Here is a 57553-nt window from a genome sequence, read left to right as displayed (position 1 = left end):
TAAGCTTCTCTAGTTGCTATTCCCATTCCTATAGACCTCCTTCTAAATCTTTCAATGCTTGTTCTGCTTGTTCTGCATTTGGAGCTGTTCCATGCCATGCAGCATTATTTTCCATAAATGAAACACCCTTACCTTTTACAGTTTTAGCTATTATTACTGTTGGTTTTCCTGTAACTTTTTTAGCTTCATCTATTGCATTTCCTATTTCATCAAAACAATGTCCATTTATTACTATTACATTCCATCCAAAAGATTTAAATTTGTCATCTACTGGACTAACATTCATTACCTCTTCATTAGAACCATCTATTTGTAATCCATTTAAGTCAACAAATGCAATTAAGTTGTCTAATTTATAATGTGATGCTGTCATTGCAGCTTCCCATATTTGACCTTCTTGGATTTCTCCATCACCTAATATAGTATACACTGTATAGTCTTTATTATCTAATTTTCCAGCTAGTGCCATACCATTTGCAGCAGATAAACCTTGTCCAAGAGAACCAGTAGACATATCTACTCCTGCTACTTTTTTCATGTCTGGATGTCCTTGTAACTTAGAACCAAACTTTCTAAGTGTCAATAATTCTTCTTCTGGGAAAAATCCTTTTTCTGCTAATGTAGCATATAAAGCTGGTGCTGCATGACCTTTTGATAGAACAAATCTATCTCTATCATCCATTTTTGGATTTTCTACACATATGTTCATTTTATCAAAATATAACACTGTTAACATGTCAGCTATTGATAATGAACCACCTGGATGCCCGCTTTTAGCTTCTGCAACCATTTTTATTATGTTTTTTCTAATATTATTAGAATGATCTCTAAGAGTGCTCATACTTTTTTCCTCCTGTTATTTTTTAAGACCTTACATTTTCTTATCCTACAGTAGATTTTACAATTTTTTTTAAAATAATACAAATGTTTTTTTAAGATTTTACTGCAACTTTTATTTCTTCTCCGTTCATTAAGGCTGTAATACCCTCTTTAAATTCGTCTAAACCAACAGTTCTTGTAACTAATGCTTCTGTATTTACTTTTCCACTAGCCATTAAATCTAATGCTATAATCCAAGAACTTGGTTTTTGTGATCTACTTCCAATATATTGTAACTCTCTTTGAATTATTGCTTCTTGATCCATTTCATTTAGTTTTTTGGCAAATATCCCAACTTGTACGAAAGTTCCTTTCTTTCTAAGTAATCTTAAAGCTTCATTAACTGCTGGCATAAATCCAGAACAATCAAATCCTTTATTTACTCCATTTCCATCAGTCATTTCATTTACTACATCTGCTAGACTTTCTTCCATTACGTTTACAGTTCTATCTACTCCAAGATTTTTAGCTATTTCTAATCTTTCTTTATCTTTTGTAACACCAGACATTATAACTGTAGCACCTTGAGATTTAACAACTTGAGCTAATAGTAAACCTATTGGCCCTGGTCCTATTATTAATACTGTATCATCACTTTCTATAGTAGTTTTTTCAAGAGCTGCATGAACACAACAAGCTAGTGGCTCTGTAAGAGCTGCTGATAATAAAGATACATTTTCAGGAAGTACATGTATGCTTTCCTCTCTTGATAATACATATTCAGCAAAACTTCCATCTGCTTGAGTACCAATACCTTTTCTAGTTGGGCATAAATTGTAGTCTTTAGTTGCACAATATATACATTTTTCACAAGTTGCAAAAGTAGTTTCTGATGTAACTCTATCTCCTACTTTTATATTTTTAACATCTTCACCAATTTCTACGACAATTCCAGAAAATTCATGACCTAAAGTTACTGGAGCTTTTATATTTGCATACTCCCCTTTAAATGAATGTATATCTGAACCACATATACCACTGTATTCTACTTTTATTTTAACTTTATCTCCTGTAGCTTTTGGCTCTTCTACCTCTAATACTTCTACATTATCATAACCTGGTTTAGTTTTAACTACTGCCTTCATTTATTTTTCAACCCCTTGTGGTAAAATTAATATCTTATTAAATTCTTCTTTTCTATCTCTTATCATTTCAAATGCTTTATAAGTATCTTCAAGTGAAAATCTATGAGATACCATTTCTTTTAATTTTATTTTTCCTTCATTAACTAGAGTGATTCCTTTAGTCCACTCTTGTCCTGGGAATGGTGCAGAATAAGAATTCCAGAAACCTTTTAACTCTAGTTCTTTTCTAAATATATTTTCAAATGCTTCTTCAGATAAAGTTATATCTGAATATGCTATTCCTAAAAATCCTATTTTACTTTTCTTTTTAGTTATAAGTAAACATTGTTCTTGAGTTATTTTAGAGCCTGCACATTCAAGTGCTATATCAACACCTTTTCCACCAGTAAGTTCTTTTATTTTTTCTACTGGGTTTACATCTTTAGCATTAATTATTATATCAGCACCTAATTCTTTTGATTCTCTTAATTTATTATCAGATATATCAACTGCTATAATTGTTCCAGCTCCTGCTATCTTAAGTCCTTGTATTACTAGTTGACCCATTGTTCCACTACCCATTACAGCTACAGTATCTCCAACTTGGATACCTATATTAAGTACTCCATGCATAGCAACTGCAAGTGGTTCTATCATAGCGGCATCTTCAAAATCCATGTCTCCTATTGGTAAAACATTTGTAGCTTTTATATTTGCATATTCTGCAAAAGCTCCAAAAGTTTTAGCTCCTAACATACCATGGTCATCACATAATGAAAATAACCCTCTCTTACAATATTCACACTCATTGCAAGGTATAAAAGGAATCGCAACTACTCTATCTCCAACTTTTACATTTTTTACATCCTTACCAACTTCTGCAATTACTCCAGAAAATTCATGTCCTGGTATAGCTGGAACTGGATATTTCCAATGTTTCAATACTCTTGGAGGATCTGACCCACATATTCCTGCTGCCATAACTTTTATTTTTACCTCATCACTTTCACATGGTTTTATTTCTATATCTTCAAATCTCATATCATTTGTGCCATGTAATACTGCTGCTTTCACGATAAATCTCCTCCTTTTGTATTTTGTATTTTTTTAAAATTTATAAAAAATATTACTCTTTTCTAGTAGCTGCTAAATGTTAAATTTTCGCATACTTTACTAAAAAAGAGTAATCTCTATTAACTAAATATTAGAATATTCCAAGTGAAGAAACTAATTGAGATAATTTCAATATTCCCCATTTTAGTAAGTTACCACCTGTATCTATACTTGTAACCATTGTTGTTCCTTCTGGCATCATATTTGCTTGTTGTAATAATTGCGTATGAACATCTGCAAAATTTGTAGCCATATAAAGTGATATAGCTATTACTATAGTTCCTGTTATAACTGATTGAACTATATTACCTTTTCTAAAACATACTATAAATGCCATATAGAATGGTATTGTTGCTAAGTCACCAAATGGTAAAACTTTATTTCCTGGTAATATAACTGCTAAGAATAGAGTTATAGGAACAAGTATAAGAGCTGTTGATATAACTGCTGGATGTCCAGTTGCTACTGCTGCATCTAGCCCTATATAAAGTTCTCTATCTCCATATTTTGCTTGTAAGAAATCTCTTATTGATTCTGAAATTGGAATTAAACCTTCCATTAATATTCTAACCATTCTAGGCATAAGTAACATTACTGCACCCATTGATATACCTACATTGAATATTCCTGCTACATCGTATCCAGCAAGAGCTCCAAGTATTATCCCTAGTATAATACCCATCATCATTGGTTCACCAAATATACCGAATTTTTTTTGTATAGAATCTGGGTCTGCTTGTATTTTATTTATTCCTGGTATTTTTTCAACAAATTTACCCACTAAATATCCAAGTGGAGCAAATGAGGCTGTTGAACCAGTTGGTAATGCTATACCTTCTAAATCATAAAACTCCTGAACATTCTTGGCTGTTTTTTCTGCAATAAATAGTACTAACAATTCCATTAATATTGCACAGAATATAGCCCAGATATAACTTCCTGTTACTATATATCCAACTGCACCTGCTACTATAAAGTGCCAATAATTCCATATATCAACGTTTAATATCTTTGTTTTATTGAAGTATAATAATAGTAAGTTTACTAATAAACAAACTGGTATTAATATTGGTGCAACTGGTGAAGCCCATGTTGCTGATGCTGTTGTTGGCCAACCAACATCTATTACTGTTAAATTAAGTCCAAATCTCTCAACCATTCCTTGAGCTGCTGGCCCTAGTGTTGAAGTTAATAGGTTTACAACTAAGTTTATACCCACAAACCCTATACCAATTGTAAGACCTGATTTTAAAGCTTTTGTAAATTTAATTCTAAATATCATTCCTAAGACTACAATTGTTATTGGTAGTATTACTGTTGGTCCCATGTTTAAAATGTACTGTACTACTGCTAATAATTTATCCATTTATAAATCCTCCTTTTTCTGTTTTTTTAATATGATTTCAATTTATTTATGATAGGATTATTTTAAAGCATCTAATATTTTTTTATCTAATGCTGCTGTATTAACTCCAGTTATATATGCTGTTGCTTTTATTGCTGGTATATTATAAGTTGTTGGTAATATAGTTGTTGATACTATTAAATCTGCTCCATCTTGCTTTGTTGCACATTCAGCTATTTTGCATTGTATAACTTCTGCTTGTATATTATTTTCTTTAACTAATCTTTCTACCTTATCACAAACTACTGTTGATGTTGCTATTCCTGCTCCACATGCTACTAATATTTTTTTCATTTTTATTTCCTCCTAATAATTTTTATTTTCTTATTTTTATTGTTAGTATCTTTTATTCTTTTATTTTTTATAAAGACTTTATTGTCTTTAAAACTTCTTCTTTATCAGTAGAATCCATTAGCTTCTCAACTAATTCTTTATTTTGCATAATCCCCATCAATTCTGTTAATACAGACAATTGACTGTGTGGTTGATTAAGCCCCAAAACGAAAGCTAAATTTACAGGTACTTTTTCATCTTGGTCTTCCATAGAACTAAATACTACTGGTTCATTAAAAGTACAGACTGCTATAAATTGTTCTTTAATATATTCTGCATCTGTATGTGGTATAGCTACTCCATAATCACCTAAGTTTAAACCTGTTGGAAATACATTTTCTCTTCCTAGTATTTTTTCTCCAAATTCTTCTTTTACAAAGCCTAATTCAAAAACTTTATTATGTATTTCCTTAAAGAAATCTTCTTTTGTTTTACAATCCATTTTAAGGTTTATAACTTTATCACTTACAAAATTTATAAACTCCATATTTGCACCTCCTAATTGCTCTTATCTCATATCTTGTTTTTCTTGTCTTTATATAAAGCATATGCCGTGCCAAAAAGTGGCTTTTTTTGTGAAATAAAAGAAAATGTTTTCCTTGAAATAATGTTCAATTGCAGGATTTTAGCCAACTTTCATAGATAAATTTTTTTTAATTTTTATTTTAATTTTCACTTGTTAAGCACTTAACTATCCATATATTTTTATATTTTCGTGGTTTTTTTTGTTATAGAAATGGTTTTTTTATTTTTTATGGGTGGTTTTTTCTGTTTCTTAGCTATTTTATAAAATTATTCAATCTAAACAACATTAATTTTCGTATTTATTGTTTAATTATTTCAGTGTGAATGAATTTTCATATAATTGTCTATCAAAATTCACGTTACGCATAATTAAATTCATAGTATGTTTTTATTTATATAATAAAATCAATATGAAAATATATAAAACTTAATATGAAAAGGAGATAAGAATGAAAAGAAAAAATTTATTAAAGATAGTATTTTTATGTAGTATTTTATTTGTTTCTGGTGTTTTCGCAAAGCAAGTCTTTGCATCTCAAAGTAAGTCGAAAAAAACACTTACTATAACTGTAAATGGTTATGATGTAACACTATCTAAAGAGGGAATTTTTAATAGTCAAAACGTAAAGCAACTTAATTCAACAAATCAAAATAGTATAACAATAAAAAACTCTAAAAGTGTAAACAGTGTCAAAATAGATGATAAAGAAATTAATGTAAATGATAAATCAACTTTTAAATTGAAAGAAATCAGTCGCTCTTCTAAAATAAAAATATCTGTAATGTATAGTGGTGAAAACTCATATAGAAATTATTACATAAATTCTCTTTCAAAAGATTTTCCAAAGTATACTGTTACTGCAAATAGCCCTTATGATGGTGATTATTATCTTACTACACACAATGAAGAACATAATTTTGTATTTAAATTAAATAACAAAGGAAATATAGTTTTTTACAAGGAAGTCGAATCAAATCCTTTTGATTTTAAAAAAATCACTACAGATGATGGTAAAGTTAGATATGGATATTTACTTCAAGATAAAGACTCAACAAAACGAATAAGTTCTGTTGGATACTCACCAACATATCTTGTTATATTAGATGAAAATTATAATGAAATAAATAAAATTACTATGGAAAAAAATAAAAACATAGAATCTGGTACTGAGTTAGAAAACCATGACTTTATATACATAAATGATAATCACTATATTGTTTCTAGTTATCAAAAATCTAAGGCAACAAACATTCCTTCAAACTTGAATAAAGGAAATTCACCTTATGTGGTAAATAGTGTACTACAAGAAATAAAAGATGGTAAAGTTGTATGGCAGTGGGAAAGTATTGACCATGAAAAACTATATAAAGAAAGTGTTGAACAAAATAATTTTAGCGAAAAAAGTGATACATCTTTAGACTATGTACATTTTAATTCTATGACTATTGACCCCAAGGACGGAAATCTAATCTGCTCATTTAGAAATTTAGATGAAGTTATTAAATTAGATAGAAAAACAGGAGAAATTATTTGGACCCTAGGAGGATTGGGTGATGAGTTCAATTTAACAGATAATCAAAAGTTCTCAAGACAGCATAATGCTAGAATTACAGATGATGGATATATAACCTTATATGATAATGGTGTAAAAAATAAATCTACAAGAGTTATTAAAATAAAATTGGATGAAGAAAATAAAAAAGTTACTGAATATCGCTCATATGATATAAATGACTATTACAAATATATGGGTTCAGTTCAAGAAATAGATAGTGAAAAAGATGTATTCTTAGTTGGAACTGGTGGAAAGGCTGGAGAAAAGCAAGATTTAGTAGCTATGGAAAAAGATTTTTCTAATGATAAAGTTTATTTCAGATTCTCCTTTAAGAGTGGTGAAAGTATGTATAGATGCTATAAAATTCAATAAAAAACTTATCTTAAAATAAAATATCAATTTTAATTAATACAAATCTTGCAAGGAAAATAAATCTATTATTTCTACTTGCAGGGTTATTATTTCCCTTAATTTTAATATAAAAAACAGGTGCCAACTTTTATGTTGCTATAACACCTGCTTTTATATTAGAAAATCACTATAACACCAACATATTTGATATTTTCCTGACTGCTGTTTTTAATTTCTTATATTCTACTAGATATTTCTATTTATTTGGTATATGTATAAATTATTATAATATATATTCCATCTTTTATTACTGCTCTTTCTTAGTATCTGCATATACAAATCTTTATGATTCTAAAATTTCATAAATTAATATAAAAAAAGCCCTGTATTTTAGCAATATATTTGCTTTTTAATAATTTATAACAAGTCTATAAAAAATAAAATCACTAATTATTATTATTTTGTATGTTTGCTATCTACAAATAAAAAGGCTAACACTATAAAATTAAATAAATCAATCTTATGGTATTAACCTTATATTAAACAATTAACTATCTATCAATTAAACTTACCTTAAAACTTGTGCTAAAATAAATTTTTCTATTTAATTTTTTGTATCGTTTTTCATGTTGAAAATCAACTTAATATCTTTTTTATTTCATTTTTATCTTCAGTATTTAATAAAATTTCCAAAGTATGCTGGTCATTAATCTTTGAAAATAAGCTTCGTATTTCTTTTTTATTATTCTCTTTAAGTGCTAATAAAACCACTAAATCTACCATAAATTTATTATCCCACACTATGGGCTTATTTAATCTTGCTATAGCTATTGCTGGTTTTATAACATTTTCTGGAAGCCCATGTGGTACAGCAACTTTTGAAGCCATTACAACACTTCCCATAGCTTCCCTTTTATACACACTTAATATATATTTTGAATCTACATACCCACCTTCTTCAAGCTTTGATACAAGAGTGTCGATTATATACTCCTTTGAGATTCCTTCAAAATCATATAAAATCAAATCTTCATGTATTAAATTATCCAATTGATTATCGCTACTCAAAGATGGTTGTTTATTATTTAAATGTTCTAATACCTTGTTAATTCCATTTTTTCCAAGTACCTCATTATAAGAAATAAAAGGTACATTTTTATAATCTATATCAATTGTGCCACAAATAGCAATAATATTATATTCAGCTTCAATGTCATTTAATTCATCTTCTAAATTATTATTTAAAAAAGCAATTGGCTTTACTTCAATTGAAGCATCATATTCCTCAATTTGCTTTTCTATATGTTCCTTTAAGTTTAAAGCTGTACCTACCCCACTTAAACATAATGTAATAATTACATTTTTCTTTCCATATTCATTTTTTCTATAACTAAATTTATTCGTATTTACCATAGCATAATTTTTATTTTTCTTTAAATCTGCTATTATACCATCTAAACTTTTTCCTTCAATTGTCGCCAATTTTCCTGCTTCCATTGCTAATAATGTATCCACCCTGTTTACAGTCTTACATCTAATACCAAGTCTTTTTTCAACCTCATCACCAAGGATTACTAGAGAACCCATATCAATTAGAACCAAAATTCCTTTCTGTGCTTCTATCTTTTTAAGTTCATCCAATACATGTTCTATTCCTTCTGCTGGTGAATCTGTAAGTGCTATCTCTATACCCAGTGTACATTCTATACCAAGAATGTGATTTACAACATTAGACATTTCAATTCCAACTTTACCATGCGTAACTATAACTACTTTTACTTTATCTTTTATACTTTCTTCATTGTAACAAAATTTATTTATATAATATGCTAAATATCCAAGTTCATCCTCTGGGAATGTAACTTGTGTTAAATCTTCCACTATTCCCATTACATATCTGGATAATTCATATTCCATTGGCATTGATGCTTTTATCTTATCCAAACTTGGATTTATTATAGTTTTTCCATCTCTTATTCTATCTATAGCATGCTCAATATGAATTGCTAAAGCTAAATACAGCCCCTGATTTACATGCTTAAACTGCTCTTTAATAAATACAATTACTTTGTCCATTATCTCTAGTGTGGATTCTTTTAACTGTCCACCCCAGTCTATTCGACTTCTTCTATCAGACAAGTTTTTATTGTTTTTAATAGCATTAAATTTATTGTCTAACTTTTCTATAAATGCATTTTTTAACTCTTCTTCTGAAAAACACTTACTTTCTAGAACTTTTAATTCTTTTTCTGCATAATTGTATATTTCACTTATCTCATTATCAGACAAAATTCTATTTTTCCCACTTACTAATTCACTAATATCTATATATATATCTTCAACTGAAAACTCAGAATACTTTTCATCTTCACAATTACAATCATAATATCCACTTTTTATATAATCTCTCAAGCTATCTAAATCTATAATTACCTTGTCACTAGAAAATATTGCCTTACTAAAAGCTCTAGCACAAGTTACTTGTATATCACTCTTTAACTGTCCTATATTCCCAGTACATTTATAATTCATAAGTGCACACATCACTTCTTTAGTTATTATAAAGTTTTTATTTACTCTTTTTGCTTCTCTTTCAAAGAATTTTATTATTATTTCATATCTTTCAGATTTTGGTCTTTCACTCATATTTGGTAAGTTTATTACCATTGGTATACGTCTTCTAAATGTTTGAAGTAAATTAGAATCTGGATTTTCTGTTGTAGCACTTATTATGAGAACATTTGCCTTTCTATTAGAACTACTCTCTCCTAACCTCCTAAATTCACCTCTATCTATTAAAGAAAATAATATTTCTTGACCAGCAGCAGGTAATCTATGAATTTCATCCAAAAACAAAATTCCATTATTGGCTTGCTCTACAAGACCCTCTCTATTTGCATCTGCACCTGTGTATGCACCTTTTACTACTCCAAATAGCTGAGCTATCAATAGATTAGGATTTTCTGCATAATCTGCACAGTTAAATACTATGAATGGACTATTTTCTTCTTTGATATTATTTTTCACAGCATATTTGTACATACATGTAGCTAACTCACTCTTACCTACACCTGTTTCTCCATATATTATAGTATGAAGACCATTAGGAGGATACATTATTGCTGATTTAGCTAGGTTTACTTTTTCTTTCAAACTGCCTTTTATACCTATTAATTCTTCAAACCCATCTTCTTCTACAGCTTTACTAACTTTTACATGTTTTCCAGATGATACTAGTTCTTTATCTTTTATTTCAGCTTTCGATTGACTTAAGTTTTCTTCTTTTAGTAATTTTGATACTGCACTTCTTGATATATTATAGCCATTTTCGGTTAAAATTTCAGTTATTTTTCTTTCAGACATTTGAGGATTTTCATTTACAATCTTAGATATATCCTTTATTAATATTTGTTTTCTTCTTTCTCTTGAATCTAAAATATTATTCTTTTTTCTAACCGCTATTACTTCAGACCTAGCTACATTTAATATTTCAGCAAGTTCTTGGTCAGTGTATGGATTTTTCTTGTCTTCTCTTTGTATCTCTCTTAATATTTTATCCATATTTCGCCTCCTTACTTTAAATTTTAGTTTATTTCAATATATTATACACCAAAATAAGACTAGGCAAAATAGCCTAGCCTTATTACTTAGAATTTCCATAAGAACTTCTATTAAAATTATAACCATAATTATATGATTATAATTTTAAAGAAGCACCTTCCCAATCCTTCATAAAGCTATCTATTCCTTTGTCTGTCAAAGGATGCTTAATCATTTGGTTTATAACTTTAAGAGGAACTGTTGCTATATCAGCTCCCATTCTAGCAGCTTGTAAAACATGTATTGGATTTCTAACACTAGCAACTATTATTTGAGACTCAATACTATTTACACTGAAGATGTCAACAATTTCTTCAATTAAATCAAGACCATTTTGTGATATATCGTCTAATCTTCCAACAAAAGGACTTACATATGTAGCTCCAGCTCTAGCAGCTAAAAGAGCTTGCCCAGCAGAGAATATAAGTGTAACATTAGTTTTTATACCTTTACTAGATAATACTTTTACTGCCTTTAAACCTTCTGCTGTCATAGGTATTTTTATAACTATATTTTTATGTATCTTAGATAATTTTTCTGCTTCTTCTATCATACCCTTGTGCTCTAAACTTATTACTTCTGCACTTATTGGTCCATCTACTATCTCACTGATTTCCTTAACTACTTCTATAAAATCTCTACCTTCTTTAGCTATTAGAGATGGATTTGTAGTAACTCCACATATTACACCTAAATCATTTGCTTCCTTTATTTCTTCAATATTAGCTGTGTCTATAAAAAATCTCATTTAAAAAATCCTCCATAATTAGAATATGTGCTAAACACAAGTATATAATATCATAAATTATCTAAATTTTACAGTTCCATTATCTATAGATTCAACTACTGCTAAAGATTCTAATCTTACATCATTGGCCTTTAAAAGTGCTCCTCCAGCTTGGAATCCTTTTTCAATAACAATCCCTACTCCAACTAAGTTTGCATTTGCTTGTTCAATTAAATCTTTAAGACCAAGAGCGGCTCTTCCATTAGCTAAAAAATCATCTACTACCAATATGTTTTCACCTTCGTTTATATACTTTTTAGAAACTTTTACTGCATATTCTTTTGCCTTAGTAAATGAATATACATTAGTTTCATACACATCAGTATCTAAGTTTTTAGATTCTGATTTTTTCGCAAAAACTACAGGTGCATTGTCAAAGTATTGTGAAACAATTGATGCTATAGCTATTCCTGAAGCCTCTATTGTAAATATTTTATCTACCTTTTCTCCAGTAAATCTCTCTTTAAATTCTTTTCCTATTTCATTTAAAAAAGCTACATCAATTTGATGATTTAAAAAACTATCGACTTTTAGTATATCATTTCCTGAAACACTACCTTCTCTTAATATCTTTTCCTCTAAAGCCTTCATTGTACTCCCACCTAAACCTTTCTAAATTATATTAATCTTAATAAAAAAAATTATATTCTCTTTAATTTTACTCTCTGCATTGCTTGTATTTTATCTTAGAATACTAAAAAAGCTCCTGTCTATATCATAGACAGGAGCTTAAAATTCAAAGTAACCAACTTAATATATAATTTAAAATAAGTATAAACTATATCATCTTCACTCCTGTAGTTAAGCTATTATTGGTAGCTTAGTAGAAACATTTGAACCATATTATCAAAAGTATACAGGTAAACATATTAATTTATTCTTTTTAATTATATATTATAATTCTCTATTATTCAACAAATAATTCAAACTGTGTAGAATAAAACATTCACTAGTTACTTGACAAAATTCAACCTTTTTAAGTAAACTTATAGATTTTCCATAAAGATATAACTTTTTTCTATATTATCTAGAAGTACTTCATCCTTGTTTATATTAGCTATTTTAGCAATAGCTTTTTTTACTCCATTAGACTTTATTAGTTCTTGTAATTCTACACTTTGAGCATCTTCACTATTGTTATAATGAAGTGCTGCACCTATTCCAAGAATTAAGTTATCAACTGTTAAGCCATATGATTTTGCAGTCATTAGAGGTTTAATCAATCTATCTTTATCACTTAATTTTCTAAGTGGCTCTCTTCCAACTCTGACTACATCATCATTAAGATATGGATTTTTAAATCTATTTAAAATCTTATCAATATATTTATAATGTGCTTCTGAATCAAAATTATATTTTTTAATTAATCCTTCTCCACTTTCTGTCATTGCATTTTTCACTATATTGCAAATATATTCATCATTTATACTTTCTTCTATTGTTTTGTATCCCTTTAAGTACCCTATATAAGCAGTTATAGCATGGCCTGTATTTAGTGTAAATAACTTACGTTCTATATAAGCCATAAGGTTATCAGCTAAATTCATTCCAACTATATTAGGTATTTCTCCTTTAAATCCTTGCTTTTCAACATTCCACTCATAAAAATTTTCAACAGTTACATCAAGAGGATTCTCATTTTTACCAGGAGGAACTATTCTGTCAACTGAACAGTTAGGGAAACCAATATAGCTCTCTAAATAGTCTTCTTCTTCTTTATTTAGACACTTAAGTATTTCCTCTTTTAAAGAAGAACTTGCATATATTGCATTTTCACAAGCTATTATATTTAAATTATTTGTTAATCCTTTTTCTTTTCTAGTTTTTATACCTCTAGCAATTGTAGGGGCTATTTTAGTTAAAACCAAAGGGCCAACTGCTGTAGTTATTATTTCAGCTTCTACAATCTCATCTATTATTTCTTCTTTTATAGATGAAACTGCACTTATATTGTCAATTATCTCATCTACACATTCTACATCTCTTATGTGTATAGTATATTTTTTATCTTTATTTATTGAATTTAATATTTCTTCATTAACATCAGCAAATACAACATGATAACCTGACTTAACTAACAAACCTCCAATAAATCCTCTTCCAATATTTCCTGCTCCAAATTGGATTGCCTTTTTCATTTTAAGTTCCTCCTAAGATTAGTTGGCAAAAGCTTCCATAAAAGCTTGTTTGTCATTTGAATTTTTTAGTCTCTCTGTTAAATCATCATCTAAAACTATTGCTATATTAGATAGTATCTCTAAATGCTCATCTCCAACACCAGCTATTCCTATTAATAAATATGCCTTTTCTCCATCAAAATCTATACCATTAGGGAATTGTAGTATAACTATTCCAGAAGATAATATTTCTTTTTTCGCTTCATTTACACCATGTGGAATAGCAACACCCATGCCCATGTATGTAGTCATTACCTTTTCTCTTTCCAACATTGCTGGTATATATTCTTCTTTTACATATCCATTTTCAAATAGTTTTCTTCCTGCTAAAGTTATAGCTTCTTCCTTTGAAACACTATCTAATCCTAAAAATATATTATTCTCATTTAATACTTTACTCATAATATCAACCTTCCTTTTTTTAATGTAAATTTTATTTATCTATTAATGTTTTTAATTTATTTGTATAAAAATTAAAAACTATATCTTTTATTTCTAATGTCATCTCTTGTATAGAAAATTTGTTTATTTTATTAGTAAAAACAAAATTATCTATTAATGAGCCACTTACTTCACTCATTATTTGTCTTTGATAATTTGGTGAATCTTTAGGAAGTAACATAAAAACCACATTCTCAATTTCTTCCTTAGAATTTAGCTTTATGTTATTTTCTAATCTTATTATTGCTAACTTCATAATATCTATTCTTTCACTCATACAGTGTAATAATAAAATCCTTGATTCTTCTATATATGGAATTGATATTTTTAATCTTTCTTCTAATGATTCTTTTATAGATATTACATCTTCACTAGATTTTACAAATATTTTTGATGAATCCATAATAAGTTCATCTAAGTTTTTACTTTTAAATTTTTTAAATTGAATTTCATCTAAAAACTGAAGAATATCTCTTCCTATGTTCATACTTTCTGTTATCTGTTCATATACTTTATTTTTATTTTTAGTATCATCTTTTACTTTTAAATCCATTAATTTGTTTTGAGCTATAGACTTTATTTTTTCTTTGATTATCAGCTCATCATCTGAACTCATAAATGGACCTACACATATATAATCTAAGTTTGTATTTAATTCTACTGTAGATACAATTAAATCGACTTCTTTTTCTTTTAAATATTCCTCATCTATGTTTATAGCTGAAATAGTTTCAAGTATATTTAGATTTGGAAATTTATTTTCAATTTTAGTCGATAAAAACCTTGAAGTTCCTATTCCAGTAGGACATGCTACAACAATATTTATATTAGCATGCATCATTAGATTTTTTTCTATGGCTGATGCAAAATGCATTGCAATATATCCTATTTCAGATTCAGGTATTGAATTTATATTTAGCTTATCTTTTATGACTTTAGAAACCTTTTCGACTCCATTATAAGCATATGAATACTTAGTTTTTATTTCATCTAAAAGGGGATTTCTTATTTCTAGTCCCATATTCAATCTGTTTATGGAAGGTCCCAGATGGTTTGCTAGGTCTTTAAATAATCTTTCATCATTTTTAAGACTTATCTTAAATTCATCTTCTGCCAAATCTATCATTTTATTTGTAATGTCCATTACTTCTATGTCATCTAAGTTTAACTCTTTATGACTTGAAGATGACCTTTGCTTTGCACCTCTAATGTGCATAGTTATATATCCAACTTCATCTAATGGTATATCCATACTAAAATCAACTGCCATACCTTTTACGATTTCCTGAGCTAATTTAAACTCTTCGGTTAAAGATAATTCCTTTAGAAAATCTTTCTCCATAGTTATATTTTCACCATTTTTTATCCTCTGTAAAGCTAATGAAATATGAACTACAAGCCCTATATATGCACTATCAGCTAAATTTACATCTAACTCTGAAAGCTTCTTTGTTAATGTACTTTCAACTTTTCTTATTATGCACTTGTCCATTAAATTTAAAAGTCTATTTTCACTTAAAATCTCTATTGCTTTATCAGTTTGTATATTCTCACTTATATTTCTGACCATATCCAATATTTCTTTTTCATTAAATGAGTCATATATAAGGTTTACATATGCTTCTCTAAAGTTTTTTTCCTGACCTTTGAGATACACACCAAGCCCTGGTTTTCTAATAAGCTCAATATCAAATCTTTCTAACCATTTACTTGCTAGTGCAAAATCATTATTTAGTACTCCTTCAGATACCTTTAATATTTTTGCAAAGTAGTAAGATTTTACTGGCTCATTAGAAACTAGTAGCTTTGATAATATAATTAAGTTTCTTTCTTCTTTGTTATATTCTTTTTCTATTTTTTCCTCTTCTAACAACTCAATTATAAAATTTTGATTTTCTGTATTCTCTTCTAAAATCAAACCTACACCTGGTTTTTTTACAAAATTAAAATCATTTTCATCAAACCATTTTTCAATTCCTGACATATCTCTAAGTACAGTTCTTGAACTTAACTCTAACTCTCCTGCAATTTCAGAAACAGTTATTGGAATATTTTTTTTAGAATTTTCTACTATCATGAGTATTATCTTTTTTTGTCTAGATGTAATCTTCTTTTTTTTCAAATTATCCACTCCTAATCAGTGGTACTTTTTATTTTTTATTTAGATTCTAATCTTTTAAACAGTATATCTAAATTGGGGTCATTTAAAAAGTTATTTATTGATACTATCTCAACATTTGAATTGTTTTTGGCAACTCTTTCAACTAATGTGTTGTGAGTTACTACTATTTGTGTATCATCTGGAAGATTATCAACAGATGAATTTGTAATTTCTATATCTAAATTCAAGTTTTTTATTCTATTTTTAAATCTAGAAGCTCCCATTGCACTAGAACCCATTCCTGCATCACATGCAAATACAATCTTCTTAATTTCATTTAATTCAAGTTGCTTTTCTTTAACTTTTTGTTCTGAACTTTTGCTTGCAGATTTCATATCACTCATCTTTGCTTTAGCTTCTTCTAAAGTACCATCTTCTTCACTTTGGTTTGCTGAAGCTCTCTTAACAAATGGCGCTGCCACTAAGAATGATACAACTGTCGCAACTGCAACCCCTGCTAATACTGGAAGTAATCCTCCTTTTGGTGCTAGTGCCATAAGTGCAAATATACTTCCTGGTGATGGTGCTGCTACAAGTCCAGCTCCTAATATTGAAAAAGTTAATATTCCTGCTGCTCCACCTGCCATTGTAGCTAATATTAAAACTGGATTCATTAATATATATGGGAAGTAAATTTCATGGATACCACCAAGGAAATGTATTATTACTGCTCCTGGTGCTGATTGTTTTACACTTCCTCTACTAAACATCCAATATGCTAATAGAACACCTAAACCTGGTCCAGGGTTACTTTCTAATAAGAACATTATAGATTTACCTGCTTCTTTTGCTTCAGCTATACCTATAGGACCTAATATACCATGATTTATTGCATTGTTTAAGAACAGTACCTTTCCAGGCTCTATAAATACCGAAACTAAAGGTAATAAACTTTTGCTAACTATAAATTGCACTCCTGATTCTATAAGAGCTGTACCTGCTACTATAGCTGGTCCAATTGCATAAAAACCTAATATTGCAAGAAGCATACCTATTATACCTATTGAAAAGTTATTTACTAACATCTCAAATCCTGTTGGTATTTTACCATCTACAAGTTTATCAAACTTCTTGATTACCCATCCTGCAAATGGTCCCATTATCATTGCTCCAATAAACATTGGTATATCAGCTCCAACGATTACTCCCATCGCTGCTGCTGCACCTATTACTCCGCCTCTTTGCCCTGCTATAGCTTTACCACCAGTATATGCTATCAATAGTGGTAAAAGATATTTTATCATCGGATCGCCTATAGTACTTAATTTTTCATTTGGCATCCACCCTGTTGGTATAAATAATGCTGTTATAAGACCCCATGCTATAAAAGCTCCTATATTTGGCATTACCATCCCACTTAAAAATTTTCCTACTCGCTGTATAGATGTCTTTATTGTCGATTGATTAGAACTGCTCATAATTTTACCTCCATTTGAATTATATTCTATATCGATATGATTCCCTTTTGTTATACTTTTATTATAGAGTTTATATTTTATAGTAACAACTTTAAGAAATCGTTTCTATGTCACTTAAGATAATGACATTTGTCACTTTAGTTTTTGTTTAATTTTATTTATGTAGTATTTTAAATTAAGAATTTAATGAAATAAATTTTTTAGGGACACTTTTGGACATACTAATATAGATTTAATTGACTTATACTTTCAATAAAAAATACTATATACTTAATATTAACAACAGGAGTATATAGATATAATGTAAGATATTATATAATAAGAATTAACTTCAAATTAGCTACCACATTAAATAAAACATTATTTAATATACAGTTTGATTGTATAAAGCAACATATATTAAACAGATTCAGTTAAAATAGTTTAAATTTTTCAAAAATCTCAATATCTGACAAAATACTTTAATAAAATTAAAGAATAAGTTATAATTAATACTATCAATTATAATAAAGTATAAAAATATAAGGAGTGATTAAAAAATGGCGTTTTATTTTGATACACCATCACATACTTTCAGTGAATACCTACTTGTACCAGGTTTCTCTTCTACTGACTGTATACCTGCTAATGTAAGTTTAAAAACACCTGTTACTAAATTTAAAAAGGGCGAGGAAGCAGATATTCATATGAATATACCTTTAACTTCTGCTATTATGCAATCTGTTTCTGATGACAAGATGGCTATTGCACTTGCTAAAGAAGGTGGCATCTCATTTATATATGGTTCTCAATCTATTGAAAGTGAAGCTGCTATGGTAGCACGTGTTAAATCTCATAAAGCTGGATTTGTTGTGAGTGATTCAAATATTAAACCTGACAATACATTAAAAGACATACTTGAACTAAAAGAGAAAACTGGTCATTCTACGGTTGCAGTTACTGAAGATGGTACTTCAACTGGTAAATTATTAGGTATTGTTGCAAGTCGTGATTATCGTATAAGTCGTATGGACTTAGACACTAAAGTTAGTGAGTTTATGACTCCTATGTCATCCATAGTTTATGCTAACAAAGATGTTACTTTAAAAGAAGCAAACAATATTATATGGGACCATAAGCTTAATTCTCTTCCTGTACTTGATGACAATGGTAATCTTGTATATATGGTATTCCGTAAAGATTACTCTTCTCATAAAGAAAATCCACTTGAACTTTTAGATTCTTCTAAAAGATATGTAGTTGGAGCTGGTATCAATACTAGAGACTTTGCTGAGCGTGTTCCTGCTTTAGTTGAAGCTGGTGCTGATGTTTTATGTATAGACTCTTCAGAAGGTTTTTCTGAGTGGCAAAAGATAACTCTTGATTTTATTCGTGAAAAATACGGTGATACGGTTAAGGTTGGAGCTGGGAATGTAGTTGACCGTGAAGGATTCCTTTACCTTGCTGAAGCTGGTGCTGACTTCGTTAAAGTTGGTATTGGTGGTGGTTCTATATGTATCACTCGTGAACAAAAAGGTATAGGACGTGGACAAGCTACTTCTATAATTGAAGTTGCTCAAGCTAGAGATGAATACTTTGAAAAAACAGGTATTTACATTCCAATTTGTTCTGATGGTGGTATTGTTTATGACCATCATATAACTTTAGCCTTAGCTATGGGTGCTGATTTTATAATGCTTGGTAGATATTTCTCTCGTTTTGATGAGAGTCCAACTAATAAGGTTAATATAAATGGTAGTTACATGAAAGAGTATTGGGGAGAAGGTTCTGCACGTGCTAGAAACTGGCAAAGATATGACCTTGGTGGAGATAAGAAACTTTCTTTTGAAGAAGGTGTTGACTCTTATGTTCCTTATGCTGGTTCTTTAAAAGACAATGTGACACTTTCTCTAAGTAAGGTTCGTTCTACTATGTGCAACTGTGGTGCTCTTAGTATTCCTGAACTTCAAAAAAATGCTAAGCTAACACTTGTATCTTCTACTAGTATCGTTGAAGGTGGAGCTCATGATGTTATGCTAAAAGATAACAGAAACTTATAATATAAATAAAAGTGTAGTTAATTGTAAAATCAACTACACTTTTTATTTTAATATAAGCTATTATTTATGAGTTATTATTTAACTGTAAATTCAAGAAGCTTACTTTTAAGTTCATTTTCTATTTTTGATAATTCAACTTCTGCTTCCTGCCTCTTTATTCTACCATCATTCTGTATCTTAACTACTTCATCAATAGTTGATATTAAAGATTGATTAGTTTTCTTAATTGTATCTATATCTACAATTCCTCTTTCTGATTCTTTAGCTGTTTCTATTGTTCCCATTTTCAATGTCTCTGCATTCTTTAGTAGAAGTTCATTTGTCATATTACTAACTTCACGCTGTGCTTTCATAGCTTGATTCAAATGAGATATTCCAAGAGCAAGTACTATTTGATTTTTCCACAATGGAATAGTATTTACTATAGTAGATTGAATTTTTTCTGCCATTAGATTATTGCTATTTTGAACCAATCTTATCTGTGGAGCCATTTGAAGTGATACCATTCTAGTTAATTCTAAGTCATGAATCTTCTTTTCAAATCTGTCACAAAGTGAAACCATATCGTTTACAGATTGAGCATCTTCTGTTGAACCAGACAAACTTGCTCTTTCTCTTAATTTTGGCATCTCAAGTTCTTTCATATCTTTTAGCTTTTGTTTCCCTGCTATAATATACATTGTAAGCTCTTTTGAATAAGCTAAGTTTAATTCATACATTTTATCAAGCATTGCTATATCTTTCAATATTTTAACTTGATGCTTTTGAAGTTCTTTACTTACTTTGTCTACATTTACTTCTGCGCTATCATACTTAGTTTTTAAATTTGAAATTTTATTATTTGCCTTTTTAAAAATTCCTAAAAAACCACCTTGTTCTTTTTCGTCAGCTGAGAATGATTTTAAATCAGTAACTAGATTTGTAAGCATATCACCAACTTCGCCTAAATCTCTAGTTTTAACACTCTTTAAAGCGGTTTCCGAAAATCCCGCTACCTTTTTTTGAGCCCCAGCTCCATATTGCAAAATCATATTTGTATTTGTAATATCTATTTTTTCTGCAAACTCTTTTACCATTTTACGCTCAGCTTCTGATAGTTTTTCTTCTTCTGGGTCTTTTTCATTCTTTTTCATTAATAGGTCAGAATTATTTATATCATTTGTTTTTGTTTCTTCACCAAATGGGTCAAGTGTTAGTGTTGGCATAACTGGTATATCATCTAAATTATTCATTCTATAGTTCTCTCCTCTTCCTTCATAAAGTACTAATTATATACTTATATCTTACATATTTTTATCCTTCATAACTACTTAACTGTTCAAAAATAACAGAATATTTTTTATATTACAGTTAAAACTTTCCACCTGTTAATCCCTCTTGAACTAACATATTTTCTAAAACAGTAATATCTGTAGATATGTCAATAGCTTCATCCTCAAATAGAGAATCCAGTTGGTTTTCAAAAGCCACTACAATTGTACTCATTGTACTTTCAATGCTTTCCATAGTTGTTGTTATATTTTCTCTGTCTATTCCTTGTTCTTCCAGTGTATGATATGAATTTAAAAGCTTTAAAGTAGTTGGAATATAATAATCCATAAATTTTTGTATCTGAATAAGTTTTGATGGATCATGTTTTACAACATCAAATATTTTACTTGTAACATCTTCTACTTGTATAATTTTCTTGCACATTGATTCTGATTTAATATTTTCATTAGCCTCTTTTATTTGTCTCAAATAGTCCATTCCCTTTTTAATAATCATATCAGCTTCATTGCTATTCTCAACTTCATCTTCTTCAACTTCATATACTATATCTTCATATGTTGGTGGAACTCCATCTTCATTTGTCAATACAATTTGATTATTTCTTTTATCAATATAAGTATTTATAAAGTAATTTTTATCTATCATCTTTTGCACATCTTTTATTATAAATTTTAGTGATTTAGATGTACTTTCTGCAATAAGTTCTACTGGAATAATATTTTTATTACTTATGATTGTACAGTATTTTTTATAACGAGAAATTTGGTCTCCTAATCTTTTACCTTTAAAAATACAAACTCCACCTATTATTAAGAATAAAGCACATACTTGAATAGGAAGTATAACTGCCCATCCAATTATAATTGAAATAGTTGACAATACTAAGGCTGATAGTGTAAATAAGCCTACTAGACCCCATCCAACTATCTTCAAAAACTTACTTAAAAACGAATTTATTAATACAGATTTTTTAGAAAAATTCTCTGGTTTATACATGATTTATATCCTTTCATTTTTACTAATATTATTATTATATTTCAGTTTGATTATACAATTACTTACTTATTACTGTCAAGGAATTTGAAATTCTACAAATTATTTCAAATAAAGTAATAGACTTAAATGTAAGTACATTTTCTAACTAAAAATGTACTTACATTTAATGCTATACAAAAATAAGAGAACTTAATTTTAAGTAAATTTAAGCCCTCTCATTTTTATATTTATATAATTATCATTATTTATCTCATCTATACTTAATCCAAATAAAAAATTGTATTAATAAAGATTTGCAAATATCTCTCTTATTTCTTCTCTACTAAGTTCTACATAATTATTGGCAAGTAATCTCTGTTGATTAGCTATCGTACTATCAGTAAATTCATCTATCTGACTTTCTACCATTCCATACTCTCTTAGAGCTTTCTTAGTTATTAATTTGTTTAAGAATTTCTCTAATTCTCCATAAACGTCACAATTAGAGTCACATTCAAGAGCATCTGCTAAAATTTTTGTACATTGCGTAATCTTTCCATTAGGATTTTTTCTAGAGTACATCTTAAATACTTCAGTAAAGAACTGATAATTTGCTTCCCCATGTGCAACATGGAAAGCTGCACCTATCGAATAAGATAAAGCATGCACTGCTGCACAACCAGCATTTCCAAAAGCAATTCCTGCATAGTTTGATGCAAGTACAAAGTCCTTAAGATGATTGAATCTCTCTTCTTCTCCTTTATCCACAATCTTTTTATATCCATCCATAATCATTTTTATAGCCTGTAAAGAATATATTTCTGTAAATGGACTTGCTTTTGGAGATAGATAAGACTCAATAGCATGTATAAGAGCGTCCACTGAACTTGTTACAAAAAATTTATAAGGCAATCCTTTTACTGACTCTGGAATTAATACTGCATAATCTGCATAAGTTTCTTCTACTGCAAGACCCTTTTTAGTATGCTTAGATTTTAACTCTGCAATGGCTACATTTGTTACTTCACTTCCTGTACCACATGTTGTAGGAACTACCACCAATTCTTTTACTTTTTTAGGTGCTACTTCTCCTTCAAATAAGTCAATAGACTTCTCTGGAACATCAAGTGCTAATATCTTGCATATATCAACTATTGTACCTCCTCCAAAAGCGATAATTCTATTGAAATTGTATTTCTTCATTTCTTTTGTCATAGAATCTATCATTTCATCAGATGGTTCACCTGTTCCAAATTTTTCTTGGAAAATTAGATTGGTATCTATTCCAAGAGGTTTCATATATGGTTCATATATAAATTCATTTGTAATTACTAAATCATTTTTTCCTATTTTAAATTCTTCATTGAATTCTTTAAATGTATCAAAATAAAATATTTTTGGAACTACTCTAAGTGCTTCCATACTTAACACCCCTCTACTATTAATATTTCTCCTTAAATCGTTTTTCAAACTCTAATGCTAGATTTTCTCTTACACTTGGATGAGCAATATTGATTAAATTTCTTGCCCTTTCTCTAAGAGATTTCCCTTTTAGTTCTGCTATACCATACTCAGTTACAACATAGTCAATATCATTTCTAGATGTTGTTATAGGAGCACCTTCATCCACAATAGAGACAATTTTTGAAATTACTGTCCCATCTTTTTTTGTAGTTATTGAAGGCATTGCTATAATTGCCTTTCCATCTTCTCCCATAGATACTCCACGTATGAAGTCAACTTGACCTCCAACTCCACTAAATTGTCTAAGACCCATTGCCTCTGCAACTACCTGTCCCATCAAATCAACTTGTATAGCAGAATTTATAGACACCATTTTATGTTGTTTCATTATAACTGCTGGGTGATTTACATAGTCTACAGGTTTCACTTCAACTACTGGGTTATTATTGGCAAAATCATATAATTTTTTAGTTCCCATTAAAAATGTAACTGTCATTTTTTCTTTATCAAAATTTTTATATTTACCATTTATAACACCTTTTTCATAGAGAGCTAGGGTTCCATCTGAAATCATTTCTGAATGAATTCCTAAATCTTTTTTATCTGTTAAAAATAACATAACTGCATCTGGAATTCCACCAATTCCAAGTTGTAAAGTAGAACCATCTTCAATTAGAGAAGCACAGTTTTTACCTATTGCTTCTTCTACTTCTCCAATCTTAGCAGGTTGCAGTTCATATAAAGGTTGTGACTTTTCAACTATATAATCAAACTCTGATACATGAACTACTTCACCATAAGTTCTAGGAAATTGGTCATTTACTTGAACAATTACTGTTTTAGCAGTTTTAATAGCTTCATAAGTATAATCAACTGATGTTCCTAGGCTACAATACCCATGTTCATCTGGTGGAGTTACCTGAGCTAAAACAACATCACATTTTAATCTTTTCTCTCTAATTAATTTTGGTACTTCATGAAAGAATGCAGGAGTAAAATCTCCATCTCCATTTTCAATTGCCTTTCTTACATTTCCACTTACAAACATTGGATTTACTCTAAAGTGAGTTTCCATTCCCTCACCAGTATATCCACCACTGCCTAGACTTACCATATGCTTAATCTCAACATTTTTATACTGTTTTGCATTTTCAATCATTGCCTCTACTAGTGCAGGAGGCTCACCTACACAATGTGCAAATACTACTGTATCCCCATCTTTAATATGCTTTACAGCCTCTATAGCAGTACATAACTTACTTTGATACAATTCTCGCCAATTCAATGAAATCACCCCATCTAACTCTTATTTAAGCCTCACAAATCGCTGATTCTATTATATTTATAGCTCTTTCTATATGACTAAAATCCCAAATTTTAATATATGATTTCTTAACTTTATATTGTTGGTAGGATGCACATAAAGTTGTGCATCCTCCAATTATAAGTAATAAATCATATTCTACATCTTCTTCTGCTACGCTAAAATCTACTCTACCATTAAAGTGCTCTTTGATTATTGCTAGAGCCTTCCCTCTTTCGTATCTAGGGTTACAGCCCCCACAAAATCTAACTCCACAGGTCATGTGTAAATTCTCCTTCTAAAATCTCTTTTTATAACTCAAACTACTACTTTATAATCATTCTTATACGATATATTTTTTCATTAATTAGTATAAGTCAATATATTTTCCCATTTATATATTAACTTTTTATAAATTTAGAGCTTTTTCTTTTTTTATTCCTGCAATTGTCTTAGCTAATTCTTTCTTCTGATTTATATTTCCTTGTCTTGAAATCATTATTCTTTGTGCCTGTGGTGAACCTGCTCCATGCATTGACTCAGTTCTATAACCAACAGCAGATGAGCCAAGACATATATTTTCTAAGAATCTTAATATTCTCATTCTTTCTTCTGTTGAAGCTACTGAAGAAGCTTTAAAATATTTATTACATACTTCACCTATTGTCATTCCACTTGTTCCAACTTTTAAATCTGACTTGAAGTCTTTTTCTGAAGGCATAGTAACCATAAGCCCACCAGCTATATCTTCTGCAAGTCTCACTATTTCATAAGGGAATCTAGTTACATTTTGTTTACATACATTTGCAAGAAGTAAATCTATTTGATAGTTTCCAGCCTCTGTCTTATGTCCTTCTGATGAACATGCTATACCACAACAATATAAGCTTTCATTAAGGTGAGTCATTTCTATTAATTTATCTTTTATATGAGAAGCTTTGTTTGCTCCATTGTAATCAGCTGCTAAAGCTGCTGCTCCTATTATTACATCACCTACTCCAACTTTACATCCACCATAACTTTGTCTATGATATCCAGCAAATCTTTCTACCAACATACCAGAGAAATCCCACTCTCCGCATAAGAAGATTCTATCATTTGGAACAAATACATTATCAAATACTACTAGAGCTTCTTGACCTCCAAACTCTTTATTTCCTAAGTCAACATCTGCTCCCTCTTCTAATTTTCTAGTATCACAAGATTGTCTTCCATAAATCATAAACACACCTTCAGCATCTGAAGGAACTGCAAATGATACAGCATAGTCTTTATCTGCTTCAGTCATGCTTATAGTAGGCATTATAAGATGTTCATGTGAATTTATTGAACCAGTTTGATGAGCTTTTGCTCCTCTTACCACTATTCCATCTTCTCTTCTTTCAACTATGTGAAGGAACATATCTGGGTCAGGTTGAGCACTAGGTGATAATGCTCTATCTCCCTTAGGGTCAGTCATAGCTCCATCAACTACTAAATCGTTTTCTTGTATATAAGTTAAGTATTTTACAAAATTATCATGATAATTAGTTCCATGCGCTTTGTCGCACTCAAATGTTGTTGAATATACCGCATTAAAAGCATCCATACCTACACATCTTTGAAAACAAGAAGCTGTTTTTTGACCACATAGTCTTTGCATTTTAACTTTTTTTATCAAATCATCAGTACTTTGATGAAGATGACCAAATCTATTTATTTTTTCTCCTGTAATATTTGAAGTAACTGTCATTAAATCTGCATATTCTGGGTCATGTGCCAAATCATAAGTAGCTGCTACACAATTTATAGATGGTCTAATCATTGGATGGTCAACCCAATTTTTAACCTCTTCACCAAACATATAAACTTTAGTATTTAATTTTCTCAAACTTTCAATATATTGAGCTCCTGTCATTAATGCCATAATAAAACCACTCCTTCTCTTTTATAATAATTTTTATTTATGTTAATTTATAATACTTCCTTCTTTTGTTCGTCTTTCAATCTTCTAAATTTACTTCAATATTTTAAATTAAATTCATTTTTAGTTTAGATTCATTCTAAATTAAAATATATTTCTATTTTAATTTAGAATGAATACTTTTTTATATTTGAATTTTATCCCCAAAGTTCTTCATCTGTAGGTACTTCATTTTCTGGCATATAATAAGCAATTCTAGAAATATTAATTAAATGTTTGTAGTCAAGATTTTCAGAAATACTATTATTTCCCCAAGAACCACAACCTAAGGTATTTGTAGGTGCAAGACCATTAAAGAAGCTTCCTCCAGCACTTGTAGCACAACATTGATTAATTACAAATCTTGATACTTCTATATTTTCTCCTGCATATTCTATGTTCTTAATTGTATTTGAATGTATAGATACACTATGTCCTTTTCCTTCTACATTTAGATTTGCTTTTGCAATAGCTACTCCTTCTTCAAAGTCTTTATACTTATATGCAGATATAACTGGACACATTTTTTCTTTTGCAAGTATGTCTTCTTCACCTGGTCCATCTGCTTCTATTACTATTATTTTTGTATCTTTTGGTATTTCAACTCCTGCAATGTTTGCGATTGCATGAACTGATTGTCCTACTGCATCTTTATTCATAGATTTATTCACAAACATGGCATTTCTAAAAGCTTCTTTTTGTGCATTATCTCTAACTATAAATCCTTTGTTACTTTCAAATTCATCCATTACTTTATCAAACATTTCTTCTACCACTATCACTGATTGCTCACCTGAGCAAATTATACCATTATCAAATATTCTTCCAGCTATGATTTTAGGTACTGCTTCTTTAATATCTACATCTCTGTCTATAATACATTGGACATTTCCTGCTCCTACACCAAGAGCTGGTTTTCCACTTGAATATGCAGCTCTTACCATTCCCATTCCACCAGTAGCAATTACTACATCTGCTGATGAAATTAAATTTCTCGTATTTTCTCTTGATTGTTGGTCAAGTATTTGTATTAGATTTTCTGGTGCTCCTATTTTTTCTAATTCTTCATTAATCATATCAACAGTCTTAGTACTACATCCAATTGCTTTATGATGTGGTGTTATAATAATTGCATTTCTTCCCTTTAATGCAAACATAGCATTACTCATAGGTGTAACTATTGGATTTGTACAAGGAGTTATTGCTGCTACAACTCCAATTGGTTTAGCTACTTTTGTTATTCCTGTTTCTCTATCTATGTCAATTATACCAACTGATTTCTTATCTTTTAAATTATTATATATAACTTTCGCTTTACTTTTATTTTTAGCTACTTTATCTTCATATACACCCATTCCAGTTTCTTCTACTGCAAGTTTAGCTAAATATTCGGCGTTATAGTATACTACCTTTCCAACTATCTTCACTATTTTATCCACTTGTTCTTGAGTATAACATTCAAACTCCCTTTGAGCTTTTCTAGCCCTCTCAATGTATCCATTAATATATTCTTTGCTTAAATCTTCAAAGTTTTCTACTGCTTTTTCCATTTTTAATATTCCTCCAATTTATTAAATATTTTTATAATGCACTTTCAAAAGTTTCTGACTTCTTCATTGTACCTGTACTCATAAATTTACTATGCCATGATAAAGCTTCGTCTAATATATGAGGAGTTTGTTTTGCTCCATTTTGACATGCTCTATTTAGGTAATCCATAAGTTGATCTTTATAATCTGGATGAACACAATTTTCTATTATCTTAATAGCTCTTTCTCTAGGTGCAAGACCTCTTAAATCAGCATATCCTTGTTCTGTTACAATTACCATTACATCATGTTCAGTGTGGTCTACATGAGATACCATAGGTACTATTGATGATATATCACCATTTTTTGCAATTGATTCAGTACTAAATATAGTTATTGCTCCATTTCTAGCAAAATCACCAGAACCACCGATTCCATTCATCATCTTTGAACCCATGATATGAGTTGAGTTTACATTTCCATAAATATCAACCTCAATTGCAGTATTCATTGCAATTACACCAATTCTTCTAGCTATTTCTGGGTTGTTACTAATCTCTTGAGGTCTCAATATAATCTTATCTTTAAAGAAATCTATATCATTTTCAAATTTTATTAATCCTTCTGGTGATGGGCTTACAGATGTAGTTGATGCCATTGTAACTTTACCCATTCTTATTAAGTCCAACATAGAGTCCTGCACAACCTCTGTATAACAAGTTAAATTCTCAAATTCAGATTCACATAGTCCATATAAAACTGCATTTGCTACACTTCCTACACCAGATTGAAGAGGAAGTAAATTTTTTGACAATCTACCTGATTTTACTTCTTCTCTAAGAAATGCAATAATATTATTTGATATTTTTTTTGAAGCTTCATCTACAACACCCAATGGACGTGTTTTATCTTGCATATTAGTGATTACTATTCCTGCAATCTTGTCTAAACCACAAGGTATATATGTCGTTCCGATTCTATCTTTAGGATGATTTATTTCTATTGGTTTCCTATTTGGCGGATTTTCTGTAATATATATATCTGCCATACCTTCCATCTCCATTGGTTTTGCCAGATTTATTTCAACAATTACTTTGTCTGCACTTTTTACAAAAGATGGTGAATTTCCTATCCCACTAGTTGGTACAATATCTCCATTTTCAGTTATGGCAAGTGCTTCTATTATCGCTACATCCACTTTAGGTATAGTTTTATAGTTTAAAAATTGAGTAGAATGACTTAGATGCATATCTATATAATTGACATCACCTTTATTAATACTGTTTCTAAGTATTGAATTAGTTTGATAAGGAAGTCTTCTTTCAATTATTCCTGCTTCTGCCCATGCTCCATCTACTTCTGGTCCTAAAGATGCTCCTGAATATACAGTCAATTTTATCTTATCTCCACTTTTAACCCTTTCTGAAACCGCTAATGGTACTGCTTTTGGGTAACCTGAAGGTGTGAATCCACTAAGTCCAACAACCATCCCATTATTTATAAGTTTAGCAGCTTCATCTGCATTCATAATTAAATCACATAACTTTTTATTTCTTAATCTTTCGCTTAGTTCTTCAAATACTCCTTCATTATTCATAAATATCCCCCCATATAAAATCTTATTTACATTGGAAGTTTGTGTAAAACTATAACCAATATAACTTTAGTTAACAATGCAAATGGATAGGTAGCACCATACCCCGCTGCTGGGTCATCACTATCAAGAGCATCAACAGCAGCTCCAAGACCTGGTGTTGATGTCATACCACCACAGACAGCTCCAGATAACAAAATCCAATTTAGTTTGAATACATACTTACCAACTAAAAATCCAATCATCATAGCTGTAATTCCTACTACTATAGCTACTAAAGCTAGATGCATCCCGGATGTCATAATTGAATCAACAACTTTACCACCATATCTTAATCCAACTATTGCTAAGAAAAATACTAGACCTATTTGTTTTAGAATATTTAATACTTTTTCTTCCATTCTGAAATTTACTATACCTATCTTACCTATATATCCAAGTATTAGAGATACAATTAAAGAACCACCAGTTGCCCCTAATGTAAAGTATCCTAATGGTCCCATGAACACGTGTATTCCTCCAACTAAATATCCAGCAAGACATGTTAAGAAAAATGTTATTATATTAAATGGAACTTCTGGTATCGTTTTACCACCAACACTATCTCTAGCTTCTTTCATTTCTTTTTCATATTTTCTTCTTTCTTCTCTAAGGTCCATTCTAAATATTTTAGGAAGGAAATTTACTCCTAAAATCACTATTAATACTCCAAAAGGATAGGCAACTGCATGCCCTATACCAACACCTGCTTCAGCATATGCGATATACTTATCTATTTGCTCTTGAGTTAGTGATGTAGTTGTAGCTACATCCAATTTTCCCTCTGGATCAACTACTTTTAATATTTCTTTTTTATCTTTTATTGATGCTTTCTCAAACTCTTTTGATACATCTTCTGCATGTTTACCAGCTGTTTCTAGAGCAGCAGCTAGACCAGGAGAACTTGTTAGTGCTCCTGTATAAACACCAGAAACCTCATATGCACTACTTCCTTTATTACTTGATAGCAAAGTCATTGCATAAGTCATAGAGCCTCCTATAAAAGTTATAAGCACTCCTAAAACTACAAATCTAGCTCCATACTTCTTAAGTACAGCTTTCATATCCTTAGCAGCCAATAAACCAACTGCTGCAACAAATATAATTAGAAAAAAATCAAAGAAATCAGAAGAAATAATTCCATTACCCATCATGATAGTTGCTGCCTTATACCCTGCTGCTGTCTCTCCTTTTGCTATTACTGAATTTCCTAAGCTATACACAAGCCATCCAATAAATAATCCTGTAAATAACGCTCCTGACACTCCAAAATTAAACTTCCCAAATTTAATTTTTCCAAATAATATTCCTGTAATTACAGCAGCGAACATAAGGACAAAAGGGTTCATTAAAAAATCCATTAACTCAAATTTCACCAAACCACTCCCTTTCATATTTTGTTATTAAATTAACGATATTTATTAAAAAATATATCTCTCCCCTCTTTGCAAACTTTGCAAAATTATATTTTGTTATTAAATTAACATTTCTAATTAAAAAAATTTCATCCCTCTAACATTAGTTTTTTATGTTACAATTTAGTTAACAGTTAAATTACATAAATGCTAATTATTTTTAGATAGTTAAATTTTTAATATTCATTGATATAACTAGGTTTTAAATAGTTGTTACCTAAATTATGTCAGCTATTATCTTTTGTTAATTTAATAATAGCACTATTCTTAATAGATTGAAAATATCAAAAACTTATGATATGATAGTTTAAAACTATTCTATTTTTCTACAATAATATACAAAACTTATATTGTTGTTAATTATATACTTGTCACTAATTACATAAATGAAAGGAACTATTAACCAATGAACATAAATTATCTATATTATTTCCAAACTGTTTGTAAATATAAAAACATGACTAAAGCAGCAGAAAGTATTCATATTTCTCAACCATCTATAACCTTAGCTATTAAAGAATTGGAAAAGGAACTCGGTTTTGAACTTTTTTTTAGAATAGGTAATAAAATAGATTTAACTCCTGAAGGTAAGATTTTCTTAGATAAGGCAATAAATTTCACGAGACAATTTGAGGATTTTCAAAGTGATGCACTAGATTTAGGAAAAAAAAGAAAAGCATCTCTAAAAATAGGAATTCCTACAGTTTTAGGTACTTTTTTACTTTCAAAAATACTACCTAGATTTAATGTAATTTATCCAGATATTGAGCTTAAAATTTTTGAAGTCCCAACCTTTGTGGGTGCCAAAATGATTGAAGAATCTACACTTGATTTTTGCATTGGTATAATTGATAGTGATATTTATGATGATATAGATTCAAAAACAATATATAAAACAGAATTATATTTAGTTACAAATCCTAAAAATGAATTAGCAAAACAGTCCATTATTTCAAACTATATGTTGAAAAATATTCCTTTTGTCATACTATCTGAAGGTTCTTATCACTACAAAATTATTACAAAAAGACTTGAGAAGGTTAAACCAAATATAATTTTACACTCAAATCAACTTTCTACTATTCGTTATTTATTAGAAAATGATTTAGCTTCAACGATACTATATAAAGAAATATTCCAGAATACCGAAAATCTCTGTTCAATTCCTTTAGAACGTGCAATTACTGCCAATATTGGTGTTCTTTGGAGAAAACATCAATATATATCTCATAGTATGAAACTTTTTATTGAATATATGGCTTCTATTCATATAAATTAATATTTCTACATATTATGTAAATACAGCATTATATATATTTTGATAAATATTATAAATATTTTTGAGTATCAGTATAACAATAAAATATATTATCTCAAAAGAATTACAATGATATACATTCATAACTTAAATATTATTATACTGATACCTTTAATATTAATTTTACCTATTTTAATACTCATATTTTTAATTGGGTTTACTTGGACAACCTAGCAAGAAACCCACGCATCCAGAGACAAAATCTCTCATCTGTGAAATAGTTCCTATAGATGCTGTTGCTGGTGTTGTAAAATTTCTTACAATAAAAAGTACTATTAATGCTACTATACAAATCACAGTAGCTATAACAATTTGCAATTCACTAGTTTCTCCTTTTTCAATCTCTTCATCATTATTAACAGTCACTTTTTTATCATTATTTTGATAATTGTCACTTTCTAACTCAAATCCAATAGTATTTTTCACATTCATTATATTATTTTGACTTGGTACTTGACCGTTATTAGAAGAATTATCATCTATAAAAATATTTGAATATGCATCAGTATTTGTAACTTTTCTTGAAGTTCTACTTATAAAATTAGCACTTAAAAAGTATCCAAATATTGCTGCTGAAGTAGTTCTTATCACTACATCAATAGTAGTAGTATCTTGTGAGTTAACTTCATTGACAAACAATGTGTATATAGATTCAAACATGAGTATTGCCATAACAATTATAAGACATCTATCTATCAATTTAATTTTGTACCAGGCTTTTTTTATGTTTTTCATAAACTTATGTTTTTTATTCATGGATATTATCACCTCACATAATAAAATTAAGCCCTCTTTACTAAGATATGTAGAGAGAGCTTAATGGTGAGATTACAATATTATTTTGTGTAAAAAATTATATAAAAATTAAATTATTTGTCTAAAATCATCAAATCTTTAGGGAATTTAGTTAATCTTTCAGGTCCATTTTTTGTAATTAAAACAGTATCTTCTATTCTAACTCCTCCCCATCCTGGGAAATAAATACCTGGTTCCATTGTTATTATACATCCTTCCTCTATTGTTTTATCACCATAATTACCAATAAAAGGTTCTTCATGAACATCTCTTCCAACCCCATGTCCTATCCCTTGATAATAGTAATCTTCATATTTCTTAACAACTTTTCTTATTTCTGCATCTGGAATTGTAGCATGTACACCAGCCTTCATGTTTTCAACTCCAACATCTTGTGCTTCTTTAACTAAATTATAAATCTCTAATTGTTTTTCAGATGCTTCTCCAACTATAAAAGTTCTAGTTGTATCAGAAATATATCCATTGTACATAGCTCCATAATCTACAAGTACAAAGTCACCATTTTCTATAACCTTGTCACTTGGTTTACCATGAAGCAATGAAGTTTTTGCTCCTGATATCAATATAGTTTCAAATCCTATATTTTGAGCTCCATTCATTTTCATAAAATATTCTAGTTTTGTAGCTAATTCTATTTCAGTAACTCCAGCTTTTATATGTGGAACTAACTCTTCTAATGCTTTATCAGCTATTTCACAAGCTTTTCTTGTATTTTTAATTTCTTCTTCATCCTTTACATATCTAAGAGTCTCTACAATATTTTCTGTAGGTATCAATTCCCCTCCATCTTGTTCAACTAAATTTTTAAGTTCTTCATATTTATCAAATATTATATTTGTGCTTTCAAATCCAAGCTTTTTTATACATACTTTATCACACACACTTTTTACAGCTTTTGCCACACTTCTATCAAAATTATGCCAGTTTATAATTTCAAAACCTTTACAAACATTTTCAGCAAGCTCCATATATCTACTATCAGTAACTAAAAAATTTCCATCTTTACAAATAACTGCATATGCTTCTTCATCAGGAAAGCCACTTATGTAATTTACATTTGTTTTTTTTGTTAAGTATAATGCATCAAGTCCTTTAGCTTCTAACAATTCTACTACTTTTTCTACTTTACTCATGATTTTGCCTCCAAAAAATAATTTTTGCTTTAGTTATATTATATCACTAATAATGTTATTTTTTATCTTATAGATGCTTTATTTCTAAAATTTTTTCATATGTTATTAATATTGTTTATACATTTCCACTAATTTTTTACTTAGTATAAGTAACAACAAATAAGTAAAAAAATATTACTATGATAAAAACCCTTCCTATTTCTGTTTTATCAGTTATAAATATCTAATTATCTTTATATACTTACTTTGATAATAAAAATAATATAAGTTGAGTAACAAAAATAACATATAGTTATAGCGTAGAAGGCTATAACTATATGTTATTCATTTACATGTATAATTTATATTTATTTTGCAGTGTATCCAGCCTTGATTAAAGTTTCAACAGCTAAATCACCTTTAGCATCATTTACAAGAACTATTGGCCCTGTACAACCCATACCACTTTCAGCATAGATTCCATTTTTCCATAATTCAGATACTGCATCTTCTAAGTCCATTATATCAACACCAGCTATTTGACGAGTAACAACCTCTTTATCTGGCATTTTAACTTCTACTTTTTCAGCTTTAACTTCTTTTTTAGTAAGAGAAGCTATAATATCATCAAATTTTGCACTTTTAACTTTTGTAAATTCACTTCTTGCAATATTATTTATTTCTCCTTTTACAACATCATAAGCATATTTTAATGCATTAGCTACTACTGGAGAACCTGATGCTCTTGATACTATAAGTACTCTTCTATCATAGTCTTCTCCTACTCCAGGACCATACCCAAAGCCTTGGGCTTCATAGTCTCCACCTGTAGTATATGAAGAAAATACTTTCATAAATATATTTCCAGATAATGTATCAGTAACCATAACATCAGGTGCACCTACAAGTAAATCATTACCTCTCATAACACATCCACCATCTGCTCTAATTGAATCTGCAAATTCTATATCATATCCATTATCTTTTAACTCTTTTAAACATTTTTCAACTTGTCTAGCTCCATCAACATTAAGTATTCCAACTTTTGGATGTTTATTTCCCATTGATTTAGCTGTAGCAATACCATAAATAGCATTTCTTACCATTGCTTCTATTCTATTAGTAGCACTTGTTCCTGTTGTTGTTGCAAGTATCATTTCTTTTCCTTTTGCTGGAGTTATTACTCTACCTACTGTAGATACTCCTATTGGAAAATTATAATGCATAGTAACACAAGCATCTATATATCCTGAATCTAATAATTCTTCCATTTTTCCATGCATTTCTTTTTCATCATTAACTTCAACTACTTCAAGGTCAGTTTCCACTTTTGGACCAATAAGTACTATATCAAATAAGTTAGATTTTGCTAAGTGTGCACCATTAACCATGTTCTCTACACCATGTTCACTTCCAAGTGTAGTCACACCAATTCTTATTTTTTTGCCAAATTCGCCGCTTTCTATTGCATTAGCTACTTCTAAGAATACATCTGCGATTACTTTTTTTGACATATCCTCACCCCTATTCTTCTAACATATCTAATGCTAGTTTTTTCATAGATTCAGCTATTATCTTCTTAATTTCATCTTTAGATATTCCTGAAGTCTCTTCAGTAACACCTGTATTTCTTTCAGCTATAAAAGATACTCCATCAAATAAATTAGTCATTCTTCCTAAGAATAAACTACCTTTTCCAACTATCATAGCTCTATTTCTATCTCCTGTAGTTAAATCATCTATTAAAAATCCTATATAAGGAGCTCCTGATGGTATATGTCCTTGAGTTGGTGCCCATCCTGGTAATCCTTTATTAGTCACAAAATCTTTTAATTCTTTCTTCTCTAAGTCTCCACGCTTAACAGCAAGTGCACCTATCATTTTGTAGTTTGCTTCTGGAACATCTCCTGCTCCTGCTGGCTTAGTTATATCTGGATTTTGCATTTCAACTGAATATACATCAACATCTGTTATTTTTAAATTAGCTCTATCAAGACCTGAAGTTATAAGTGCTGTCATAACTGCTTGAGGTGAAGAACCAGTTCCCACTGTATGCTTACCTGTTAAATCAGTTCTTATAACTGGGTTTACACCATCATTTTCAGATACAAGTACTGCAAATCCTCCAACAACATCTTCAAGTACAGGAAGGCCTTTTTTAACATGGTCTTTAGCATTCATTCCAAGTTTAGCACTTGCTCCACCTGCTACTACCATTACATTTTTGTGTATCCCAGATTTTACTAAAGCTGCAGCTTGAATTAATGCATGTGTTGGTGCTGCACAAAATCCTCTTGTATCAGAACCAGTTGCGTTTTGAAGTCCAGCTATTTCAGCTATTGATTTAGCAAAGTTTCCTCCACCTCTTTGGTTTATATCTCCACAAGCTTCTTCTGAACACTCAATAACATAATCTATTTCAGCAGGGTCTATTTTACTATGTCTTAGCATTTGAATAGCAGATAAAACTCCAGATGCTTTTACTACTAAATTTTCAAACATTGTATGAGCATTTAAGTTAACATCTACGTCATGTGCTCTTTTTACATAGCCAACGAATTTTCCATCATGGTATAATCCTTCTGCTATGTGTGTTGCTACTAATTCCTTACCTTCTTCTATATCATCACCCTTTAATTTTCCTACAAATGGTGCAATTTCAGGGTAGTTATTTTCGATTTTTGGTTTTACTTCATCAATAAATTCTTGCGATAACTTTACTAAGTCAAATGCATCACTTATTTGCATTAAAGCTATAAACTCATCTTGAGGCATTATTTCACCAAATTTACCATTTCTAGTTCCCTCAACTTTTTGTTCACACCATGGCATTGGCAAATCTCTTAATTCTTCTGGTCTTCTGTTTCCTATGTAAACTTGATTTGGCATGTAGTTAACTACATCCTCATAACTTCTTATATGATTACCTACTTCTTGTAAAAATTCTGAATCTGGATTTGTTGCTCTTTCAACTGTACAAGTACTTCCATTTTGCACTATCATATCTGGAGTATGAATAAGTACATAGCCTGCCCCTTTTAAAACTGGATAAGTCATTTTGTGCACCTCCATAAATTTTATGAACACCTAATTTTAATTTCATTAAAGACTTCAATTATTATATTTTTATTTTATTGTATATTTTATTTTATTCTTTTTTTATGTATTTTGGTATTTTTTAAGATTTCATGAATGAATAACTCACATTTACCCATTCATGAAATCTATATTATTTTTTTGTGTATAGTTATTTTTTATTTTTAGTGTGTGTTTATATTTTTATCTATATAATATATGTGTGTGTTATTTTTATTTTTCAAATACTGTTTGACCATCAACTTCTGTAGTTAAAGCGTTTAATGCTTTTTCTACAAGGCCTCTTCTTAGGGCTTTTTCTTCTGTAGGGTCAAGTGCTGGATTTCCAAGTGGATGAGGTATTGCTATAGTTGGAACTATTCTGTTAGCCCCTACTGTTAACGAAATAGGTACTACTGTACACATATGAACTACTGGAAGTCCAGTTTTTTCTATTTCTTTTACCATCGTTGCACCGCAACGAGTACAAGTACCTCATGTAGAAGTTAAGATTACTGCATCTACACCATCAGCTACCAACGCTGCTCCAATTTCAGAAGCATATTTTTTAGAGTTTGCAACAGATGTACCATTACCTACAGTTGTGTAGAAAGTTTCATGTAATTTTCCTATTACACCTTCTTTTTCTAAGTCTCTAAGAACATCAACAGGTAATACTCTATCTGCATCTAAATTTGCATATACTGGGTCATATCCACCATGTGCAGTTTCATAAGTTTCTTCTGTTAAATCCATAACTCCTGCTATAGAATAAGTTCCATATTTAGAAGCTGAAGAAGATTCTATTCTATCTGGATTTCCTTTAGGAACTATACCACCAGAAGTAACTAAAGCTATTTTGCATTTTGATAAGTCTTTTACAGGATTACTTGGGTCAACTCTATCAAAATTTGGCATTGGATATTCAGTTTCAAATGACTCGCCTTTTATTTTCTTAATTAACATGTCAACAGCTCTCTTAGAACCTCTGTCTTCATGGAAGTAGTTAACTCTTATTCCTCTAGCTATGTATCCTTCTTCTTTAGGAGTTCCAATTTCTTCACCTTTAGCAAGTTTTATTGCAAGTTTAGCTATCTTAGGAAGTGCTTTTCTCATACCCGCTGCAGAATCAGAAGTTTCTACTACATAAACATCCTTTTTGAACATATCTGCACCTGGATTTTCAATGTACATACCTGTTAAAGCTGGTATACTTAAAGCATCTTTTACAACTTTAGTTATTGTTCCAGCAGCAACCCCATATCTACCAGCATTAAAGGCAGGCCCAGCTATAAAAAGTTGTGGTTCAAAACCTTTTATCATTGCTAAAACTTCTTCACTTGCGCTATCTATATTTTCATTGAAATAACTGTCTCCGCACACTACTGTACCAACTACTTCAATATCTTCACCTAATAATTTATCAAGTTGTAAACTTATTGGAGGTAAAGTTTCTGCCACATGTGGCTTAGTATCAGCTTTTTCTTCTCCACCTATACCAGCAAAGAACTGATTAATATAATGTACTACTCTTAGTTTTCCCATCTCTTAGTTTCACCCCTTTTGCTTTTAGGCATTAAAATTTGCAAAATTCTTCTCTTATACCAGACATTTCTTCTGCTATTTCTTCAACTTCTAAAACCATTTCCATCATACTTATTTGATCTTCATATACAGTTTCATCAAATAATTCTTTCATTTGTTCCTCTACAACATGGTAAACACTTAATCCTAAAGCAACTCCAGCAAGTGGTCCAGCGAAAGTTGGATCCCCCGCAGTTACTGTTTCGGCTGCAAGACCTGCAGCTTCGGCTTCAGCAGCACCTAGTAAAATCACAACATTTTCAGCTCCGAATTTATCAGCAGCTTCTTTAACTCTGTTTTGATTTTCTAAGTCCATAGCCCCAGCAGCTGTTCAGACAAAGCATTCTGTAGATGAGAAAACAACCTCTGCTCCTTCTACTGTTTTTACACATTCTTCTATTGCAGGTCCTGGTATACCATCACGGTCACCTATTATAAGAACCTTTTTATTACTAAGTAAACTCATAATAATCCTCCTCATTATATTTCTAATTATTTATATATCCATAACATTCATTATGTTTTGATAGATTTATTTACAATCTTTTTAATTGATATTACTCAATCATGATATTACTAAATCGTTTAATGAAATAACTCTTAATATCCTTTAGCAGTTAAATGACCAAATCCTGTTTCATTAGTTGCACCTGTTATAGCTTGTATTTCAACTTCAATAGTTCCATCAGCTTTTAAACTTCCATCAGAACCACCAGCTATTACATCTACTACTTCTAAGTGTCCAATTACCTTATCTAACTTAGGAAGTACTACAACTTGGTTAGCATTTCCACCTGTTACAACAGCATCTGCTCTTACATCTGCATCTGCAAGTGATTGAGAACCTCCATCACGTCCAGCATATTCATCTGTAACTATAACTGTTTTTACACCTTGCATTTCTATTTTTTTGCAGTTCATTATAAGGTCAGTATCTGGATTTCCAAAACCTTCTTGTGAAACTATAACTGCGTCTAATCCTAAGTATTTACATAACTTAGAAGTCCAGTTTGAAGATCTTTCTTTATCTGCTAGGTAAACATTTTCATTAGTTATAATTACACCTACAAAATTTATATCTTTACCATGTCTTGCATATAAGTCTTCAACAACTCCATTGTTTATATGAACATAACTTGGATTTTTATCACATGCAGAAACACAGTTACCACTTACAATTGCTCCGTCCATTAATTCTGTTGGATATAATAAAGTTGGTACTATTTGTTTTGCATCTACACCATATACATAAGTGTCATGTAATAATCCTTGAGTTTGAAGCATGTAAACATATCCTACTTTTGGAAGTTCTGGATACTCTTTTATTGACTCAAGAAGAGGTTTAGTTTCATACACTGAAACTTCGTCTGGAGTAAGATTTCTTGCTGCTTCTCCTAAATACATTGCTGCTTTGAATCCTATCATTCTAACAGCTTTTTCATGAGCGTATTGTTTTAAACCATCAATAGGTTCAGCTACTACTACTACATTATTTAATTTAGAAAATGGAGTGTATTTAGCCCCTTCTCCAGTCATATCTACTATACCTTCTTGGAAACCTACTATCTTTCCAGTAGTTACAACAGCTACACCTTTTAAAGCATGAGTTTTTCCTTCTCCTACAGTGTCAACCTTAGACATGATACCTGGGAATATTCCCCCATTACCTTCAACTTTTACTCTTGGCTCAATAACATCTTTTACAGGTGTTATTCTTATGCTTTCACCTGGACGAGCTAATTCTATATCTATAGACTTAATATGCTCATCTCCACCAATTTCTTGTAGCATCTCTTGCTTATTGATGAATAATACTCCATCTTTCACTTCTGTTACATCACCAAATTGAATATCTTTTATAAAGATTTTCCCTAATTCAAGACGCATACTTGCACCTCCTGTTATTTAATTTTGTATATATGCATTTGAGTTTTTCTCAAAGTTATATCAATATTTTCTAACTTATTTTAAAGATGTTTTCATATTGTGTTTTTATGTCTTGATATTTGTTTTATTACTAAAAATTCTTTATCGTAAAAAAAATATTTTATCCAAAATTATTTTTTTAACAAACTAAGACATAAAAATCCTTTTTATTTTACTTCTAGACTTAAATCGATTTTTTCTTTGTTTTTGTTAATATTGTATCAATATATTAAAGATATTTTTTAATCATATCTTCTATATTAGTAATTGTAGCATCATCCTTAGTAACTTCGTCTACTTTTTCTCCATCTTTGTATATAGCCATAGTTGGAAGTCCTAATACTTTTTGTTTTATCGCTAATCTTCTAGCTTTTGTTGTATCCATTTTACAGAATTTTATTTTATCCCCATAAGTTTCAGCTAATTTATGAACATCTGGCATTAAAGCTTTACAAGGTTCACAACCTTCACTCCAGAAATCAACAAATACAAAACCTTCTGCGTTTAAAACTTCTTCATCAAAAGTACTTTTATCTAAATCTAACATTTTCATGTTCCCCCTTGAAATTTTTATTTTATTTTAATATTTTAAATATTATTCATTAACTTTACTTTATAGCTTTTTAGTTTTCAAACTTTTCATCAATATATTTTTCAGCTACTATAGATGCAATTGCTCCATCGTTAGTTGCAGTTACAACCTGTCTTAGAGTCTTAGATCTGCAATCACCTGCTGCAAATACACCTGGTATATTAGTTCTCATGTCTTCATCAGTTATTATGTAACCTTTTTCATCCATATCAACTTTGCCTTTGAATAAATCAGTTTGAGCATCTAATCCAACGAAAACAAATACTCCCATTGTTCCATCCTCTTCATCTGCAAAGTATTCATGAGTTTCTCCAGTAACTTTATTCTTAAATACAACTGATTCTAATATTCCATCACCTTTTATTTCTTCTATTACTGTATCTAGTAAAAACTCTATCTTTGGATTAGCCTTTGCTTTTTCTTCAACACTTTTAGCGCATCTAAATCCTTGTCTTCTATGTACAATTGTTACTTTTCTAGCAAACTTAGTTAAATACATTGCTTCCTCTAATGCACTGTCTCCTCCACCTACAACAAAGACTTCAAAGTCTTCAAAGAAATCTGCATCACAAGTTGCACAATATGAAACCCCTTTACCAGTAAGTTCTTTTTCTCCTGGGCAACCAATTTTTCTTGGTGTTGCTCCTGTTCCTATTATTACTGCTTTTGCTCTATATTCTGCCTTTTGTCCTTTTAAAACTTTTATATCTCCATCTAGTTCAGTATCTACAATGTTGTCTCTTAACATTTCTGCTCCGAACTCTTTACATTGCTCAACCATTCTAGCTATTAGACTTGGTCCTGTTGCATTTGGAACTGACCCTGGATAATTTGCAATTTCATGTGTTATTACAATTTGCCCACCAGTCTTATCTTTTTCTAGGATTAGAGTTTTCAACTTTGCTCTTGCTCCATAAAGACCTGCTGCAAGCCCTGCTGGTCCTGAACCAATTATTACTAAGTCATACACATTTTCCATTTTGACTTATCCTCCCCAATTAAATTTCTTAATTTTTATTTAATATTAAATCAGATTTAATATTTATGCTATTTTAATAACTTTTTAACAAATTCATTTATTCATACTGCATTCTTTGTATTGTATTATAAAATATGTCATAATCGATTACTCTAAAGTCATCTTGAACGCTTTCTGTCCATGCTGGAGTCTTTTTATTATTCTGAAATTTACTTGCAGTTATGATTGCTTCTTCAATTAAGGTTAAAGAGTTTATATCCAAACGATTTCCTTGTTTTAGTATAACTGTTCTATAAGGTGTCTCATTTGGTTTTACACTCCCATATAGTGGATGAGATAAAAGTTCATATCCTTCATGTATCAAATCTCTACTTGTTTCTAAGATTCCAATATAAGTTGTATCTTTAAATAAAACTTTTCTGTCTTGAACTTCTTCTTTTACTTTTGGATTATTTGTGATTATTATCATTTTTTTACTCTCTTTCAAATTTTTATTTATTGCTCGATAAATAAAAAACAGGAAAAACAAATCTCCCAATTTGTCTTCCCTGTTAAAATCATTTTCAGAGACCCGTCCAAGTACAGTCATCTTTACCTGAGAATTTCATTTAATCTTCTGGGTATGTAAGATTAAATTTGTCCCTTCGGTCGCTTTTTATAAAGCAGTCTCCCATACTCTTCCCCCGGATTATTATATTTTCAGAAAATTGAAAAGTTAGCAATTTATCTTTTTATTTTTATAAATAGCTTTTTTCTATCTCTGTTGACTTAAGTATATAAACATTCTATAAAATTTGCAATAGTTTTTTTATATGTATTTTGTATACATTTTTACTTTTTTTTCCAAATGTTGATATTACATATTTCCTGTATTTTCTTTTTTTTTTAAGTACAAATCTTTTTTGGTTTATTATTTCATATTGATTAAAAACATAATCATTTTTGTAAGAAAGATATATGTTTTTAATTCTTAAGCTGGGAGAACAAATTTCTCATAATTTTTTACAAATTGATGTCATTTATTTCATCAAACCATGATTTCACATCACCTATAACAGATTTTATACAATCATTGTCAAATGGAGAATATAGATTTCCTATACTTACAATATCTAAAAATGACTTTGTTCCACCTACTTTACAGATGTTTATATAGTCATTCCATCCAGAATCTTTGTCTTTAATCATTTTTTTCCAAAATTGTAATGCACAAATTTGAGCTAATGCATAATCTATATAGTAAAAAGGATTTTTAAATATGTGACCTTGTTTAAACCACCAGCAACCTCGTTCTAAAAAAGAATTATCATCATACTTTCTATGTGGTAAGTATTTTTTCTCTAAAAACCTCCATATTTCTTTTCTTTTTGATTTGTCAATATTAGGATTTTTATAAATATAATGCTGAAATTCATCAACAACTACTCCATAAGGTATAAATTTAATTGCAGATGATAAATGAGTAAACTTGTATTTATCTGTGTCTTCCTTAAAAAATAACTCCATCCATGGCCATGTTATAAATTCCATACTCATTGAATGAATTTCGCAACTATCCAGTGTAGGAAAATTAATCTCTGGCATTTCAATCCATCTGGACATATACAATTGAAATGCATGACCTGCCTCATGTGTCAATACATCTATATCATCAGATGTTTGATTAAAGTTAGAAAAAATAAATGGCGACTTGTAGTCTGGTATATAAGTACAGTACCCACCAGCCCCTTTTCCTTTCTTTGTTTCTAAATCCATAAGTTCGTTTTCTAACATAAAATTAAAAAATTCACCAGTTTCTTTAGATAATTCAGCATACATTCTTTTTCCATTTTCAATTATGTATTCTGAATTTCCCTTTAACGTTGGATTTCCTGTTAAAAATTCTAAGCCTTCATCTATGTAACTCAAAGATTCTAGACCGGTTCTCTTAGCTTGCTTTTCATAAAGTTCATCAGCCAGTGGTACAATATATTTTAATACTTGTTTTCTAAAATTTTCAATCCTATCTTCTCTGTAGTTACTTCTCATCATTCTAATATATCCAAGCTCTACAAAGTTTTTAAAACCTAGTTTTTTTGCTATTTTATCTCTCAGTTTAACTAATTTATCAAATATATCATCAAATTTAGGTTCATTTTCTTCAAAGAAATTATAATATGCCTTATTCGCTAATTCCCTTGTTTTTCTAGACTTAGAACACATAAACATTCCCATTCCAGATAAGTTTCTCTCTTCTCCTTCAAACATTATCTGTGCAGATGCTAAAAGTTTAGTATACTCTGAACACAATTTATTTTCTTCTTGTAATTCCTTTATTATATCTTTAGAAAAACTTTTTAAAGAATAATCCACTATTGTAAAAAATTGTTCTCCAAATTCTTTTTTTAAATTAGATTTAAATTTAGAATTTACTATAACATTATAAAAATATGAATTTAATTCTTCATATAAAGGCATATATTCGTCCCAATATTTTTTTTCCTCTTGATAGAGTTTATTAAGAGTATTTATACTGTATCTTATAGATGCTATGTTTGACAACGTTTCTATTTTATTTCTCAAAAAATTAATTTTATGTATATTTTCTTGTTGTTCATCATAACAACAAGAATTATCTATTTCCTCTACACACTTTAAAAACTCTTTTTTTATACTATCATAATTTGGTCTTTCATACTTAAACTCTGAAAACTTCATTTAAAACTCTCCTTTATAAATTTGTTCTTTATTTATAAATATAGTTTTATATGCATTACATGCTATTATTTACATGTATTACATACTACTATGACTTTATAAATTATTATTTTGAGTAATATTTACATTATAATCATGTTGAATAATAACATATGATTATTGTAATTACAATATTTTATAGAATAAAACTAATTACTATACCAACTTTAATAAAGCTTTCATATAGAACTATTAACCTTTATAGTATAAGCTTATCTCTACATCAAAATGCAAACGATGCCATTTTTTATAGTTAACTTTTATACACTCATAAAAGATACAATCTTACATAAGTATGTTATATAAGTAATAATTTTATCAAAAAATTAATACTATTAAACTTTCTAAATTGCTTATCTCTTGGTATAATAATATACACATTAAATTTTCTACTGAAATTTTGTTCAACACTAGCTGTGTCAACGTTTTCATTAGGAAATTGAGGATATAAATTACTGGAGGTTGATATGTACAAATTAATCGCACTAGATATTGATGGAACAATATTAAATACAAAAAGAAAAGTTACTCCTGAAGTATTTGAATCTATTCAAGAAGCAAAGAAAGCTGGAGCTAAAGTAGTTATAACAACAGGTAGACCCCTTCCTGGTGTCAAAGGACTTTTAAATCAATTAAATCTAACAGATGAAGGTGATTATGTTATATGCTTCAATGGAGCTATGATTCAAGAGGTTAAAAGTGAAAAAATAATACATAATGTAGAGATGACTTTAGACGACTTTGATTTTATATATAACAATGTTTGCAAAAAATATAATACCAAAATACACATAAATACCATGACAAATTTAGTTACTCCAAACGAAATTCCTGGTAAGTACACACTTCATGAAGCTAAATTGAATGATATAGAAGTTAAATATATACATAAAGATAAAATTGATAAATCTATTAAAATCTGTAAGGTTATGATAGTTGATGAACCAGAAAGATTAGAAGAAATTATAAAACAACTTCCTAAGAATTTATTCAATAGATATACTATAGTAAGGTCTGCTCCCTTTTATTTAGAATTTTTAGGTAAAACTACTAATAAGGGTACTGCACTTCAAACATTATGTAATAATCTAAATATACCTATAGAAAATGCTATTGCTGTTGGTGATGAAGAAAATGACCAACATATGATAAAATATGCAGGACTTGGTGTGGCTATGGGAAATGCACGTAGTAGCATAAAAGAAATTGCTGATTATGTTACTGATACCAACAATGAAAATGGAGTTGCAAAGGTTATAAACAAATATATACTTAATAAAGCTATCTAAATATCTATAAAAACTAAAAATATCCCTTTAGATTTAAATACATCTCATATATATGTTAAATACTAATAGTGTATATTGTATGGATATTTTGTCTAAAGGATATTTTTAGTTTTTGATAGGTACATTCCTATACTAATACTTTTTGTTCAAGTTTAAATATTTTATACGATTCTACTATTGCTTCATTAATGTCCAAGCAATATATATCTTCATCATCTGATAATCCAGCTTCTTTTGTCCATGCATCAAAATCATTCTTCGTCCAGAAGAAATTCATTACATTTCAGCAACTTGCTGCCCAATTTGAATGCTTATCAAGGTTTATATGAAGCACTCTTAAATCTGGATTGTTTACATATTCAATTTTTTCATCTTTTATAAATATTTCTATTTCTTTACCTGTGGCACTACAAATAGAATTTATTCTTACATCTTGATTAAATGTGCAAGAAGTTCCTATTGCATCTATAGCACACATTGCACTGAAGCTTCTATTATCACTTAATGTAACTTTATGATTAGTAGGTAATGCTGATACTGGATATATAAAATTTATGCTATCTCCATCAACAACCATTATATTTTTATCAATAAAATGGTTCAGTGTAGTTTCTAGATATTCTTTTTCTAAGCTTAAATTTATACTTATATGTTCAATTACTTCTTTAAGTGTAACACTAGAACAATTATCTATTATCATATCCATAATAGATATTCTTATCTTTCGTTGTGTGTCATTTAAACTATTGTATTTTTCTATTTGACTCATTTCTACTCCTCTTTAAACATCATAACATTTTGACAAAATGTCAGTTAATTTATTCTTATATTCTTCATATTCTTGGCTCCCTCTAGCCCTAGGTCTTGGAATGTCTATATTTATATCGTCAAGAATTCTTCCCTTATCCCTTGACATTACTATAACTCTATCACTCATATATACAGCTTCATCAACATCATGAGTTACCATTAATGCAGTTATTTTCTTTTTTGTCCATATTCTTTCAAGTTCTTCTTGTAAGTTTTGTCTCATTTGAAAATCAACTGCTCCTAGTGGTTCATCCATTAATAATACTTCAGGATTACAGGCTAAAGCTCTTATCATAGCAACTCTTTGTTTCATTCCTCCAGACAATTGATGAGGAAACAGATTTTCTTTCCCTTTTAAATCAGACATAACCAAAAGCTCTTCCAACATTTCTTCTCTCTTTTCTTTCGGTATTTTCTGCTGTTTCATAGGAAATAAAACATTGCCCCTTATAGTCTTCCAAGGAAATAGAGCGTAGTTTTGAAATATGAAAGCTCTATCTATACCTGGTTTTTTAACTATTTTATCATTTATAAAGACATCTCCACTTTCTGCCTTTTGAAATCCACCTATTATAGTAAGTAAAGTTGTTTTTCCACATCCTGATGGTCCTAAAAGACAAACAAATTGACCATTTTCTATATCTATACTTATATCTTCCAAAACCTTTGTATGTATTTTGCTATTTACAAATGTTTTATTTATATCTCTCACACTTAATTTCATTAATCTGCAAACCTCCATCTACAAAGGATTTTATTTATAAATTTTAGTACTCTATCTATTATAAATCCTATTAAAGCTGCAAATATCATAAGCCCAATTAATACATCTGTATTCATCAATGTCTGAGCTTGTACCATGGAGTAACCGAGACCGGCACTCGTAGCTATGAACTCGGCTCAGATAACAGACATCCATCCTGTACTTATGGCAATTCTTGAACCAGTCAATATATCTGGAAGAGATGCTGGTACTATTACATTTGCAAATATTACAATTGGCGATGCCCCCATACTTCTAGCTGCATTATAATAATCCTTTGATATTGCTCTTACACCTTGAATAGTATTTAAAATTATAGGAAAAACTCCTGAAAAAGCTATTAAAAATATTGTTGGACCATCCCCTATGCCAAACCATACTATTGTAAGAGGAACCCACGCCATTATAGGAACTTGTCTTACAGAATCTACTACTGGAGATAAAAGCTTTTCAAAAGTCTTAGAAAATCCCATAATAAATCCTATTGGAAGTCCAAACAATAATGCATACATAAATCCTTTAAGCACTCTTTGCAATGTTATAAACAGATTAGTCACTGTCTCTACATCTGTCACACAGTAAAAGAAACCTTTTATTACATCTACTGGCATTGGGAGCAATAAAGAACTCCCTATATCTTTTGCTGCAAAATGCCAGACTAAAAATATACTAACTAAAAGTATTATTTTATATAAAATGTCCATACTACTTTTAGATTTTTTCTTAGCTATTGTATCTCCTCTATCTTTAGAAATTTTAATTTCCAACTTCTTATTTCCTCCATATCTATATTTCTTATATTCTTATACTCTTTTAATGCTTTTTTAAATATAGTTTCTTTCCTTAAATTATCAACACTTTTATTGTATAGTTTTATAAAATCACTATACGACTTGCTTTTCTCAAACTCCTTATTCACAACTAATACATAGGTATCATAGTCACCTAATTTAGCTGTAGATTTTTTTTCGCCTTCTAATCCAATTGCTTTTATACAGTCTATTACAACACCATCTACTAAATTACTTTCTAGCCCATATGCTAGTGCTGTCCCTAATAATGGAGAAATTTTTATATTTTCATAGTATTTTTTTACTAATTCAGATTGATAATTTCTATTTTGAATTATTCCTATTTTTTGAGGATTGTTCTTCTTTAATAAAAATATATCTGAATTTTGAACTACTGTACCAACAATTTCAAACTCACTAGTTGCATTTATATACTGTTTTGCTGCATCTTTACATATGATTGCTATATCTATTTCCTCTGAACTCAGAGCCCATTGCATTGTACTTGCTCAGCAATCATTAATTGTAAAAGTCTCCATTACATCACTTACTTTTATGCTTTCAAAGTAATCTTTGTTTATCATATAATTTATTACAAAACCAGAGGTATCATCAGATACCCCTATTCTTAATTTTCCTTTTATTTCTTCTTTATCTTCAAAATTAAAAAATATTATAAATATACTTCCTAAAATAATGACAAAAAGTATTATTATATTTTTTATTCTCTCCATTTATTTATAATACCTTTGCTTTCCAATCTTCATAACTCATACCTTCTGGAAATTTGGGATTAACTTTTTCTTTTATAAACTTATCAAAGTCGTCTGCCCCACAAGAATCTAATAAGCTTGTATCAATTGTATCTTCATATTTAGGTATCTCATCTAATGCCTTTAAATCTTTATACATTTGTAAATTGTTTTTGTATTCTTCTCCTGTAACTTTCCAAGTAAGCGTTCTACCTTCTCCAACTGTCTTTTTATAAATAGTTCTAAGTGCAACTTCTTCTTCTACATTATAATATTTTGCAAATATTTTAGCTGCTTCTGCTGGATTTGTATATATATATTCTATTGCTTTAGTATGAGCTAAAACCAATTTTTTTGCTAAGTCTGGGTGCTCTTTTATAAAGTTTTTATTTAATGAGAATGAACAACAGTTATATTCTTTATTATTAGCTTTTTCTTTATATTGAGTTGATGCTATTATTTTTCCTACTCCATCATTTTCAGCTACAGAACCCCAAGGGTCACAAGATGTAAATGCTTGTATCTTTCCAGTTTTAAGAGCTAAATATTTATCTTTATCTGAATCCATATTTACAACTTCATATTTTGATGGGTCAGTTGGTAAACCTGTTTCTGGACCATAATCACTTATCCATAAGAAATCACTCATATCTGTTGCAATTTTTTTGCCCACTAAATCCTTAGGTTCTTTTATATCATTTGAAACTATTAAATATTCAGACCCACCAGTGTGATTATTTGCTGCTATTGTTATTGGTGAACCTTTAGGTATAGCTCCTACTAGACCCTTTGTTCCTATATAACCAGCATCCATCTTACCTGCTGCCATTGCTTCAGGAACTTTACCATTCCCAACAGTTTTTACATTAAGACCTAAATCTTTATATATTCCTGCTGCTTCTGCTACTGGTCCAGCTGTCATATGGTCACAATTATAATACCCTACTGCTATCGCATAATCATCTTTTCCAGCTTTTTTCCCCTCTTCCTTTGGTTTACTGCTACATCCAGTTAATATAGATGCCCCCACTGCACTAACTAAGATTAATGCTTGAATCTTTTTAGATACTTTCATTTCAATTTCCCCTCTTTTATGTATTATTTTTATTTTTAGCAACACTTGTCCATATCTTCTCCAAATAAATCGACAAGTTTTTTACCCTCTACTCTATAAATAGAGTATCCTACATTGCCATTTTTAGAACCTGACACTATTACTTCTATTGGTGGCTTCTCATCAATATTTTTAAAAGTTATAGTTTGATTCTCTATAGGTGCTGGTATTGGTTTTGTTATATAATGGCTCTCCGCATCAGAAACTACCACTGCCATTTCATTTGAATTATTACCTTTTTTATATATAACTACTAAATCTTTTTTTCCATCATTATTTAAGTCTTCTTCAGCACAGGTTATTATATCTTCCTTATGATTTTTCTTGAAATATGTTAATGTTTCTTGATTTACATTTGGAATAGAGTCATTTTGTTTAAGGTTATCATCTACTACACTTGATAAGACTATTAATGCAATTACTACACATGATATTATAACTACCTTTTTAAGCATGATTTCCTATGACCTCTTTCATCTTTGGTATTACTGCTTTAAGTGCAAATAAAATAATCAAAATAGTGCATATATATTCAAAACTATCTGGTATATTTAACATTAGTTTATTTGCTAATTGTATTGAAGAATTTGTTGTCTCTAAATTCACAGTATTGTTGTTTGCCAAAAGTAAATTGGTTATATAACCTATTATTATTGAACAGAGTGTTAGTGTAACTGAATATATAACAACAGTTCTTTTTCCAATAAGTTTACACATACTTATAAGTTCTGGTAAGTTTGTCGCTGCACCAGCTATCAAAAATGTTATCGCTATCCCAGGAGATGCTCCACTTGCAACAAGGGCTGCTATAAATGGAATATGTCCTACAGCACATACATACATAACACATGCAAGTATTGATATACTTCCAAGAGATAGTAAACCTGGATTTCCTAAGTATTTTTGAATTATACTATTTGGAAAAATTGTTGTTATAAATCCCGCAAAAAGCATTCCCATTATTACATATTTACTAATAGTAAGTGCTAACTCTCCAAAGGACCATTTAAGCCCATCAACCATATTTTCTATAAAGCTTCTCTTTTCTTCTTCTAATTCTATAGCTTCTTCATCTGAGTCATTTTGCAAAAATAATTCTTCTTTTCCAAAGGTATTCCCCAAAACTCCTACTAAAAATGGTACTAAAAATCCAGATATAAGATAAATGATTGTAATTTTAGGTCCCAAAAGACCTAAACAAAGAACTACAGCTATTGGATTTATTATTGGAGTTGATGTCATAAAGGCAAGTACTGGCCCTAAGTATGCTCCCGAATAGTACATACTTATGCCCAATGGTATTACGCCACAACTACAAATTGGTAAAAACATTCCTGAAATAGTGCTTTTAATCAGAGAAGAAAACTTCTTATTTCCAAGTTGCTTTTGAAACCTTTTTGGTGTTAAAACATTGTGAAGAACTCCTGCCAATATAAAACTTATCATAAGCCATCCTGATGCTCCATTTAGTGTAACTATAGAAGCTACCACAGTGTTTTTCACTCCACTTAAAACAATTTCTAATATATTCATTTTTACTGCTCCTAATTTTTAAACTTTTAACTATTATTTATAGCTTCTACTATTGCCTTTTCAATGTTATCTTTGTTTAATCTATCATACTTCTTTTTTTGGTTTATTATTAAGGTTCCTTTTGTTATGATTCCATACTTCTTGACATATGAGAAATCTTTACCTGCTTGGTAAAGTTTTACTTCTAACTTGTCAGTATACTTCTCAGAAATTTTTTTTATAAACACTCCATGCTCATCACAAGATGGTCAAGTATTTATGAATTCAACTAAAATTTTAGACATTTGTTCATCCCCTACTCTAAACAATTTATCTTTTACTTAAAATAATCCACAGAAAAATTTTTTCTATGGATTGTATTCCGCAAGATTTTATAATGTTATAACTTGGTCTACACCTGCACCACCTAAACAAGCATATAAATTTGGGAAACATCCAATTGTAGCTCCATCGACCAAATTATCCTCTATCCCTCTTTCTATAGCACACTGGTCACAAGCCATTATTATCATATCTGTCTTTTCATGTAATTTACTTAATCTTTCTCCCACTGGGTTACCTTTAGACAAAAATAAGGTATTATCCATAAAGAAAAACATACCTAGGACATCTACTCCATGAGTTCCTTGTTCTAATTGTGGTATTATCATTTTGTCTAGAATTTTATGTGCGTTAGTACTACTAAAAATATAAGCTACTTTCATTTTTATTCCCCCTATACTTTTTTATCTAAATTTTATACAAAATTTTACATATGTAATTATATTATAAGTTTATTCGTATTTATCTGTAAAATAGATAATAACAATATTATCCAATAGAAATATAGTGTTTTTCTATATTTATTCAATTATTTTTTGATTATTTCATCATTTTGGTTAACTTTAATAAATAAAAAATAGATTACTTAAATTTATCTAGCTTATTTAAGTAATCTATTTTAATTATTTATCACATTATTAAATTAAATCTGTTCAATACTTTTTTATTAAATTTATTTTAGTCCTGTCTTATATATTTCTTAAGTTTTTCATACTTATATCAAGTGCTTTCACTGAGTGTGTAAGCGCTCCCACAGAGACAACATCAACACCAATTTTTCCTATAGATTCTATTGTATCTAAATTTACATTTCCAGAAAACTCTACAACTGCTCTCCCATTTATCATTTCTATAGCCTTTTTTGCTGTCTCCAAATTCATATTATCTAACATTATTATATCTGCTTTAGCTTCTATAGCTTCTTTTACCATTTCTAGAGTTTCCACTTCTACCTCTATTTTTCTGACAAAAGATGTGTTTTTTCTAGCTAATTCAACTGCGTTTTTGACGCCACCTGCAGCTCCAATATGATTATCTTTAAGTAATATTCCATCAGATAAATTAAATCTATGATTGCATCCTCCACCTACTTTTACAGAATATTTGTCTAAAATTCTAAGATTAGGTATTGTTTTTCTACTATCCAATAGTTTAGTATTTGTACCTTCAAGTTTTTCCACATACATACTTGTAGCAGTAGCTATTCCGCTCATTCTTTGTAAATAATTTAACGCTACACGTTCTCCCACAAGTAAGTTTCTAGTATTTCCAGTTAATACAGCTATCTTTTCTGCATTATTTACCCTATCGCCATCATTTTTATATAACTCTACCTCTACATCTCCAAGTATTTCAAAAACCCTTTTAAACACACCTAAACCCGCTATTATACCATCTTGTTTACAAATTAAATCTACAGTAGACTTCGAATTTTCATCTACAATAGAATTAGTTGTTATATCCTCACTTGGAACATCTTCTATTAAAGCATCTTGTATCATTTTATCAATAATCAAATAATTCATCGCCAAAATCCTCACTTGTTCTTTCTATTTCTTTTATAACTAATATTTTATTCTCTTCCTTTATTTTTTCTACATCCACCTCTATATTTGGTACTTCTATAAACTTCACTTCTATACTACCTATAACTGAGTTTATATTTTTAGCTGCTCTTTTTGAAAATACAAGACCTTCAAGTAGTGAATTACTTGCTAGTCGATTAGCTCCATGAACACCTGTACAACTAATTTCACCCACTGCATATAGGTTCTCCATAGATGTTTTTGAATCTAAATCAACATGTATCCCTCCCATAAAATAATGTTGTGCAGGAGATACTTTTATATATTCTTTGGTTATATCTGTTCCTCTATTTAAACATTCATTGTATATAAAAGAAAATCTATTGATTAAATATTCACTATCTAAGTGTGTTGCATCTAAATATACATAAGGCAAATCATCTTTTTCCATTTGTTCAAAAATAGCTTTTGAAACTACATCTCTTGGAAGAAGTTCATCTACAAATCTTTTTTTGTTTTTGTTTAAAAGTTTAGCCCCTTCTCCTCTCAAAGATTCAGATATAAGCATCCTTCTACCTTCACTATTTTCTTCATAGAAAGCTGTTGGGTGTATTTGAATATATTCTAAATTTTCTATTTTAATATTATTTCTTAATGCTATAGCAATTCCATCTCCTGTAAGGTGTCTTTGATTCGTAGAATTTTTAAAAAGTCCACCAATTCCACCTGTAGCTAAAACTACTACCTTTGAAAAGATATGAATTTCTTTTTGAGACTTAAAAATTCTAGCTCCTATACACTTATTACCATCTTTTAATATATCTAAAAGATAAGCATCTTCTATAAGAGTTATATTTTCCCTAGTTTTAGCTTCTTTTAATAGAGTCTTAAAAACAACTTCTCCTGTATTATCTTTGCTATGAACTATTCTATTTACGCTATGAGCTCCCTCTCTTGTATAGTCTATCTCTCCATTTTCTTTGTCTAAAGGCATACCATAGTCTACTATTTGACCTACATTTTCTATAGATTCATCTGCAAGAACTTTGACTGCTTCAACCCTATTTTTATACTGACCAGCCTTCATTGTATCTTCTACAAAAGATTCTATATCATCAATATTTCTAGCAGTTGAAATTCCTCCTTGTGCAAGATATGTATTGTTGTTTTCAATTGTAGATTTTGATACTACTAACACATTTAAATTTTTATCCAAATTTAATGCACAATATAGTCCCGAAACACCACTTCCAATTATTAAAACATCCTGTTCTAAATTCATAAGTCTATCCCTCTATCCTTCTGCTAATCTGTGCATATTAAGCAGTGAATTTAAAGCCTTTTCCATAATTTCATCTTCTACAATAACTTCGTTTTCCATATTTTTAAGAGTACTATACAAATTCTCTAATGTTGTTTTTTTCATATCTGTACATAGTATTCTTCCACCAGGAATATAAAAATTTTTATTAGGATTGTTTTTCTTTAATTCATGTAAGATACCCTCTTCAGTTGCTATTATAAAATCTGTATTTTTGCTGTCAGTAGCATATTTTATTATTCCTGATGTACTACCTACATAATCACCTAAGTCTCTTATTTCTTTTTTACATTCTGGATGTACCAATACTTCTGCATCTTTATACTTTTCTTTTAATTCAATTATTTCTGCAACTTTTATATTGTTGTGATATTTACAATATCCATCCCAAAATATAAATTCTTTATTAGGGAATTTTTCTGCAATATATCCTCCTAGGTTCTTGTCTGGGAGGAATATAATTTCTTTATTATCTATGTTTTCTAATATTTTAATTGCACTAGATGATGTAACTGAAACATCACAATGTGCTTTAACTTTAGCTGTAGAGTTTATATAACATACAACCAAAGCATTTGGATACTGTTGTTTTAGTTTTATCACGCCTTCTTCATCTACCATATCTGCCATAGCACATCCAGCGTTACTTACTGGCATCAATACAGTTTTTTCAGGTGATAATATCTTAGCACTTTCTCCCATAAATCTCACACCACAAAATACAACCACTTCTTCTTTACAATCTCTAGCAATTTCACTTAAGTAATACGAATCTCCAACTGCATCTGCTAATTCTTGTATTTCTGGTGGTTGATAAAAATGAGCAAGTATTATTGCATTTTTTTCTTTCTTTAGCTCTTTGATTTGATATGTTAAATCTTTATCCATAATTGCACCGCTTTCTATATGTACTAGTGTATATACACCTGTAAATTCATTATATCACTTGACTATTTTTTCTTCAAGAATTTTAGACCTCTTAATATTGTTAAGATATAGACACTTACACTATCAATTAATTTATCATTTTTTTACCTCTATTTAAATTATTTTTTTTGTATTTTTTAATTTTTTGTAGAATATTATCAGAATATTTTTTATATTCTTTCTTGTTATAATATTGAATTTTTTTCCAAATACCTGTATACTAAGTGCATGATTATGTATATGTATTTATTTCTGAAATTATATTAGTTTTAATACTTTATAGAATTTGTAAGTGTTTTAAGTATAAAATCTTATAAAAACTTACACATTCAGACAATATGTATACAGAATCTAAAAAAATTTATAAATGGGGTGATGTTATGACAACATTCTTAATTGGTTTGGCTATTTTACTAATAGGAGGTGCTTTATACGGCGCTTATTGTGAAAAAGTATTTGGCCCAGATGACAGAAAAACACCTGCACTTGCTCAGAGTGATGGAGTAGACTATGTTCCAATGAAAAAATGGAAAAATAGTCTTATTGAGTTGCTTAATATAGCTGGTACAGGACCGATTTTAGGACCTATACAAGGTATTTTATTTGGTCCAATTGCGTTTATACTAATTCCTATTGGTTGTGTATTAGGAGGAGCTTTACATGACTATATGAGTGGAATGATTAGTATAAGAGAAAAAGGAGCACAGATGCCTTCTCTTATCAGCAGATTTTTAGGTAATAAGGTCTTTCAAGTTTATAATATCTTCCTTTGCTTATTAATGCTTTTGGTTGGTGCAGTTTTTATTTATACACCTGGAGATTTGGTAGTTACTCAAATTCTAAATATGAAATCAACTATCAATAATCCAGTCGTTTGGATAGTTTA

General features: G+C 29.6%; 50 protein-coding genes and 2 riboswitches (1 of these 52 cut by a window edge). Of the genes, 5 read left to right on the top strand and 45 right to left on the bottom strand.

The features are described 5' to 3' along the window. Positions 1 to 28 precede the first annotated feature (28 nt). The 6 genes from IC214_RS12335 to IC214_RS12310 all read right to left on the bottom strand — a co-directional run bounded on the left by IC214_RS12335 (position 29) and on the right by IC214_RS12310 (position 5281). Positions 29 to 841 (bottom strand): transketolase, encoded by an 813-nt coding sequence (locus IC214_RS12335; RefSeq protein WP_227432712.1) that lies wholly within the window; start codon positions 839 to 841, stop codon positions 29 to 31. Between the two features lie 91 nt (positions 842 to 932). After that, positions 933 to 1964, bottom strand: coding sequence for a zinc-binding dehydrogenase (locus IC214_RS12330; protein ID WP_227432711.1), 1032 nt, complete (start codon positions 1962 to 1964; stop codon positions 933 to 935). Beyond that, complete coding sequence (locus IC214_RS12325; protein ID WP_227432710.1) at positions 1965 to 3017, bottom strand: galactitol-1-phosphate 5-dehydrogenase; 1053 nt, start codon at positions 3015 to 3017, stop codon at positions 1965 to 1967. 130 nt (positions 3018 to 3147) lie between these two features. Next, positions 3148 to 4422 carry a PTS galactitol transporter subunit IIC gene (locus IC214_RS12320; RefSeq protein WP_227482790.1) on the bottom strand — a complete coding sequence of 425 codons (1275 nt, stop codon included), beginning with the start codon at positions 4420 to 4422 and terminating at the stop codon, positions 3148 to 3150. Positions 4423 to 4479: 57 nt separating this feature from the next. Further along, positions 4480 to 4755, bottom strand: coding sequence for a PTS sugar transporter subunit IIB (locus IC214_RS12315; RefSeq protein ID WP_021385190.1), 276 nt, complete (start codon positions 4753 to 4755; stop codon positions 4480 to 4482). Between the two features lie 67 nt (positions 4756 to 4822). Then, a complete protein-coding gene (locus IC214_RS12310) occupies positions 4823 to 5281 on the bottom strand; it encodes a PTS sugar transporter subunit IIA (RefSeq protein ID WP_227824129.1) in 459 nt (152 codons plus the stop codon). 487 nt (positions 5282 to 5768) lie between these two features. Between IC214_RS12310 and IC214_RS12305 the strand changes: the two genes are divergently transcribed. After that, positions 5769 to 7247, top strand: a complete 1479-nt coding sequence (locus IC214_RS12305; protein ID WP_227866695.1) for an arylsulfotransferase family protein — start codon at positions 5769 to 5771, stop codon at positions 7245 to 7247. A gap of 615 nt (positions 7248 to 7862) precedes the next feature. Here IC214_RS12305 and IC214_RS12300 read toward each other — a convergent pair. The 7 genes from IC214_RS12300 to IC214_RS12270 form a co-directional block, all read right to left on the bottom strand. Continuing rightward, positions 7863 to 10787, bottom strand: a complete 2925-nt coding sequence (locus IC214_RS12300) for a sigma 54-interacting transcriptional regulator (protein ID WP_227432706.1) — start codon at positions 10785 to 10787, stop codon at positions 7863 to 7865. Positions 10788 to 10923: 136 nt separating this feature from the next. Further along, positions 10924 to 11574, bottom strand: coding sequence for a fructose-6-phosphate aldolase (fsa, locus tag IC214_RS12295; protein WP_227432705.1), 651 nt, complete (start codon positions 11572 to 11574; stop codon positions 10924 to 10926). Between the two features lie 57 nt (positions 11575 to 11631). Continuing rightward, complete coding sequence (locus IC214_RS12290) at positions 11632 to 12204, bottom strand: xanthine phosphoribosyltransferase (RefSeq protein ID WP_227855559.1); 573 nt, start codon at positions 12202 to 12204, stop codon at positions 11632 to 11634. A gap of 187 nt (positions 12205 to 12391) precedes the next feature. Further along, a riboswitch (purine riboswitch) is annotated at positions 12392 to 12493 on the bottom strand. 106 nt (positions 12494 to 12599) lie between these two features. After that, complete coding sequence (locus IC214_RS12285) at positions 12600 to 13751, bottom strand: mannitol-1-phosphate 5-dehydrogenase (RefSeq protein WP_227830712.1); 1152 nt, start codon at positions 13749 to 13751, stop codon at positions 12600 to 12602. A gap of 18 nt (positions 13752 to 13769) precedes the next feature. Further along, a complete protein-coding gene (locus IC214_RS12280) occupies positions 13770 to 14192 on the bottom strand; it encodes a PTS sugar transporter subunit IIA (RefSeq protein WP_227432702.1) in 423 nt (140 codons plus the stop codon). A 31-nt stretch (positions 14193 to 14223) separates the two neighbouring features. Further along, positions 14224 to 16362 (bottom strand): BglG family transcription antiterminator, encoded by a 2139-nt coding sequence (locus IC214_RS12275; RefSeq protein WP_227866694.1) that lies wholly within the window; start codon positions 16360 to 16362, stop codon positions 14224 to 14226. A gap of 26 nt (positions 16363 to 16388) precedes the next feature. Next, on the bottom strand, positions 16389 to 17810 hold the full coding sequence (locus IC214_RS12270; protein ID WP_227432700.1) for a PTS mannitol transporter subunit IICB: 1422 nt from the start codon (positions 17808 to 17810) through the stop codon (positions 16389 to 16391). A 539-nt stretch (positions 17811 to 18349) separates the two neighbouring features. Between IC214_RS12270 and IC214_RS12265 the strand changes: the two genes are divergently transcribed. Beyond that, a complete protein-coding gene (locus IC214_RS12265) occupies positions 18350 to 19849 on the top strand; it encodes an IMP dehydrogenase (RefSeq protein ID WP_227860511.1) in 1500 nt (499 codons plus the stop codon). A 74-nt stretch (positions 19850 to 19923) separates the two neighbouring features. Here IC214_RS12265 and IC214_RS12260 read toward each other — a convergent pair whose 3' ends face one another. The 9 genes from IC214_RS12260 to IC214_RS12220 all read right to left on the bottom strand — a co-directional run bounded on the left by IC214_RS12260 (position 19924) and on the right by IC214_RS12220 (position 31361). Next, on the bottom strand, positions 19924 to 21081 hold the full coding sequence (locus IC214_RS12260) for a toxic anion resistance protein (protein WP_227482794.1): 1158 nt from the start codon (positions 21079 to 21081) through the stop codon (positions 19924 to 19926). Between the two features lie 118 nt (positions 21082 to 21199). Continuing rightward, positions 21200 to 22117 carry a 5-bromo-4-chloroindolyl phosphate hydrolysis family protein gene (locus IC214_RS12255; RefSeq protein ID WP_227830714.1) on the bottom strand — a complete coding sequence of 306 codons (918 nt, stop codon included), beginning with the start codon at positions 22115 to 22117 and terminating at the stop codon, positions 21200 to 21202. Between the two features lie 282 nt (positions 22118 to 22399). After that, positions 22400 to 23518, bottom strand: coding sequence for a 4-hydroxybutyrate dehydrogenase (locus tag IC214_RS12250; RefSeq protein ID WP_227482795.1), 1119 nt, complete (start codon positions 23516 to 23518; stop codon positions 22400 to 22402). Positions 23519 to 23537: 19 nt separating this feature from the next. Further along, positions 23538 to 24854 carry an acetyl-CoA hydrolase/transferase family protein gene (locus IC214_RS12245; protein WP_413926662.1) on the bottom strand — a complete coding sequence of 439 codons (1317 nt, stop codon included), beginning with the start codon at positions 24852 to 24854 and terminating at the stop codon, positions 23538 to 23540. A 16-nt stretch (positions 24855 to 24870) separates the two neighbouring features. Beyond that, complete coding sequence (locus IC214_RS12240) at positions 24871 to 25146, bottom strand: hypothetical protein (RefSeq protein WP_227432694.1); 276 nt, start codon at positions 25144 to 25146, stop codon at positions 24871 to 24873. 126 nt (positions 25147 to 25272) lie between these two features. Next, complete coding sequence (gene abfD, locus IC214_RS12235; RefSeq protein WP_227432693.1) at positions 25273 to 26769, bottom strand: 4-hydroxyphenylacetate 3-hydroxylase family protein; 1497 nt, start codon at positions 26767 to 26769, stop codon at positions 25273 to 25275. A gap of 194 nt (positions 26770 to 26963) precedes the next feature. Next, a complete protein-coding gene (locus IC214_RS12230) occupies positions 26964 to 28355 on the bottom strand; it encodes an aldehyde dehydrogenase family protein (RefSeq protein ID WP_227866693.1) in 1392 nt (463 codons plus the stop codon). 31 nt (positions 28356 to 28386) lie between these two features. After that, positions 28387 to 29931 carry an acetyl-CoA hydrolase/transferase family protein gene (locus IC214_RS12225; protein ID WP_227824131.1) on the bottom strand — a complete coding sequence of 515 codons (1545 nt, stop codon included), beginning with the start codon at positions 29929 to 29931 and terminating at the stop codon, positions 28387 to 28389. A gap of 26 nt (positions 29932 to 29957) precedes the next feature. Next, complete coding sequence (locus tag IC214_RS12220; protein ID WP_227482798.1) at positions 29958 to 31361, bottom strand: hypothetical protein; 1404 nt, start codon at positions 31359 to 31361, stop codon at positions 29958 to 29960. 427 nt (positions 31362 to 31788) lie between these two features. Here IC214_RS12220 and IC214_RS12215 point away from each other — a divergent pair, with 427 nt between their 5' ends. Further along, on the top strand, positions 31789 to 32661 hold the full coding sequence (locus tag IC214_RS12215) for a LysR family transcriptional regulator (RefSeq protein ID WP_227432689.1): 873 nt from the start codon (positions 31789 to 31791) through the stop codon (positions 32659 to 32661). Between the two features lie 186 nt (positions 32662 to 32847). Here IC214_RS12215 and IC214_RS12210 read toward each other — a convergent pair whose 3' ends face one another. The 11 genes from IC214_RS12210 to IC214_RS12160 all read right to left on the bottom strand — a co-directional run bounded on the left by IC214_RS12210 (position 32848) and on the right by IC214_RS12160 (position 45481). After that, complete coding sequence (locus IC214_RS12210) at positions 32848 to 33456, bottom strand: hypothetical protein (protein ID WP_227432688.1); 609 nt, start codon at positions 33454 to 33456, stop codon at positions 32848 to 32850. A gap of 113 nt (positions 33457 to 33569) precedes the next feature. After that, positions 33570 to 34649 (bottom strand): M24 family metallopeptidase, encoded by a 1080-nt coding sequence (locus tag IC214_RS12205; protein WP_227482800.1) that lies wholly within the window; start codon positions 34647 to 34649, stop codon positions 33570 to 33572. Positions 34650 to 34996: 347 nt separating this feature from the next. Beyond that, positions 34997 to 36142 (bottom strand): glycine/sarcosine/betaine reductase complex component C subunit alpha, encoded by a 1146-nt coding sequence (gene grdD, locus IC214_RS12200; RefSeq protein ID WP_227824134.1) that lies wholly within the window; start codon positions 36140 to 36142, stop codon positions 34997 to 34999. Positions 36143 to 36152: 10 nt separating this feature from the next. Continuing rightward, positions 36153 to 37685 carry a glycine/sarcosine/betaine reductase complex component C subunit beta gene (gene grdC / locus IC214_RS12195; protein WP_227432685.1) on the bottom strand — a complete coding sequence of 511 codons (1533 nt, stop codon included), beginning with the start codon at positions 37683 to 37685 and terminating at the stop codon, positions 36153 to 36155. Positions 37686 to 37937: 252 nt separating this feature from the next. Then, entirely contained in the window at positions 37938 to 39248 is a 1311-nt protein-coding gene (grdB, locus tag IC214_RS12190; RefSeq protein WP_227432684.1) for a glycine reductase complex selenoprotein B, read from the bottom strand. Between the two features lie 31 nt (positions 39249 to 39279). Continuing rightward, positions 39280 to 39753: a glycine/sarcosine/betaine reductase complex selenoprotein A gene (grdA, locus tag IC214_RS12185; protein WP_227432683.1), complete on the bottom strand. Its 474-nt coding sequence runs from the start codon at positions 39751 to 39753 to the stop codon at positions 39280 to 39282. 134 nt (positions 39754 to 39887) lie between these two features. After that, positions 39888 to 41174 (bottom strand): glycine/sarcosine/betaine reductase component B subunit, encoded by a 1287-nt coding sequence (locus IC214_RS12180; RefSeq protein WP_227482802.1) that lies wholly within the window; start codon positions 41172 to 41174, stop codon positions 39888 to 39890. A 268-nt stretch (positions 41175 to 41442) separates the two neighbouring features. Then, positions 41443 to 41760: a thioredoxin TrxA gene (gene trxA, locus IC214_RS12175; RefSeq protein WP_227432681.1), complete on the bottom strand. Its 318-nt coding sequence runs from the start codon at positions 41758 to 41760 to the stop codon at positions 41443 to 41445. A gap of 76 nt (positions 41761 to 41836) precedes the next feature. After that, on the bottom strand, positions 41837 to 42784 hold the full coding sequence (trxB, locus tag IC214_RS12170) for a thioredoxin-disulfide reductase (RefSeq protein WP_227432680.1): 948 nt from the start codon (positions 42782 to 42784) through the stop codon (positions 41837 to 41839). Positions 42785 to 42881: 97 nt separating this feature from the next. Then, positions 42882 to 43253: a GrdX family protein gene (locus tag IC214_RS12165; protein ID WP_227866692.1), complete on the bottom strand. Its 372-nt coding sequence runs from the start codon at positions 43251 to 43253 to the stop codon at positions 42882 to 42884. Positions 43254 to 43356: 103 nt separating this feature from the next. After that, positions 43357 to 43467, bottom strand: a riboswitch (glycine riboswitch). 319 nt (positions 43468 to 43786) lie between these two features. After that, positions 43787 to 45481 (bottom strand): M3 family oligoendopeptidase, encoded by a 1695-nt coding sequence (locus tag IC214_RS12160; RefSeq protein WP_227830717.1) that lies wholly within the window; start codon positions 45479 to 45481, stop codon positions 43787 to 43789. Positions 45482 to 45987: 506 nt separating this feature from the next. Here IC214_RS12160 and yidA point away from each other — a divergent pair. After that, on the top strand, positions 45988 to 46809 hold the full coding sequence (gene yidA / locus IC214_RS12155) for a sugar-phosphatase (RefSeq protein WP_227432677.1): 822 nt from the start codon (positions 45988 to 45990) through the stop codon (positions 46807 to 46809). 127 nt (positions 46810 to 46936) lie between these two features. Here yidA and saoL read toward each other — a convergent pair whose 3' ends face one another. The 12 genes from saoL to nadA all read right to left on the bottom strand — a co-directional run bounded on the left by saoL (position 46937) and on the right by nadA (position 56628). Continuing rightward, a complete protein-coding gene (saoL, locus tag IC214_RS12145) occupies positions 46937 to 47578 on the bottom strand; it encodes a MerB-like organometallic lyase SaoL (protein WP_255606497.1) in 642 nt (213 codons plus the stop codon). Between the two features lie 12 nt (positions 47579 to 47590). Then, on the bottom strand, positions 47591 to 48343 hold the full coding sequence (gene saoA, locus IC214_RS12140) for an ABC transporter ATP-binding protein SaoA (RefSeq protein WP_227482806.1): 753 nt from the start codon (positions 48341 to 48343) through the stop codon (positions 47591 to 47593). Next, on the bottom strand, positions 48343 to 49149 hold the full coding sequence (gene saoP / locus IC214_RS12130) for an ABC transporter permease subunit SaoP (RefSeq protein WP_255613173.1): 807 nt from the start codon (positions 49147 to 49149) through the stop codon (positions 48343 to 48345). Before saoP ends, saoA begins: the two co-directional genes overlap by 1 nt. Then, positions 49110 to 49907, bottom strand: a complete 798-nt coding sequence (saoB, locus tag IC214_RS12125; RefSeq protein WP_255613172.1) for an ABC transporter substrate-binding (seleno)protein SaoB — start codon at positions 49905 to 49907, stop codon at positions 49110 to 49112. Before saoB ends, saoP begins: the two co-directional genes overlap by 40 nt. 4 nt (positions 49908 to 49911) lie before the next feature. Continuing rightward, entirely contained in the window at positions 49912 to 51000 is a 1089-nt protein-coding gene (saoX, locus tag IC214_RS12115) for an ABC transporter substrate-binding subunit SaoX (protein ID WP_227851535.1), read from the bottom strand. Between the two features lie 35 nt (positions 51001 to 51035). Further along, complete coding sequence (gene saoC / locus IC214_RS12110; protein ID WP_227851534.1) at positions 51036 to 51494, bottom strand: Cys-Cys-COOH (seleno)protein SaoC; 459 nt, start codon at positions 51492 to 51494, stop codon at positions 51036 to 51038. Beyond that, positions 51487 to 52572, bottom strand: coding sequence for an efflux transporter SaoE (saoE, locus tag IC214_RS12105; protein ID WP_227482810.1), 1086 nt, complete (start codon positions 52570 to 52572; stop codon positions 51487 to 51489). The genes saoC and saoE overlap by 8 nt, the downstream gene beginning before the upstream one ends. A 26-nt stretch (positions 52573 to 52598) precedes the next feature. Further along, positions 52599 to 52856 (bottom strand): thioredoxin-like (seleno)protein SaoT, encoded by a 258-nt coding sequence (gene saoT, locus IC214_RS12100; RefSeq protein ID WP_255613171.1) that lies wholly within the window; start codon positions 52854 to 52856, stop codon positions 52599 to 52601. Positions 52857 to 52943: 87 nt separating this feature from the next. After that, on the bottom strand, positions 52944 to 53276 hold the full coding sequence (gene saoD, locus IC214_RS12095) for a DsrE-related protein SaoD (protein WP_227830721.1): 333 nt from the start codon (positions 53274 to 53276) through the stop codon (positions 52944 to 52946). Positions 53277 to 53582: 306 nt separating this feature from the next. Continuing rightward, a complete protein-coding gene (nadC, locus tag IC214_RS12090; protein ID WP_227432665.1) occupies positions 53583 to 54419 on the bottom strand; it encodes a carboxylating nicotinate-nucleotide diphosphorylase in 837 nt (278 codons plus the stop codon). Further along, entirely contained in the window at positions 54400 to 55701 is a 1302-nt protein-coding gene (locus IC214_RS12085; protein ID WP_227482814.1) for an L-aspartate oxidase, read from the bottom strand. Before IC214_RS12085 ends, nadC begins: the two co-directional genes overlap by 20 nt. Positions 55702 to 55713: 12 nt before the next feature. Continuing rightward, entirely contained in the window at positions 55714 to 56628 is a 915-nt protein-coding gene (nadA, locus tag IC214_RS12080) for a quinolinate synthase NadA (protein ID WP_227432663.1), read from the bottom strand. Between the two features lie 419 nt (positions 56629 to 57047). Here nadA and IC214_RS12075 point away from each other — a divergent pair, with 419 nt between their 5' ends. Continuing rightward, on the top strand, positions 57048 to 57553 hold the start of the coding sequence (locus tag IC214_RS12075; RefSeq protein WP_227432662.1) for a carbon starvation protein A. It continues 952 nt past the right edge of the window; the window shows 506 of its 1458 coding nt (coding positions 1-506); its start codon is at positions 57048 to 57050; the stop codon falls past the right edge of the window.

The organism is Clostridioides sp. ES-S-0190-01, from assembly GCF_020658275.1.
In the GTDB taxonomy this organism is placed as follows: domain Bacteria; phylum Bacillota; class Clostridia; order Peptostreptococcales; family Peptostreptococcaceae; genus Clostridioides.
Note: the sequence above shows the minus strand (reverse complement) of the source record. Positions and strands in the feature narration are given on the sequence as shown.

Excerpts from the sequence above, each read along its gene's own strand:
- IC214_RS12270 (WP_227432700.1), bottom strand. The coding sequence starts at position 17,810 with ATGAGCAGTTCTAATCAATCGACAATAAAGACATCTATACAGCGAGTA.
- saoA (WP_227482806.1), bottom strand. The coding sequence starts at position 48,343 with ATGAAATTAAGTGTGAGAGATATAAATAAAACATTTGTAAATAGCAAA.
- saoE (WP_227482810.1), bottom strand. The coding sequence starts at position 52,572 with ATGAATATATTAGAAATTGTTTTAAGTGGAGTGAAAAACACTGTGGTA.
- IC214_RS12315 (WP_021385190.1), bottom strand. The coding sequence starts at position 4,755 with ATGAAAAAAATATTAGTAGCATGTGGAGCAGGAATAGCAACATCAACA.
- IC214_RS12290 (WP_227855559.1), bottom strand. The coding sequence starts at position 12,204 with ATGAAGGCTTTAGAGGAAAAGATATTAAGAGAAGGTAGTGTTTCAGGA.
- IC214_RS12165 (WP_227866692.1), bottom strand. The coding sequence starts at position 43,253 with ATGATAATAATCACAAATAATCCAAAAGTAAAAGAAGAAGTTCAAGAC.
- IC214_RS12180 (WP_227482802.1), bottom strand. The coding sequence starts at position 41,174 with ATGCGTCTTGAATTAGGGAAAATCTTTATAAAAGATATTCAATTTGGT.
- IC214_RS12225 (WP_227824131.1), bottom strand. The coding sequence starts at position 29,931 with ATGAATAATGAAGGAGTATTTGAAGAACTAAGCGAAAGATTAAGAAAT.
- IC214_RS12250 (WP_227482795.1), bottom strand. The coding sequence starts at position 23,518 with ATGGAAGCACTTAGAGTAGTTCCAAAAATATTTTATTTTGATACATTT.
- IC214_RS12330 (WP_227432711.1), bottom strand. The coding sequence starts at position 1,964 with ATGAAGGCAGTAGTTAAAACTAAACCAGGTTATGATAATGTAGAAGTA.
- IC214_RS12310 (WP_227824129.1), bottom strand. The coding sequence starts at position 5,281 with ATGGAGTTTATAAATTTTGTAAGTGATAAAGTTATAAACCTTAAAATG.
- nadC (WP_227432665.1), bottom strand. The coding sequence starts at position 54,419 with ATGAATTATTTGATTATTGATAAAATGATACAAGATGCTTTAATAGAA.
- abfD (WP_227432693.1), bottom strand. The coding sequence starts at position 26,769 with ATGGCATTAATGACAGGAGCTCAATATATTGAAAGTTTGAGAAAATTA.
- IC214_RS12305 (WP_227866695.1), top strand. The coding sequence starts at position 5,769 with ATGAAAAGAAAAAATTTATTAAAGATAGTATTTTTATGTAGTATTTTA.
- nadA (WP_227432663.1), bottom strand. The coding sequence starts at position 56,628 with ATGGATAAAGATTTAACATATCAAATCAAAGAGCTAAAGAAAGAAAAA.
- IC214_RS12320 (WP_227482790.1), bottom strand. The coding sequence starts at position 4,422 with ATGGATAAATTATTAGCAGTAGTACAGTACATTTTAAACATGGGACCA.
- IC214_RS12205 (WP_227482800.1), bottom strand. The coding sequence starts at position 34,649 with ATGAGTAAAGTAGAAAAAGTAGTAGAATTGTTAGAAGCTAAAGGACTT.
- IC214_RS12230 (WP_227866693.1), bottom strand. The coding sequence starts at position 28,355 with ATGGAAAAAGCAGTAGAAAACTTTGAAGATTTAAGCAAAGAATATATT.
- IC214_RS12255 (WP_227830714.1), bottom strand. The coding sequence starts at position 22,117 with ATGTATAAACCAGAGAATTTTTCTAAAAAATCTGTATTAATAAATTCG.
- IC214_RS12335 (WP_227432712.1), bottom strand. The coding sequence starts at position 841 with ATGAGCACTCTTAGAGATCATTCTAATAATATTAGAAAAAACATAATA.
- grdD (WP_227824134.1), bottom strand. The coding sequence starts at position 36,142 with ATGTCAAAAAAAGTAATCGCAGATGTATTCTTAGAAGTAGCTAATGCA.
- yidA (WP_227432677.1), top strand. The coding sequence starts at position 45,988 with ATGTACAAATTAATCGCACTAGATATTGATGGAACAATATTAAATACA.
- IC214_RS12285 (WP_227830712.1), bottom strand. The coding sequence starts at position 13,751 with ATGAAAAAGGCAATCCAATTTGGAGCAGGAAATATTGGAAGAGGATTT.
- IC214_RS12215 (WP_227432689.1), top strand. The coding sequence starts at position 31,789 with ATGAACATAAATTATCTATATTATTTCCAAACTGTTTGTAAATATAAA.
- saoD (WP_227830721.1), bottom strand. The coding sequence starts at position 53,276 with ATGAAAGTAGCTTATATTTTTAGTAGTACTAACGCACATAAAATTCTA.
- IC214_RS12265 (WP_227860511.1), top strand. The coding sequence starts at position 18,350 with ATGGCGTTTTATTTTGATACACCATCACATACTTTCAGTGAATACCTA.
- trxA (WP_227432681.1), bottom strand. The coding sequence starts at position 41,760 with ATGTTAGATTTAGATAAAAGTACTTTTGATGAAGAAGTTTTAAACGCA.
- IC214_RS12210 (WP_227432688.1), bottom strand. The coding sequence starts at position 33,456 with ATGAATAAAAAACATAAGTTTATGAAAAACATAAAAAAAGCCTGGTAC.
- IC214_RS12260 (WP_227482794.1), bottom strand. The coding sequence starts at position 21,081 with ATGAATAATTTAGATGATATACCAGTTATGCCAACACTAACACTTGAC.
- IC214_RS12280 (WP_227432702.1), bottom strand. The coding sequence starts at position 14,192 with ATGAGTAAAGTATTAAATGAGAATAATATATTTTTAGGATTAGATAGT.
- IC214_RS12085 (WP_227482814.1), bottom strand. The coding sequence starts at position 55,701 with ATGAATTTAGAACAGGATGTTTTAATAATTGGAAGTGGTGTTTCGGGA.
- IC214_RS12240 (WP_227432694.1), bottom strand. The coding sequence starts at position 25,146 with ATGACCTGTGGAGTTAGATTTTGTGGGGGCTGTAACCCTAGATACGAA.
- saoX (WP_227851535.1), bottom strand. The coding sequence starts at position 51,000 with ATGAAAGTATCTAAAAAGATTCAAGCATTAATCTTAGTTAGTGCAGTG.
- fsa (WP_227432705.1), bottom strand. The coding sequence starts at position 11,574 with ATGAGATTTTTTATAGACACAGCTAATATTGAAGAAATAAAGGAAGCA.
- IC214_RS12160 (WP_227830717.1), bottom strand. The coding sequence starts at position 45,481 with ATGAAGTTTTCAGAGTTTAAGTATGAAAGACCAAATTATGATAGTATA.
- saoC (WP_227851534.1), bottom strand. The coding sequence starts at position 51,494 with ATGCTTAAAAAGGTAGTTATAATATCATGTGTAGTAATTGCATTAATA.
- IC214_RS12220 (WP_227482798.1), bottom strand. The coding sequence starts at position 31,361 with ATGAAAGGGAGTGGTTTGGTGAAATTTGAGTTAATGGATTTTTTAATG.
- grdC (WP_227432685.1), bottom strand. The coding sequence starts at position 37,685 with ATGACTTATCCAGTTTTAAAAGGGGCAGGCTATGTACTTATTCATACT.
- trxB (WP_227432680.1), bottom strand. The coding sequence starts at position 42,784 with ATGGAAAATGTGTATGACTTAGTAATAATTGGTTCAGGACCAGCAGGG.
- IC214_RS12300 (WP_227432706.1), bottom strand. The coding sequence starts at position 10,787 with ATGGATAAAATATTAAGAGAGATACAAAGAGAAGACAAGAAAAATCCA.